The sequence below is a fragment of the Anabaena sp. CCY 9910 genome, assembly GCF_963920875.1.
In the GTDB taxonomy this organism is placed as follows: domain Bacteria; phylum Cyanobacteriota; class Cyanobacteriia; order Cyanobacteriales; family Nostocaceae; genus Trichormus; species Trichormus variabilis.
Genome location: NZ_CAWUDJ010000023.1, coordinates 1 through 57,671, shown reverse-complemented (window position 1 = coordinate 57,671; position 57,671 = coordinate 1). Strand labels below are relative to the sequence as shown.

Here is a 57,671-nt window from a genome sequence, read left to right as displayed (position 1 = left end):
GGCGATAATTTTGAGTAATTTAGCTCTGAATTTGCACCAATTGGGACGCATCGGTGAAGCAAGTCAGACAATTGAAAAGGCGATCGCTATTTTACAGACAAGTCCCAATTCACCACAACGCCTGTCAATTTGGGCGCAAGTTTGGGATGTCAAAGGTAATTTGGAACTAGCCCAGGGTAAGGCGGAAGCTGCTTTGTCTGCTTGGGAAAAGTCTGCATTGCTCTATCAACGATTAAAAGACACTAATAGAGCTACCCTCGCCCAAGTTAATCAAGCCCAGGCTTTGCAGGCTTTGGGACTCTATCGCCGAGAAATTTCTCTCCTCCAGAATTTGACAACATCTCTGGCAAAACAACCAGACTCCCTCTCTAAGGCTGCTAGTTTCCGTAACCTGGGTGAAGCTCTTATACTTGCAGGTGATCTCAAACAGGCAGAAGTAAATTTACAAACTAGTCTGAAGATTGCTCAACAACTACAATCACCAGAAGCCATTGCTTCAGCTTACCTGAGTTTAGGTAATCTCGCTTATCTTCCCGGTAACAACACACAGCAAAAAAATATCGCTCTCGATTATTACGAGCAAGCATCGGTTTTATCAACTACTGCAACTACCAAAATCTCTTCCCAATTGAATCGGTTACGTCTGTTGATTGATTTGGAACAATGGTCAAAAGCTCAGGTATTATATCCCGAAATTCAAAGTCAAATTGCTAACTTACCTTTGGGACGTTCTGCTATTTACGCTCAGGTAAATTTGGCTCAAAGCCTTCTAGCATTAACAAAAAAATTCCCCAACCCCAGCCCCGAAACAATTGGTAAAATCTTGGCTGTAGCACATCAGCAAGCAGAACAATTACAAGATGTGCGAGCCGAGTCTTTTGTCTTAGGTAATCTTGGACACTTGTATGAACTATCTCACCAATGGTCTATAGCCCAAGATTTGACTAGAAAGGCGCTGAATTTATCCCAGTCGATTCAGGCATCAGATATTACTTATCGTTGGCAGTGGCAACTAGGGCGGGTTCTCTGTCAAGGTAAACGCCAGTGTGAACAGCAGGGTGATATGCAGGGAGCCATCACCGCCTATACAGAAGCATTTAATACTTTACAAAATATACGTACGGATTTAATTGCCACAAATAAAAATGTGCAGTTTTCTTTCCGGGAAACAGTAGAGCCTGTATATCGCCGTTTAGTAGATTTGTTACTCCAATCCTCAGCACCGAGTCAGGACAACCTAATACAAGCTCGCAACGTGATTGAAGCGTTACAAGTGGCAAAATTGCAAAACTATTTGCAACAAACTTGTCAAGATACTCGATTAGAACTTGATCAGGTAATTGATTCTAAAGACCAAACATCGGCAATTATCTATGCAATTATTTTGGATGACCGTGTAGAAGTTATCCTCAAGCGACCGAATCAACAACTTGATCATTATGCTACCAAGCCCCAAGAGAAAATTGAAGAGGTTGTAAAGCGGCTATATCAAAATCTGCAAGAAGTGGGTAGTTATGAAGAAGTGCAACAGGATGGTCAACAAGTTTATAGCTGGTTGATTCAACCAATAGAAAAAAAGCTAAAGGAAAGTAAAATTAAGAACTTGGTTTTTGTCTTGGATGGCTTTTTACGTAAAATTCCGATGGCTAGCCTTTATGATGGCCAGCAATATCTAGTAGAAAAATATGCTGTCTCCTTAGCTTTGGGGTTACAAGTCCGTGAACCAAAGCCGTTAAACAGGTCAAAAATGCAGGTTTTAGCCGCCAGCTTGACTGAACCACCTAATAAACCAGGGTTTTCCGGCTTTTCTCGATTAGCAAATGTTAATCAAGAAGTGAGGGAAATTAAAAATACAGGAATAACGGTTAATTGGATTACTGACAAAGAATTTACCACCAAAAACTTTAACCAAAAACTGAACACCTCTAATTTTGATGTCATCCACTTAGCAACCCACGGTCTATTTAGTGCAGATAGAGAAAATACTTTTGTGGTGACAGCAGATGGAAAGTTAAATATAGATGATTTTGATCAATTGTTTATTGACCAACAGCAAAACAGCACTCACAAAATTGAACTACTGATTCTGAGCGCCTGTCAGACAGCTACGGGTAACGACCAAGCAGTAATGGGGATTGCGGGAGCTACAGTCCAAGCAGGTGCTAGTAGTGCGATCGCCAGTTTGTGGGATTTAGACGATGAGGCCAGCGTTCCCTTCATTAAAGAATTTTACCAACATCTAGGACAACCAAACATCAGCAGAGCCGAAGCACTGCGTTTAGCACAGCAAGCTCTACTCAAAAACCCAAAATACGATCATCCTCGTTATTGGGCCCCCTATGTCTTAATTGGTAGTTGGCTTTGATGACTGATCTCTAGAATTTATATTCTTGCCGTTTTACTTAAGTATGATTACCATTGTTTTAGTATACTTTATTCTTTCAACATATATCACTTGAATATCTGTGACCGAAGAGGCGGAGGGGCAGGGAGCGGGGAGCAGGGGGAGTAATCCCTGCCCAGTAGCCGTGAAGCGGAGCGGAACAGGGGTACAAGCCCCGTCCTTCTAGGACGCTTATACGGGGAGGAGTCCAAGCTCCGTCCCGGTCTTCCCCCTTGCCCCCTGCCCCCTGCCCCTTTTCCTCTTCTTGACCCAGGCGATCGCCATTAGGAACTTCCAGATAAAAAATTATCCAAAATGTAGGGTGCGTCAGTATGAATAATTTATGAGTATAGCTAGCTCATATCGCACTGACGCACCCCGCCACACCATCAATCTCGCATCATTTATTTTGAATTTTTGGCGCACCCTACTCTGTGAGTTCTCCGCAGGAGTAGCCGTAGCCTATGAGTGAATTTTGTAGCTTGCTTCCTGTAGGGTATTTTGAATTGGTTTAATATGAATAAATTTAAAAGTGCATTTATTTCTTATGGACGAGCAGATAGCAAAGCCTTTGCAACTCAGCTATATCAGCGATTTGTAGAAGCAGGACTAGAAATTTGGTTTGACCAAAACGATATTCCTTTAGGTGTGGATTTCCAAAATCAAATAGACGACGGAATTGAGAAATCAGACAATTTTCTGTTTATCATTGCGCCTCATTCAGTCAACTCTCCCTATTGTGGTAAAGAAATAGATTTAGCACTCCGCCGGAATAAACGCATTATTCCCTTGCTGCACGTAGAGCAAATTACTCAGGAAACTTGGCAACAACGCAACCCTGGACGTGACGCTAGTGAGTGGGAACAATATAAAGCCAAAGGGTTACATTCCAGTTTTCCTAATATGCACCCAGCTATTAGTAAGATTAACTGGGTATACTTCCGCGAAGGTATAGACGACTTTGAGAAATCATTGGCGGGACTGCTAGAGTTATTTCGCCGCCATCAAGATTATGTGCATCAACACACATATTTTTTAGCCAAAGCCCTAGAATGGGAGCAAAAACAACAACAATCACAATACCTGTTAATTGGTGAAGAACGAGAACAGGCTGAAAATTGGCTAAAAATTAGGTTTAAAGATGAACAAGCGCCCTGTGAACCAACCGATTTACACTGCGCCTTTATTTGTCAGAGTATCAAGAATGCTAACAACCTGATGACTCAGGTGTTCCTCTCCTACTCCGAAAAAGAGAGGATGTTTATGGAAAAAATTGCCAAAATCTTGATGCGAGAAAGCTTTACAGTTTGGACTAACAAAACAGATATTCAATCTGGAGCAGATTTTACCGAGTCGATTAATCGAGGTATTGAGGAAGCAGATAATGTGGTTTTTCTCTTGTCGCCAGCCTCTCTGCAATCAGAATACTGTCAACTGGAACTAACTTATGCTTTTTCTCTCAAAAAGCGGATTATTCCCCTGTTGCTTGAACCAGTGGATCTAGAGCAGATTCCTGTGGAATTACGTATTTTGCAGTTCATCGACTTTACAGATCAAGAAGAGGAGGGGAAAGAATCTGCCGATACTGATAGGCTCATTAATGTGCTGCGTCGAGATGCGGCTTACTACGAGCAACATAAAATCTTACTAGCAAAAGCTCTCAAGTGGGAACGACAAAAACGTAATCCTAGTATTTTGTTGCGTAATCACAATCTGCGTAACGCTGAAGCCTGGTTAAAGATAGCTCAACAAAACACACAACATCCACCCATACCTTTACAAACAGAATTCATCGCTGAAAGCAGCAAGCAACCCCCAGAAGCGGCGCTGGATGTATTTATTTCCTACTCTCGTGCTGACTCTGACTTTGCCCGTAAACTTAACGATACCCTGCAAATTCAAAACAAGACTACTTGGTTTGATCAGGAGAGTATCGCCTCTGGTACAAATTTTGAGCAAGAGATTTACCGAGGAATAGAAAGCGCCAACAATTTCTTATTTATTATTTCGCCTAAATCTATCAGTTCACCCTACTGCGTGACTGAAGTAGAATATGCGATGAATTTAAATAAGCGAATCGTGACCGTTTTATATCGGGACATAGAAGGTGCAACCCTTCATCCTGGGTTAGCAAAAGTGCAGTGGATTGATTTCAGCCCACGAGACACAGACTTTCTGACTAAATTCGGGGAACTAACCAGAACATTAGATTCAGATCCAGAATATGTGCGAGCGCACACTCGGATTTTTCTCAGGGCAAAGGAGTGGGAAGATCACAATCGGGACAATAGCTTTTTACTCCGGGGCAAAGATTTGCTAGCCTCTGAGGAATGGTTGAAGCAATCTGATCATAAACAACCAGCCCCCACAACTTTACAATTAGATTATCTCGCTGCTAGTCAAGCTCTCCCCTATCGCAAAATCAAGCTTCGTAGTGTCTTGTTGACTAGTTTGGCTGTGACAACCATAATTTTCATTGCCAGGTTGTTTGGATTCACTCAGCCATTAGAACTAGCAGTTTATGACCGAATGATGTCGTTACGTGGTGATGAACCACAGGATGAACGATTTTTAATGGTCGATGTTGATCCAGAAAGTATTGAGACGTTGAATGAAGACTATGCAGGTGGTAGAGGTTCAATTCCTGATCAGGCTTTAGATGATGTACTCAAAATTCTTTCTCAGTCTCAACCCAGTGTAATTGGGTTGGATTTTGTGCGTGATTTTCCTGCGGAAGGTAACCTGAAAGAGCATTTGCAGCAAGCTAAAAACTTCTTTACAATCTGTAAAAACAGTTACGTAAGCGATCGCGGTGAAAAGATTCGTGGCTTTAAAAATCCCCCAGAAGTTCCTCTAGGGCGAGTTGGGTTTAGCGACTTGGTTGATGACGACGCTAAAGGTGGTCGTTTTGTGCGCCGACAATACTTGATGCAAAACCCAGACCCTAAATATTGCAATACACGGGAAGCTTTTAGTCTAGTAATTGCTCGTCGCTATCTAGAAGCCCAAGGTCAAAAGTACATTTCTCCTCTAGATATCAAGAGCAAAGAATATGTTCAGGATATGCAGTTTGGGAAAACTCTCATTCCCCAACTGTTGGGAAAAGGTGGTGGCTATCAGGATATGAATAACCAGCTTCAAGGTTATCAAACAATGCTCAAATATCGTCTTTCTGGACGCGATCCCAATAATTTTGCCCCTAGAGTTAATATTTTACAAGTTTTAAACAATCAGGTTTCTGCTGAAAATATTAGAAACAAAATTGTACTGATTGGCTTTACTGATAGGCAAACCAGACAAGCTGATTACTGGAGTACAGTCTATGGCGATGTTCCAGGCGTGACATTGCATGGGCAAATGATCAGTCAGATCCTCAGCGCTACTTTAGATAATCGCCAACTTATCTGGTGGTGGCCTCTTGGTTATGAAACACTCTGGATGTTTGGTTGGGCTTTGGTAGGTGGTATTGTTTGTTGGCGATTTAACCGCACTCTCTATATAGGTATAGCCGTGGTTGGATCTACCGCCTGTCTCTTCATCATCTGCTCAGTAATTTTAGTGTATCAGAGCGGTTGGATACCTTTTAAACCACCGTTTTTGGCATTACTGGGTACTGGGGCAGGCGTATTATATTTAACTAATAACCTCCGTAAAAATTAAGCTAACAAACAGGAGATAGAAAAATGATCCGTCAACAATTATCATCCAGGCGGCAAAAGGTTTTCCTCTGCACCTTGACCACGGTCTTTTGTTTTAGTTTTCTGTCGTCTGTTTTTCTTCAGCCAGTCCAAGCACAGAATTTTGTGGAGCGTATTAGTCGGCTATTTAGCAATTCCCGACCAGAGGGGAATGCGTCTGGACGTTCACGAGGAGGAGCAACGCGATCGCAATGCTCTCAAATAGATAAAAATACCCTGATTGCATTAGTTCCCCAGAGCAATGAAGGCTTGACTACTCAGGATCATCCTCAGTTCTTATTCTATTTACCTTTTGGTGGATATTCTCAGTCTCCTCCAGCCAAATTTAGGTTATTAAATGAACAGAAAAAGTCTGTTTTGACCAAGCCTCTACCATTTTCTTTACCAGAAACAAAAGGTATCGTCAGCATTACTCTTCCTGCTACCGAAAAACCCCTATTGATTGGACAAAGATATCATTGGTACCTCAACATCACTTGTGTGAATGAGCAGGGACTTAACACAAATATTAGTGTAGATGGTTGGATTAAACGAGTTGAAGCGACTTCTCCGAGAGTAGTGCCAATCAAGCACATAGGATATCAATCACAGTACATTCCTTATACAGAAAATAATATTTGGTATGAAACTGTTAGTAAAATTGCTAAGAATCGCGCTACTCATCAGCAAGAATGGTCTAGTTTACTAGGATTATTTGAACTTGAAGAATTTGCTACTGCTCCCATTTATGAACTCAAATTGCAACAGCCTTCAACAATATAATTCTGTTGTTGACATAATACAAATTTCCTAACGATGACCTATAGGCGATCGCACTGTCTTAGTCGTCCATCTTTCAAATGAAGTTACTATTTGTGAATATAGTTTTATAATTAAATATTATTTAACATATAAACTTATCAGTATTATCTATTAATATTCTTTTTAGAAATCAAATTCATGCAAGATTAATTTGCCAAATAAGTTGCGAAAACTGTAAAGAAATATTTCGGTAACACTGTATCACTTTGACTGTGTATTGCAGCAATTTATCAAGCTGTCTAGCCCCGATAAAACTTAGAAACACAAGGGCAAGATGTATTGCTTGTGGGCGATGGGCTATGCCACACCATAGGTAAAGCAGTCTAAAAAAACATTAATAATGCGTGTATTCCACACATTTTACGTAAAATTACTGATTGACGGACAAGTTTTTATGGTGATGATAATATGATGTTGTTTCCCAACGACATAACTTAAAAATTCTGTAAATCAGAGGCAATATTCATCTGTAAACTCAGAAATTGATTACTCAAAAGGTCTTCATTCTGACTAAAGGCGTTTGTCTCCTAATTTACTGGAATCGGAATTAGCTCATTAGTGTGTTACTAGACTTGATAACAGGTAAACATTACGGACTTTTCTGGAAAAATTTGCTGGCAGATTATTAAAAAGTCCATTAGTGTTGACTCCCTTAGATCAGTAATGGAGCCTTCAATAAAGACGTGGCTGAAGCAAAACTCCTCTCATTTCATATCTGGAGATATTGCCAAAGAGATTCATGTCAAAGACCAACTTTTAAGGAATAATCTATGAGCCTCAGTCAAATGGTAAATGTCGATTGTGACACAGTATCTAAAACCGTTTATGATGCCGTCATAGTCGGAACAGGGGTAGCTGGAGCCATTGTTGCCAAAGAATTAAGTCAACAGGGCAAGAGGGTTTTAATCATTGAAGCTACAGTACACAAGGATTTAACTCTTGCAGGCTTTCAAAGTTATGTTGATACTTTCTACAAAGCGGTGGATAAAAATCCTAACTCCCCCTATCCCGCTAACTCCAATGTTCCCAGCCCCACTGATTACAACGACTATTTTATAGAGAAGGGCCCCATGCCTCTTGCAGGTTCCTATACCAGAGTTCTGGGTGGGACAACCATGCACTGGGAAGCAAAAACCCCACGGATGTTACCGGAAGACTTCAAGTTATCCAGTACTTACGGCCAAGGCCTTGATTGGCCAATTGACTATCATGATCTTGAGCCGTACTACCGCAAAGCCGAGCATGAAATGGGCGTTTGTGGAGACGTAGAAGAGCAGAGAAAACTAGGCCTTGAATTTCCCCAAGACTATGTTTTCCCGATGGAAAAGCTTCCCCCCTCTTACTTGGATCAAAAAGTCATTGAGAAAGTCAATGGCACCAAGGTTGAACTCTATGGCAAGACTCACACAATCAGCTTTGCTACATTTCCTCAAGCTCGTAATGGAGTACCTAACCCTAAATATGATCAAGGTAACCTCTTTGTTCCCGATGGAGTTACTACTGTCCATCCTGTTCAATATGGAGAACGTTGCCAAGGAAATGCTAACTGTGTTCCTATCTGTCCAGTTCAAGCGAAATATGATGCTCGCAGAACTTTAAGTAAAGCCTTTGAAACAGGCAGAGTTCATGTACTCTACCAAGCAGTGGCTTATAAGCTGGAATACGATCGCCAAAATGGTCGCATCACTGCCATTCACTACAAGCACTATAAAAAACCCAATTCTAGCGATTACACTACAGGAACCGCCAAGGGAACATTATTTGTCTTAGCGACTAATGCAGTTGAAAACGCTCGGCTATTGCTTGGCTCTGACTTGCCTAACACCAGTGGATTGATAGGGCGTTACTTAATGGATCACCCCTTCACCTTAGCTTGGGCTTTGATGCCTGAAGTCACCGGCACTATGCGGGGGCCTCTTGTAACATCAGGGATTGGAACATTCCGTCAAGGCGATTTTCGGAAAAAACAATCTGCCTTTGCAGTAGACATTCACAATGATGGCTGGGGATGGGCTACCGGATCGCCTAAGAGTGAAGTGGAAGATGCGATCGATAACAAAAACAAATATGGACAAGAACTCCGCCAGACATTGATTAGTCGGATTTCCCGACAACTGCTGTTGGCTTTCATGTGTGAATTACTCCCTGAGTACGGTAACCGAGTCACTATCGATCCAAGACACAAAGATAAACTGGGTAATTATCGTCCCGTCATTAATTTCAACCTACCTGACTACAGTCGTAGAACCCTTGCTTACACCAGAAAAGTCTCCCGCGTCATCTTCGAGCGTTTAGGTGCGGAAGACTATACTCACTACGATCCTCAAGACCCCGCCTATTTTGAGTTCGAGGGTGAAGGCTACGTATACAAAGGTGGAAACCACTTTTCGGGAACTCATATCATGGGAACAACGCCGTCGAATTCAGTTGTTGATAGTTATCTGCGTTCTTGGGATCATAAAAATCTTTTCCTAGTCGGCGCAGGAAGTATGCCAACCATTGGTAGTTCCAATACAACATTGACCATTGCCGCATTGAGTTTTAGAACTGCCGAGCATATCCTGCAAGAATTAAATTCTTATAATTTGCCAGCTGCTCATTTGCAAGCTCGCTAAAACTCGTCATCAATAAAAATAACGCTCTATCAGATAAAAGCTTCAACACTTTGAATCCAAAAATTCATCAGAATTGAAACTTAGATATAAATAGAGTTCTCTGGCTATTTGATGACACTTCCTAGTACCCTTTACGAAGTCGCAAAAACCTCGCAAATAAAACTATGACTATAGCCGCCGATAGCTTAAAGTTGATTACAACGGTTGAACAATTAAAGTACTATCTCATCCAAGCAATGAAGATAGAACACGCAACCATTCCCCCTTATATGACAGCGCTTTACTCTATTAAACCCGGAAAAAATTTAGAGGCTTTTCATATTATCCGGGAGGTTGCTGTAGAAGAAATGTTACACCTAACTCTCGTAGCTAATGTTTATAATGCGGTGGGAGGCTCGTTTGCATCACCAGTCCTGACAGCACCTAACTTTATTCCCACATATCCGAGTTATTTACCTACAGGCTCTACAGACTTTAAAGTAGGTTTAACCAAGTTTTCCAAAAAGACTATAGAGACCTTTCGTAAGATCGAACGTTCTAAGGATGTTGAAGAAGGTGATCCATTAGTTGAGTCTCGAAGCTTACAAGAATATTTACTAGAAGTTGTAGGCTGCGATCCAACCAAGACTTTTTACAGCATTGGCTTATTTTATGCAGAGATCATCCGTGGTCTCAACGCACTCTATAAAGAAAAAGGTCCCGACCTATTTTGCGGCGATCCTCGGCGACAAATCACCCCCGAATATTACTATAACGGTGGTGGAGATATCATCCCAGTGACCGACCTGCGTTCGGCCATGCGAGCTTTAAAAGTAATTCAAGAGCAGGGTGAAGGGTCAAGAAGTGGAACAATCTATGATGCAGAACGAGAACTAGCCCATGACTATCGTTTTCAGCAAATCCTATTAGAAAAATATTATGTGATCGACAAAGATGATCCGACAAAATCCGATCAGCCCAATGAGCCTACAGGCAAATCCTTTAACGTAGATTGGAATGAAGTTTATCCCATTAAGGATAATGCCAAACTGAGTGATTATCCAGAGGGATCAGAAGTGCGTACAGCAGCCTTAGCGTTTCACTCTGCCTATAGTGAATTCCTAGCCAAAATTGAATACGCTTTTGATGGGCATCCTGAGCAGTTAGTTCCCGCAGTTGGGGGAATGTTCCGTCTCAAAGAACAAGCTAACAGTTTAATGCGTAATCCTATTCCAGGGAATCCAGGGGTGAATGCAGCTCCTATTTTTAAGTTAGATAAGCGTTAACTAACTTTGAATTGGGATTTAAAATTTTTGCGGAGGTAAATAACTGATGGATATTAATGCGCCTGAATTTAAGGAGTATTTCCTTAATCTTTCAGTAGTTCTTACAGGGTTTTCTAAGTTTCAATTGCAGGGAACAGGTTTTTCTACTCTTTATTTTGAAACCATTCGAGACATCATTGGTGGAGATATATTTGGAGAACTGTTAACAACTTTTCATAAGTTGGAACTGGAAAAAAAAGAGAAAAACCACGAATCTATTAAACAGATATTGGCATCCGAAAAATTTGGCCCCATCGCCCGCAATATTATTAAGGTTTGGTACATAGCTACTTGGTATGCACTGCCACAATCTTGGCGGGACGCTTTTGGCACCAAAGAAAAAGATGGAACCTTTGTTATCAGCGCACAGGCCTATCCAGAAGGACTTTTATGGCCGGCGATCGGTGTTAACCCACCCGGCGCAAAAGGTCAGGGATACGCTACTTGGAGCGAACCCCCATTAGTTAGCCTGACTAAAAGCTAACATCTCTGTAGGGGTTAAGTCACCCAAACCTCAAAAAAAAGACCAATCTTTGATTCTGAAAAAATTGCAACATTTTCTAGTCTCAAGAACAAACATGAGTATTTCATCCTGGTTTCCTAGAATCTCTACTATTGCCCTCTCAATTTTCTTTAGCTTAACAATCTTTATCTCACCCGCTAACGCCTTTGTTGCTTCTGATCGGACTAAGTTACTGGCGACAAATGCCTGTGTTAATTGCGATCTATCAGGAGCTGATCTATCGAATAAAGATTTATATGGTAGCGCACTTGCTGGAGCAAATTTATCCAGAGCAAATCTTTCCAATTCCCTCCTCAATGATGCAAAGCTGGACGGAGCCAATCTCACAGGAGCCGATCTATCAGGTGCTATCCTGATGGGAACTAACTTTTCAAGTGCCGATCTAACAGGGGCTAATCTTTCTCAGGCAGATTTGTATAATGCGCTTCTGAGTAAGACAAAATTATTAAACGCTAATTTAGGCGATGCAGATTTAACAGAGGCAGTTATCTCTGATGCAGACTTGTCTAATGCTTCGGGGAAACATACAAAGCTCAAAGGAGCAGTTCTTTCTAGAGCAAATTTATCGAATGCAGATTTTTCCAGTAGCTATATGAGAAATACAAGATTATCATCTGCCATTCTGAAGGGAACCAATTTATATGGAACCGATTTGTCTAATTCCCTGATGCCTGACGGAACTACTTATAACGGAGATGTCTCTAAGTTTGGAGCTACTCAGTAAAAACTGAATCTAACGATAATCTTGATGATGAGTCCTGAGAATATTGGCAGACTCATCCTCACAAAAATATATCAATGAATTCTTCACTTGAAGCGGTGCTGACACTGGAAATTTCAAGAAAATTGACACACCGCTTTAAGTTCACTCTCATGGTTAGCAATGAGTTTTATATATAGAAATTCGATTTTATTTCTGTTAGCGTAGACTGCCCTTGCGAATAAAACTCTCAATCTCTGTAGGGTGGGCAACGCCAACCGTCTCATGATTTTGGTGGGCATCACCTACGTATATTTCAAAAATCGAGTACGAGTTCTATATCTTTGACTCATTGCTTATTATTTGAGAGTTCTACCTTCATCACCGAGCAAAAATTAGGAATCACTAAGTTATGTTGGCCAAGAATGAGTACAAAATAAATAAATCATCAATTTTGTCCAAAATCAGAGATATTAGTCGTTTATTTGCCCTATCACTTGTCTTTATTTTGGTGGGGATAAATAGCTTAACACTTCCCGCTAGTGCTGCTCCAAGTGGAAACAATTCGGTTTTGGTGTCTCTAGTTCCTCCTTCATCTAAACCTGCACTCTTAAACCCAACATTCGACCCCACAAAAGTCAATTTGGGCATCACACCGACTGGTTGGAGTAATAGTGATGATCTGACTATTGATCTTGACCCCCCTATCCCTTTTGAGCAGATTTTAAGTGAAATGGCACTATCTGGCTTCAAAGGTTCGCAAATGTCACCTAAGTTTCCCTCAAAAATCAAGGATTTAAAAAAAGAGTTAAAACTTCGTGACTTGAAAATTTCTGAACCTTGGGTAGGAACTTTATTCACAGAGGGAAAGGAAGATGAAACCCTTAAAGAATTCAACAAGCAAGTAGCTTTCATGAAGGAAATGAAGGGCAAAAATATTGTAGTGGCTGAATTGGGTGGTGCTGTTCATCAAAAGAAATGTGTAGACCCTCTAGTTAACAGACCTCGTTTTACTGACGAGCAATGGACGAAGTTATTTGAAGGGCTAAACAAACTGGGTTCTTTGGCAAAAGAAAACGGTATGCAGTTGGTTTATCATCCCCATATTGGTACGGGAGTAGAAAACTTCGCTGATATTGACCGATTGATGAAAGGTACTGATTCCGAAAATGTTAAGCTGCTTCTCGATACCGGTCATTTGTACTATGCAGACGTTGATCCTCTAGCAGTCACTAAAAAGTATGCTAATCGGATCAAACACGTCCATCTAAAAAATATCCGTCAACCAATTTTAGATGAATCGAAAAAAACTGGTCGTAGCTTTTTAGATTCTATCCGAGCAGGGATATTTACTGTTCCAGGAGATGAAGATGGTGCAATTGATTTTCAGCCCATTTTGCAAGAACTTGCTAAAGCTAAATATGAAGGATGGCTGATGGTAGAGGCAGAACAAGATCCAAATAAAGCTAATCCTTTAACATATGCTTTAATGGCTCGCAATTATTTACGCCAAGTGACCGATTTATAACCGATTTTAATTGCTACATAAATTTGTAGCAATCCATAGAAAACTGGGTACACTAACCAAATTTGGGAAGCTGTTTCATATCTAATTTGCACACTTAAATTGCATCAAATCATTGTGTAATATTATTCCTATTGAGGATGTCAAACATGGAACAGCTTTACCAATTTCTAAACTTGCATATTTGTTAATTATTCATGGTTGATTCAAATAACAAAACCTAAATCTTCCTCAAATGCTGAAAAATTGGCAAAAGATATCTTTTTTAATACTGACAGTTTTAGCGTTCATCCTACACCCAATACTTTGTCAACCTGCTATAGCACAGCCAGCACTATCTGATGTCAAGCCTGGTTGTGAGAAAAAAGTCATCGATATTCAGGAATATGGAGGTTTACCTTTTCAGAATCCAGAGGAAATTAAATCCCAAAACGGCTTATTAGAGACAACTATAGAAGTCAAGTATGGAGAAAATAAGATTGCTGGATGTGATGTCAAACTTCGTTCTTATAACGGCAAATTGGTAGGGCCAACATTGCGAATTCAATCAGGAGATACTCTAAATATTAATTTAATTAATAGTCTACCCCCAGAAACAAATCCATCAACGCCAGTTAATCACAACAAGCCCCACGCCTTTAATATTACTAATTTTCACACCCACGGTCTTCATGTTTCTCCTGATGGAAATAGTGATAATGTACTGCGTGAAATGGCACCAAAAAAAGATTTGAATGGGAACTCCCCTGAATACCCTATTGAAATAAAACTACCAGAAATTCATCCAGGGGGAACTGATTGGTATCATTCGCACTTTCATGGTTCAACTGCACTACAAGTGTCCAGTGGAATGGCGGGAGCTTTAATTGTAGAAGGAGGACTTGATCGTTTACCAGAAATTGCAGCAGCGAAAGAGAAGATATTTGTTCTTCAACAAATTGCTTACAATGAAAAAGGAGAATTAGAAAACTATGATGATTTAAAACCTAATAAATGGCAGCAATCACAACGTCAAATCACAATTAATGGGCAAATTGTTCCCACCATTGAAATGCAACCTGGTGAAGTTCAACATTGGCGTTTCATTCATGCGGGGATACGTGAAGGGATTAATTTAGAATTGCGACACGTCGATGATTCTCGCCGTATCAAACTGCACGAAATAGCAGTAGATGGAATTCCCTTGGATCACTTAGATTCGTGGGATAGGATTGAACTTGAACCGGGTTACCGTAGCGATGTGCTGGTCAAAGGTGAACCTCTCCACGAAGGACAGGAATCTCAAGAATATTTCTTGATAGATTCTCCTAGTATTCCAGAAAAATCACTGATGGGAGTGGGAGAAGCAGGACATATCCTCGCCAAAATTGTGGTCAAAGGTTCACCTGTAAATATGGAATTGCCTAATGATTCTGAACTAGCAGCAGTGAAAATGAAAGAAGCTCCTGCTGATATTCTGGCGGAAGAGATTAGTGGTTCTCAAAAAATTGTGTTTGGTCTAACCTGCATTCCAGAAAATTGCCAGCAACCAACAAAAGTGAATTTTGATATTAACGGAAAAGAATTTAACGGTGAACCTCGCAATTTAACATTAACGAAAGCGGAAGAATGGATATTAGAAACTGGTAAATCTGTAGTTCCTTCTCATCCTTTTCATATTCATGTCAATCCCTTTCAATATACGCGCCTTGGGCCTGATAACAAACCAGAAACTATTTGGCGTGATACGTTGCTTGTCTCCCAGAATCGACCAGAAATAGTCAAAAGTCGCTACACGGATTTTACTGGCACATTTGTTCTACACTGTCATATTTTAGATCATGAAGATCAAGGAATGATGGAACTAGTGCAGATATTAGATGAAAGTAAAAAAATTACGTTTTTACCAACAGAGGAAAACAAATGAAACTGCATGATCAAGATCAAATCAGACGCATATTTGAAGAAGTCTATCCCGATAATGTGCGATCAGGAGATTTATCTGCTTACGCCGATATGTATACAGAAGATGCTTTGTGGATGCCACCTAATGGACTCGATCGCTGCGGTATACCTGATATTTTAGAAGGCTTTGCAGACACAATTGCTGATAAAGACATTGATCCAATTTTTACAGCTGAAGAAATCGAAGTCAAAGGTGATTTTGGTTCTGTCATCGGTATTTCTCTAGCCACCATTAGCCCAAAAGATGGCAGTCCATCCACACAAGTCAAATATCGAGCTTTATGGTTAATGAAGAAGGATTGCGATCGCTGGAAAATTTCTCGTCAAATTTGGAATGTAAAACCTTGATAATTTTGTAGAATTCCACTTTTTGGAACCTAACGACATGGATACAGAAAAATATCACGAGATACTCAAAACCTACTTTCTGTCTTTTGAAACTGGTGATTTTTCCCAAGTACAGTTCTCTTGCAACCTGGAGTTTTTGAGTCCTATTAGTGGTAATACTTTGAAAGGAACTGAAGAAGTCATCCCTTTTTTAAAGGGTGTGACGACTCGTGTGGCAGAAGTGAACATCATGTCCACCACTGTTGAATACCCAAGAGCAAGTGGTGTATGGCAGATGAAGACAACAAAAGGAACTCTATACACTCTACACAACTTCTTTCGTCTTGACGAAGAAGGTATTGTCTATGTTTGGCCGATGTTCGATCCAAAAGCCGTGATGGAAAATCCCGACGCTTTAATTCAATGGCTTACGGGTAAGGACTACTAATAGTTCACCAACCCAAAATTGCTGGGCTAGGGCAAGCAGGGGGAGAAGTCGCAAGGAGGGTTTCCCTCCGGGCGAACTTCGGGGGAGAAAGAGATTTTTTTTGCTGCTATTAACCTTGCAAAGTTCTCTTGGCAGACTACTAAGTAATACGGACTCAACAAAATAACAAAATGACTAAACTGCCTGCAACATCTGATATTTACATCAGCTTTTTCATGTTTACCACCAATTTGCAACCCGATAACTTGGATTATCGGCGAATTGTGGTAGCTCATATTAAGAAACTACAAAGATTTGGTTATAGTGGGTTTGAATTTCCCATTGCTCCTGGACTTCCTGGAAATTATGCCCAAGATTTAGAAAATTACACGAATCTACGCCATTATTTGGACAGTGAAGGGTTAGAAAATGTGAAAATTTCTACTAACGTGGGAGCTACCCGCACCTTTGACCCTTCTTCTAACTATCCAGAACAGCGAAAAGAAGCCCTAGAGTATCTGAAGTCACGGGTTGATATCACCGCCGCCTTAGGGGGTGAAATTATGATGGGGCCAATTGTCATCCCTTATGGTGTTTTTCCGACAACAGACTTTAACGAGCTTATTTGGAGTGATGCACTTCAAGAACATCTCAAAGTTCGTTATGCTAACGCCCAACCCGTTTTGAATGAGTTAGGTGAATACGCAGAGATCAAAAAAGTTAAATTAGCCATTGAACCGATCACCCATTGGGAAACACCAGGCCCCAACAAATTATCTCAATTAATCGAGTTTCTCAAAGGCGTTAAGAGTAAACAAGTGGGAGTAGTCATTGATAGCGCCCACGAAATTTTGGATGGCGAGGGGCCAGAGATATTTAAAACACAAGTGGAGTACCTTGCTCAACAAGGAAGACTGCACTATGTCCAAGTCTCTCCTCCAGATCGGGGCGCTCTTCATACCAGTTGGCTTCCCTGGAAATCTTTTTTAACACCCATTGTCAAAGTTTATGACGGCCCGATCGCTGTGGAAATTTTCAATGCTATCCCTGTTTTTGCTAACTCACTGCGTCTGACTCGACGTAAGTTTTGGATACCTGATGAAGATGCTCCAAACCAATACCCCAATGCTTACGATATTGCTGATGAGGCCATCAAGGTAACTCGGAAAGAATTAAAGAAAATTGGCTCTAAATAGTTGACTATGATAGTCTCCAAATCAAAACGTCTGACAATCGTCTCAGTTTTTATCATCTTTATCCTGGCTTTCGTTATTAGTCTCTGCGGTTGGGAACAGGCGATCGCCACCCCCATAATTGGAACAAAAGAAGAAATGGGGGCTTGGGAAACTCTACCTATGCCTCCTCCAGCAGACAGAATGCAGTCTGTGCATACTATACTGCTACCCAATGGAAAAGTTTTAGTAGTTAATGGTAGTAGTTTTCGCACCACTCAAGTAAAAGAACAAGAGAACGTCGATCTGGTTGAGGGAGTTGATGTCAGAAATTATGATGTCATCAATAATACAGGTCTTCTCGATCCTGTAACTGGAAAATTTGAGCGCATTCCCTCCCCACCATCTATCCAGGCTGGGGAAACCAATGATTTATTCTGCACCGGACATCTACAACTATCCAACGGTAACATTCTTTTTGTCAGTGGAACTGGGCGCTATTACCCAGGAGGTGCATTTACAGGTAATAGACAAATCAACCTGTATAACTGGAAAACCGGAACGTGGTCGGCGCTAAAACCACTCAAACAAGGAAGATGGTATCCCAGTTTGATTTCCCTGGCTGATGGTAAAGTTGTTATCTTTTCAGGACTAAAAGTTGATGCTCCTAATCAAATCAATCCTACTTTAGAAATCTATGATCCGAAAACAGAAAAGCTCCAGTACATCGACCTCACAACTGTCAAGAATAGTCCTTTCAATACCAAACTCAAAGATGTAGATAGTTACGATAGTATAGACCTCTATCCTCGCGTCTTTCCTACTGCTGATGGTAGACTTTTGATTACCGGAGACGAGGCCGGTATTGCTGGGGTTTTAGTCCCCCATAGCAGCAAAAAAAGCTATTTAATGTCTATCAAGGAGAATACAGAAGGTACATTATCTGTCAGCTTTGAAGTAGGCCCAGATAGAGCAGAAAGCTCTAAAGCCTATGGAACAGCCTTACAAGTTCCCAACTCAGAAGATGTCTTACTCCTTGGTGGAATTATCGGCACTAACAGCATCAACTTTGGGCGGTTAAATAATACTCAGGGTTTCCCACCAGGATCAAGAGTCGCTACTAGTTTACAGCGTTGGCTATCTCCGGCAAAAAGTGGTGAAAAGAACGGAAAGTGGGAAATAGTCCCAAACTTTTTGGATAAGCCCAGAGCTAATCTCCAATCTGTAATTTTACCAACTCAGGAAATATTAGTTGTTAATGGTGGCCAATATCCAGAGTACAAGCCTGTCTATGAGCCTCTATTGATGACTGCTGCTCAGGATGCTCCTGGGGGTTATCAAACCAAGCCGATGAATCCGGCAAAACTCCCCAGGCTGTATCATAATGGTGCATTATTATTACCCGATGCTCGTGTTTTAGCGATCGGTGGTAATGCTAACCGAGCCTTAAGAGATGAAGATGGCACTGTTCATGTTGATATATTGCAAGATGCCAAAACCTATTATAAATTCGCCGATTTGAGAGATAAATCTGGGCAGAAGAAGGAATTTAATCTAGAAGAATATTATCAAAATCCTCAGAGCTATTTTGCCAAAGGCGATGAAGAACCCTTTGTGCCTGCGGAAATTTGGCAAGGAGAAGTATTTAGTCCTCCTTATCTATTTAAGCCTGGTTCTCGCCCTAAAATTGTTAAAGCTCCTAGTAGTTTGGCATACAGTCAATCTAATACGATATCTGTCAAGAATGCGACTCAAGATGGTTCTCTAGTCCTGGTAAAACTGGGGGCAGTAACTCACTCTTTTGATTATGGACAACGTTTAGCACAATTGCCTATAGAAAATGTTGTTTTAGCAGATGAGTCTTCCATCAGCTTTAAAACTCCAGAAAATAAAAACCTTTATCCTCCTGGGTATTACATGATGTTTTACCTCAACAACGTAGGCAAGCCTTCCTTGGCGAAGATAGTCAAGCTTGCAGCTTAACCCTATGTTGTTACTTTGGCATGAGCATAATTGGCAACTTGCAAACCGAGGAATTAATTCATGGCACTGACTGAAAAAGATTTGAAACACCTACCAGAAGATGGCATTGATTCAGAAAATCCTGGTAAATACCGAAATCTATTGAACGATTTACAGGGCAATATTCTCAAAGGACATGGACGAGATCATAGTGTTCATTTATTTTTACAATTCAAGCCTGAGCAAGTAGAAGTAGTTAAGCAGTGGATTCAGAATTTTGCTCAAACTTATATAACTTCTGCAAAAAAGCAGTCAGACGAAGCATTTAAATATAGACAAAAAGGCATACCAGGACAGGTATTTGGTAACTTTTTCTTGTCTTGTCATGGATATGAATATTTAGAAATTGAGCCGTTTCAAATACCCGGAGATAAACCATTTAGGATGGGTATGAAAAATGAAGAAATTAGAACTTCTTTGGGCGATCCTAAAATTGAAACCTGGGATATAGGATTTCAAAACGAAATTCATGCCTTAATTTTGCTCGCAGATGATGACATCATAGACTTATTACAAATTGTCAATCAAATGACGCAAGAACTGCGTCAAATAGCGGAAATTGTTCACCGAGAAGATGGATTTATCTTGAGAAATCAGGCCGGACAAATTATCGAACACTTTGGCTTTGTGGATGGTGTAAGTCAACCGTTGTTTATGAAACGGGACGTTGTGAAGGAGAGGGTAAACAACTGCGATTTTGATAAATGGGACCCGAAAGCTCCTCTGGATAGTATTTTAGTCGAAGATCCTAACGGGAACACAAAAGATAGCTATGGCAGTTATTTAGTCTACCGAAAACTCGAACAGAATGTGAAAGCATTCCGCGAAGATCAGCGCAAATTAGCTCAAAAATTAAACATCCAAGAAAATTTAGCTGGAGCTTTAATTGTAGGTCGTTTCGCTGATGGCACTCCAGTAACTCTTTCAGATATACCGACTTATGCAGTTACACCCACAAATAACTTCAATTATGATAATGATTTAGCTGCAACTAAGTGTCCATTTCACTCTCATACACGTAAAACTAATCCTCGTGGAGATACAGCTAGATTGTTAACTGCTGATGCTCACTTTGATGAAGCATTTAAGGAAGAAAAAGGCCATAGGATTACTCGTCGTGCAGTTAGTTATGGCGAAAATAATCCTAATAAAGAACCAGTTTCAGGTTCAGGATTACTGTTTCTTTGTTTTCAATCCAACATTGAAAATCAGTTCAATTTTATCCAATCACGATGGGCTAATCCTCAAAATTTTGTTCAGGTGAATACTGGGCCAGATCCGTTAATTGGTCAACCATCGGGAACTCAGAAATGGCCAAAGAAATGGGGTGAACCAGAAACAGAAGAATATAATTTTAAACTCTGGATAAATATGAAAGGTGGCGAGTATTTTTTCGCTCCTAGTATCAGTTTTCTAAAAACCTTGGCATAGATGAGGCTATTTTATGGAAGAGATTTTATCTGTTATGGCTGTTCACCAGCAAATAGGAGGCATTGTTATGCGAAATGCACCTGGATGATTTGAATGCAGATATCCCTAAATGTGCATTTCGGCCTATGTGATCCACGGGATTATTAGGTAAAACCCTACTTCTGCGATCGCATCTGCTCAAGTTGCTATTTTCTTGCTGTGTCAATCAAACATTTTCGTCATGGAAAATTTAGGCGATCGCCTAGAGGTAGTAGCAGAATTGTCCTTAGCCCCTGGTAATATCACTCTGACACCAGACGGTAGGCTTTTTCTCAGCCTGCATCAATTTTATCAACCTGAGATGCAGGTAGCAGAATTAACTCAGGATGGTTTAATCCCGTTTCCTCGTCAATCTGGGAACGCAATCATTACTTTCGATGCTGTACTGGGTATCAAGTCTGATGGCAATGGAATTGTTTGGATGTTAGACAATGGCAATCAAAGTAAGTCAGTTCCTAAACTAGTAGCATGGGACACCCTAAATAATAAATTATCACGGGTGATTTACTTACCACCACCCATAACCCTTAGTAATTCCTTTGTGAATGATTTGGCGGTGGATTTGATTCATAATTTTGTTTATATTTCCGATCCAGCACCAGATGACAAAGCGGCTTTGATTAGAGTAGATTTGCAAACAGGTTTAGCTGCTCGTGTTTTGCAAGGATACCCAGGCATAGCACCAGAAGATATTGATTTAGTAATAGATGGAGTACCAGTGCAGATTGGTCAGCCTGATGGGACTGTAATTCGTCCTCATTTGGGTGTCAATGGTATTGTTCTAGATGCAGAAAACGAATGGCTGTACTTAAGTCCAATGCACAGTACTAGTATGTATCGGATTAAGAGTGCAGACTTGAGCAATCTTCAATTAACTGATGCTGAACTGGGTAGCAAAATCGAACGATACAGTGAAAAGCCCATTTGTGATGGCATTTCCATTGACAAAGATCACAACATCTATGTGGGTGACTTAGCTCATAGTGCGATCGGGGTAATTACATCAGCAGATCGCTCTTACAAATTGCTAGTTACTGACGAGAAGTTGTCTTGGACAGACTCCTTCAACTTCGGTTCAGATGGTTATCTATATTTCGACTGTAATCAACTGCACCATTCCGCGCCTCTCAATGCTGGGGAGAATATTTCTGCTCCCCCCTACTATATTTTCCGTCTGAAGCCTCTGGCTGCCGGCATTGTGGGGCGTTAGAAGTCCATCAATACCAAGTTCAATTTTACTTACACAAAAAAACAACTCATCTCTATGAAACGTTGGTTATTAGCTAACTTAGTTGCTCTTTGCTCGCTTTTGTTCTTAGGAACAAACGCTGCTTGGGCAGTTGGCGGCGGCATTGCGCCCGGCGCACCGGGTGTTTCCTCTGTTTGGTCTTATGCTGGTAAGCAAGGCATTGGAACATCCTATGAACAGTATGTGGATAATAAATATAGCGATCGCGCTCCTACAAATGCCATCTCCAAGGTTTGGTTTTCAATTGCTCAAGGCATTGTGACGGAAACCGCCTATGGAGAAATCGATCGCGCCCAGATCAATGACTTACAATTCTTAGTCACAGGCAACGGTTTTTTTGACGAAGAGAAGGTTTCTACCACTAGCAAGGTGGACTATCTAGATAAAGATAAGGATGGAAGGCCTCTTTCTCCTGCTTATCGTGTGATCAATACCGATAAAGATGATAAATACACCATTGAAAAGCACATCTTTACCGATCCTGATCACCAAACTTTGTTTACAAAAGTGATCTTTACTGCCAAAGAGGATAATGTTACTCCCTACATTCTGATTAACCCTCACATGAATAATACTGGCAAAGAAGATGTAGCTTTTGTTAAAAGTGATAGTCTCAATGCAAGGGAAGGAGAAATTGTTTATCTAAGTTTGAAGAGTTCATTACCTTTTGTGAAAACCTCAGCCGGATATGTAGCTCGTAGTGATGGCTATCAAGATTTAAAAGACAATGGGGTGATGGACTGGACTTATGACTACACTGATCAGAGCAAGCCAGGAAGTGTAGCTATGATAGGTCAACTGCCTACCCTCAATAAAGGACAAACTTCCACCTTTAACATTGCTGTAGGCTTTGGCAGCACCTATCAAGAAGCAACCGAACAAGTCGATGCTTCTTTAAAAGAAGGGTACGAAAGTCTGTTAGCAAAATACAACGGCAAAGGCAGCGCCGTAGGCTGGGAAGATTATATAGCCAGTCTTAAAAATCTGCCTGCTATGATTGCCAACACCGGTGACAAGGGTAAACAGCTTTATGCCAGTGCTTTCACCCTCAAGAGTATGGAAGATAAAGAAAATCCTGGGGCTTTAATTGCTTCTTTATCGGTTCCTTGGGGAGATACTGTGAATGCAGACACCTTTGCCACAGGTTATCGAGCAGTTTGGCCGAGAGACTTTTATCAAGCAGCTATGGCTTTGTTAGCTTTAGGAGATAAAGAAACTCCCCTAACGGCTTTTAAATACCTCCCACAAGTGCAAGTGCAATCAGATACACCAGGTAACTCTGGGGCTACAGGCTGGTTTTTACAAAAAACTCACGTTGATGGAACCTTAGAATGGCTGGGAGTGCAGTTAGATCAAACTGCCATGCCCATTATGTTGGGCTGGAAACTTTGGAAAGCCGGAGTGCTGTCGGATGGTGAAATCACTGAGCAATATCGCACGATGTTGAAACCTGCCGCAGAATTTCTGGCTAATGGCGGTAATGTGAATATACATACCTCTGATCAAGCAAACAACCGCAAGATAAACCCACCAAGCACTCATCAAGAACGATGGGAAGAACAATCAGGATATTCCCCCTCTACAACGGCTGCGATTATTACTGGGTTAGTTGCGGCAGGCGATATTGCTGAAAATGCAGCTGATGATCCTCTTGCAGCAAAATATTATTTCAGTAAAGCAGATGAATATCAAAAGAATGTGGATAAATTTATGTTTACCACAACTGGAGATATTAAGAACTGTAACAGCTCCAGTGAATATCTCCTGAGAGTTACCCCTAATGCAGATCCTAACGATGGAAGTCGCATCCATGACAACAATAGTTTGCTGGAAGCAGATGAACGCCAGATTTTAGATGGTGGTTTCTTGGAATTGGTACGTTATGGAGTCAGAAAAGGAGATGATGCTCACATTGCTGCCAGTGTTTGCGCCTTGGATAATATCAGCCTCTCAGAAGATTTAAGGGTTAGGTACGACATAGCTTTTGATGGTAAAAAGTATCCAGGATTCCGACGCTATGGCAATGATGGCTATGGTGAACAAATAAACGATGGTAGTAACTTCCGGGATATTGACGATGGACAGAAAAAACTCCGCAGAGGTAGGATTTGGCCGTTCTTCACTGGTGAGCGTGGTCATTATGAACTTGAGTTAGCTAAGGCCAAACATGGAGGAACTATTAGCAATCAAGAGGTTGCTAAACTACGTGATACTTATGTACGAGCAATGGAATATTTTGCTAACGAAAGTCTCATGCTTCCTGAACAAGTATGGGATGGTGTTGGTGAGAATAAGGCTCATAATTACATCACTGGAGAAGGAACGAATAGCGCCACACCTTTAGCTTGGGCGCACGCCGAATATATTAAGTTAGTCAAATCATTGACTGATAAGAATGTTTGGGATTCCTACCCCATTGTTCAGGCAAGATACCAATCTTCGGAATCTCTTAGCGCCTCAAGTTCTCATCCGAACGGCACTAAGATCAGCGCAAATCCTTAAGATGTAAGGGTTTAAGGGTGTAGGGGTGTAGGGGTGTAGGGGTTCAATGCAAAAAACCTACCCTTGAAAGCCCCTACACCCAGTTACACCAAGATTTTCACCTTTACACGCGTGACATTTAGCATAAGTCAACATCAATCCCTATCAGGGATAGCACAATAGCTTAAATCGAAACTACTGCCCATTAATAATAGTTGAAGGCTCAAATTGCTCAGGTTGAGGCTGAGGTGCAGGATTGAGAAATTGCTGCCAAATTTTAATTTGTTCCTGCGCCGCACTATAAGCAGAACTACTGCGTGGAATCAACCGAGCAGTTTCGATCGCCTTAGACATATCAGAACTACCCTCAGAACGAGCAATATCTAGTATTTGCTGACCCCATTGATCAATAGCTATATTGGCATCCATCCGCAAAATACTATTATTAGATACCTGATTAGCTATGCGTATTGCTTCTGCTAGAGCTTGTGAAGTCCCAGCCGCCGCCACTTCCCTGGCGCGATTCCAGTTATCTCTAGCGCGAATTTGCGATCGCCAGTCATCAATTGCCGTTTGTGCTTCCCCAGACAGCGCCCGTCCGGAGGATGCTATTGTTTGAGCTGCATTAATCGCCGCCGACAAGTCACCCCGCGCCGCAAACTCCCGCGCTTGATCTAAATAAGGTTGGTCTTGAATGCGCTGTACCTTGCCTACCCAAGTTCTAATTCTTCTACGTGCTTCTGGATATAAAGCCCGACCTTGACGAATTTGACCAGCTTCCGCGATCGCCGCCTGCAAAGAGTTAACATCGTCTAACAAGGCAATTTGTTCAGCCCGATCCAAATATGGTCTATCTTCGATAGTTTCAACTTGCGACTGCCAACGGTTGATATTTTGTCTAGCTTCGGAACCACGAGGATTACCACCAGGAATCATCTGTGCTTCTGCGATCGCCGCTACTAAGTCATTGATTGTACCTTGATTAGCTAATCCCTGTGCCTTTTCTAGACGGGCAACATCTTCAATTTCCAACTGCCAACGGCTAATTAACTGTTGAGCTTTATCATAGTTTGGTCGAGATGCGTTAATTTGTTGCGCCTGGCTAATTGCCGTTTCCAAACCTGCAATATTACCCAACCAAGCATTCCTTTGAGCATCACCCAAAGCAATAAAATCTTCAACTTCCGTTTGCAATCCAGTACTTTCAGGAATTTGCCTGGCAATTTCTAAAGCTGTATCTGCGTCCCGTGCATCCATCTTTGCCTGTGCCAACTCCAGCATCTTGCGTCCAAATGCCGGAATTGATTCTTGGGCTTTGCGATACAAGTAACTTTTCTGCTCAATAGACTCCGCCAGTTTAATTGCTTCTAGTAAATTATCTACCTCTTTACTATTAGCCAATCTTTGGGCTTTGTCTAACTTGTCCACATCCTCCTTGGATGAGGTGATAATATCGTTGAGTTCGTCGTATTTGGCGCTTGCCCAATATTTATTATCTACACGCAGTAATTGAGAAGCGACCATAAACGCTGATTGCCAGCGCTGCTGCCGCAATTCTTCTTCTGCTTCTGTGTATATGCCTTGAGCTTGGTTCCAAATCGTTTGCCACTTGCTGATTTGTTCATCTACCAACTTATAAGCAGCCAGGTCTTCAGGAATTTTTTTGGCTGTAGCGATCGCCTGTTCTAAATTCCCTGCCTGAAAACTCTCGTCTGCTAATTGTAAAACATCCCGCGACCACTTTTCTAAAAACCTGTCAGCTTCGCCCCGCAATGGGTGATCCTGTGGTAGTTGCTTGACTAAAGCGATCGCTTGCAACAAATCATCAACCGTTTGTTTAGAAGCTGCCAATTGAGCGCAATGTATCCGCACTGAAGCGCTTGCCAAAGGCCAAAAAATCGCGGGACAGTTAGGCGCGGATGGCAACTTCAGGAGCATCGCCATTGCCAGAAACCCGATACCACCAGGAAGGAGCGTTAACAATAAAGCCCAACCAACCCAACCCTGCATCCAGCGAGGCAACTTAACAAAACTTTTTTTAGTAAAATTAGTTACTTGTGATTGCTGATTTATAGGTAATTCTTCGGTACTATAATCTAGTCGTTGCCTCACCGTATTAGCAGAACCAGGAGCCGGGACACCAAATGCTGGGGTATCACCGACTTGTGGCGATCGGGACACACCGTCCATGTCATCTGGTTTTCTTCCTCTGGTTGGATGCCAACTTTCTGGGATATCCCGCTCTGTCATCTCTCACACCAAAATAGTTGAATAGCGATCTGTTTTAGAATGATAATGCTATTTTTGCCATAGTAACTTTCTCATAATTTAAAAGCTACTTGTTACATTATCTTTCCTTTGAATACCATTAATAATTAGTAGATCCAGATCCCTTTTATACATTAACCCGACACAGAAGACTCAGTTTGCAAATCCACAATTAATTGAGTGAGATGCTCACTGCTTGCTTGATAAACCCTGCCACAAAAATCGCAAGTCGCTTCAGCTCCATCATCTTTAACAATCATATCTTGTAATTCGGCTTCTCCCAACATCTTTAATGCACCTAACACGCGATCGAATGAGCAACCGCAATGAAAGCGCAGTATTTGGCTTTCGGGAAAAATCGTCAGCCCCATATCACCCAGCAAATCGTTAAAAATTTCCGGCAAAGTTTTACCCGCTTGCAACAACGGCGTAAACCCTGACAAAGCCCCCACCCTCGATTCTAATTTCGCCACTAAAGCTTCATCCCTAGCCGCTTTCGGCAACACCTGCACCAGCAAACCGCCAGCCGCCGTTACACCACCAGCCCCGACAAACACCCCTAACATTAATGCCGAAGGTGTTTGCTCAGAAGTCACGAGGTAATGAGCCACATCATCACCAATTTCACCAGAAACCAGTTCTACTGTACTAGAGTAAGGGTAGCCATACCCAATATCTCTGACAACATAGAGATAGCCATTTCCTACCGCGCCACCCACATCTAATTTACCTCTGGCATTGGGAGGCAATTCTATATGTGGATTGCCTACATAACCGCGCACCGTACCATCCAAGCCAGCATCTACCAAAATCCCAGCCAACGGCCCGTCACCCTTCACCCGGACGTTCACCCTAGAACCAGCTCGTTTCATGCTAGAAGCCATCAACAAGCCAGCCGCCATCGTCCGTCCCAAAGCAGCCGTAGCGACATAAGAAAGCTTGTGACGCTGCCGTGCTTCTTCCGTCAACCGTGTGGTAATCACGCCCACTGCACGAATTCCGCCATCGGCTGCCGTGGCGCGAATTAATTGATCCGCCATGAAGAACCTTACCAATAATAATTTCTTAACAAATGCTCTGGCTGTTAAGCTAGAGGCACAAAAATATTATTCTATTATAACAAAACTTAACTTATACAAAACTTACGCAAGTTGCCTAGCAATGATGTTCAGAGAATTGTATTGTAAATTTCTTAATGCGGGTATTATACGGAAAAATTCGGTATATGTAGCCTAAATGTACTAATTACACGCAAAATGCCCGTATAATATCTGAATATACATAATATCTAAAATAACTCTCTCTAATGACTCATTAAGTTGGCTAAATTATAGGTTGAAAAAGTAACTTAAGAGTTTTCAGTGAAAATTCAATGGTCATCTGAAAGGTCAATGAGACAATCACTTTCACTTTAGTCGAGTTATCGCTGCTACTTTTGTTATTAAACAGAGATGAAACATGAAAAACTTGTTGCTGTTATAGCGCAACAAAAATTAATTATTGTTGGTCTATTATTAATTCTCATTGGTAATGGGTTTCAATTTACCTTCTTAAAAATTCAAGTTGATGGGATACTAGCTAATATTGGTGCGTTATTCCTCTTCGTTGGAACGATAGAGTGGATATTTGATGAAACCGCGCGTAGAGAATTAGTTTACGAATTATTCCGATCTATTCGGGGAGATGAAAGAATTCATCGAAATGGATTGGTAGATTGTGTTATTAATTCCAAGGAAGTATCAGAGCCAGAAGAATGGGTTAGAGCAAAGATACTAGTAGTAGGTATTCATTATTCATCTCGTTTTGTTGAAGACAACATTGACTTAATAAAAGAACGTATTAGAAACAAAAGGAGGACTGTCATCTGTCATGTGGGAGTATCAACAGTAGCATCAAAGTATCTAAAAGACAGCGCATCTGGGCTTTCTGATATAAATACAGGGATAAGTAAGTTGAAATCGCTTGTTCAGTCTCAGTTTAATGGAAGTCAATACATAGACTTGATTGAACATGACAGAGTACTGAGATATATGTTTATCTACACTGAGTTGGGTATTTGGATTAAGTTTTTTACTAATGCGAAGGGTCATACTACGGTACCTGCTATCAGAATTGGAGCCGCCACTCCATTGTTTGATTTCTTCAAGAATGATATTCGCAATATAGGTGCATTGAAATGAATGGAGATGACTTATCTAAACTAATCGATACATATGTAGAGGAGATTGGATTAGAGCAACTAAAAAAGACTCTGGTTCATGAACTCAACCAAAGAAAGTTGGATGATTATTCATTAACAATTATTGCAAATCAAAGTTTTCATGATATACCTTCAAGATTTGTTCATGGAGAGCTTTACATTGCTAGTTCCGGAAGTTTAAATTTTGAAAACAAAGAAATTATAATTGAACAATATCAGGAAATTCTTTTAAACTTAAGAAAAAAACTTTCCGAGAAAGAGTGGAAAAAAGTATATTTGGTTCCGACGGGTCACTCGACATTAGCTTTACAGATTAAGAGCTTGGTTTATCATGTATTGAGAATAGATACTGTTGATTTATTTTACTCAAAAGGTGATTATTATGAAATTGAAATCAATCTGAGATCATGGTCTGTGTAAGTGCGGCAAGCTAACACAACGTTGGAGCCAAACACAGAGAGCTTATCTGTTGAATTCAATATACTATTTGCGTCGTCTCAACTGTATTGTTATACACCAACTTATTGATGTAGATGTGACAAAAGTAACTTATAACTCCCTCTTCTTGTTCAAGCATGATCTAGGATGGCTATAGCAACCTAATATTCATCCCGCTTTTACAAATGCTAGGTAATTTTCAACAAAGCCAACTGCGAATCGAAATAGCAGCATCCGCAAATACCATTCACGATAGTTTACTGCGTCCAGCACAACTAGAAAAATGGGTGATGGGACAACGCTTCGTACCAGGAATACCAGATGAACTACACAAAGGATTGCAGTTTACAACCTGGGCTGGGCCAGTAGCAATTCATCATCGAGTAGATGTAGCCAAGCCCAACTGTTTGCGCTTGCTACTCAGTGGCGGTATCGATGGTTTTCATGAATGGTACTGGGGAGACGGTTGGGTACAGTCGCGTTTAGAAGGGGTGTCACTTTTACCCTTGAATTTGGGACAAACCTTGAGTTTATTAAGTTTGCGCCAGTTTTTAACAACTCAAGAAAAATAAAAACCTCTAATCCTCAGCAGATAAAACTTGCTCAACGGTTAATCTCAACTCTGGAAAAGTTGGAGATTGAATAGATTCTGTAGCAACAAACTCCACTGGCTCATATAATTCCTCAATCAAGCTGAAAACAGTCACTTTGTTGGTTAATGGATCAACAATTCAATACTCTGGAATATTGAGAACGTTATACTCAACTCGCTTGGCTCGATAATCTACAGTTTTTGTTGATTCGCTCACAACTTCCACTACCAACAAAGGAGGTTGTTCGTTCAGTTCCATCACTGCTTCTCGGTTTCTCAAATCTCGCCATTGAGCTAATGGAATCACAACCATATCAGGAACTCTTGATGTATCCCATTGCCCTGCACGAGGAGAACGAACACCAATAACCATTTGTTGAGAAGTCCAAAACCTCTAACCTCACTTGGGCTTGACTACCAAAACTGAGCAATTAGCTTCTTCTACTACTTGATTGCTGACAGAACCTGACACAATGCGCTTCATGCCAGTTAAGCCGCGACTGCCAATAATAATTAAGTCAGTTTGATAAATATTAGATAAACGAATAATTTCTTCGGCTGGGTTTCCTGTCACCAGTTCTAATTCAGTTTTAACTGATAACTTATCTTGATAAGATTGCAATTGTTTTTCAATTTGAAAATAAGAACCTGTAGTAGATTCTGGGTGGGGAAGGTCAGCAGGTAATTCCATCTCTGAATCTGCTGTAGGAAACACATGACACAAAACTACTGTGCCATCTGGTGACAACACTAATTCATCTAATGCCTGAACTACTCGTGGGGCAATTTCTGAACCATCTAGCGCTACCAAAACATTTTTTACCACTGCTGTTGCCTCCTCCAGAGTAGATCCCTGATACAAGTAGATAAACCAAGCGTACTGGCAGCTACACCTACAATCAATGACTCAAATTAGCTCTAAGTTTGTATGGTAGGTCTTCCCTATCCGGAGCTTTTTGTCCTTGAGGGTCTAGCTGGCCAGAGTCTCAGTTTGCAACCACTGAGTAACTTTTGCCAAAAGTATAGGAAAAAATTAAACATTCCTCATCATTCATCTTGCTGAATTCGCCGCTTCACTGAGTCAGCGTGAGAGGGTAAACCTTCGGCTGTGGCTAAAGTGTCAATGGCTCCAGCTACCTTATTGAGTGCAGTTTGGGAATACTGAATGATGCTGGAATGTTTGAGGAAAGTTTCTACACTTAAGGCAGAGGCATAACGGGCAGCACCAGATGTAGGTAAAGTATGGTTGGGGCCGGCTAGATAATCTCCTACGGCTTCTGGTGTGGAATAACCAAGAAAGATCGCTCCTGCATGACGAATGTTGGGTAGTACAGCCCAAGGATCTTTAACTTCTAACTCTAGGTGTTCTGGTGCAAATTCATTGGAGAGTTCTGCGGCTGCATCTAGGGATTCTACCAACACGATTAAACCGTAATGAGCGATCGCTTTTTCGGTATCTATCCGCCGTGGATGATCTACCAATTGTCTTTCCACTGCTACTTGGACATTCTTCGCTAAAGCTGGGTCTGTGGTGAACAAAATTGCCGCCGCCATTGGATCGTGTTCCGCCTGTGCCAGCATATCAGTGGCTACATGGACGGGATTTGCTCCTTCATCGGCAATAATCAGCACTTCACTAGGCCCGGCTAAGGAATCGATCCCCACAGTGCCGTAAACCAGTTTTTTCGCCAAAGTGACATAGATGTTACCAGGCCCAGTAATTACATCTACCTTGGGGATTGTCTCTGTACCATAGGCTAAAGCAGCGATCGCTTGCGCCCCTCCTACCCGATAAATTTCTTGTACTCCAACTTCTTGAGCTGCTACTAACACTGCGGGATTAATCGCTTTCTGTGCGCCTGGTGGTGTCGCCATTACTATACGCGGTACACCAGCCACCTTCGCCGGAATTGCGTTCATCAGCACTGTACTGATGTAAGCAGCACGACCACCAGGAACATACAAACCCGCACGGTCTACAGGAGTGTAGCGTTTGCCCAGTACAATATCATCATCGCCAAAGTGTACCCAGCTTTTGGGGACTCGCTGACGATGAAAAGCTTCAATTTGGCGGCTAGCTAGCTGAATCGCCTCCAGCAGTTCCTTGGATACCTGTTGGTAAGCCGCGTCCAGTTCTGAACCTGTAACGCGTAACTCTTCAGCTTTGAGAATTTGATTGTCAAATTCATCTGTGTAATGCAAAACAGCTTTGTCGCCTTGGCGTTTCACTGCTTGCAACACTTCCCGCACAGTTGCTTCCTTGTGAAGCACCTGTTCGTCGTGAGTGCGATCGCAGATTCTTTGCAGTTCTGCTTTAACATCTGCCTGCTGAGTAATGATTCGCAGCATGGAGTAAGGACAATGCCAAAATTTAGAATATACCCGCCTGAGAATTATTTTTACTTTTTACCCCAAAGGATACCAAGCTTCATTTAACTCTCTCTTCTAGCTTAACCTGGATTTTTTTGATACTCCCCCAAGGCACCCAGCACCTGATTTACTTGGGGAGGCAAATAAATTTCTCAGTCCGATTGCCTTTATTGACTACGGCAGGGAGTAGGAGCGCCAATCCCTCATTCCCTTAAACCTCTTTCCTTAAATTTCTGAGTAGAAGGATTGTGCTGACGCACATCTAGTTCTCGTGTAATTTATCAGGAAAAACAGGCTCTGATGATAATTTTTACTTATGTTTATCTTTTAGTAACTAGTCTTGGTCGTAGATAGATGATGTAATGGCTTTTATACCGCTACTCCAACTGATCAATCCTTACCGTTTTTCATGAAATTGAATTCATTTTGGTAACGGACTAAACAACTGGTGTTCTTACTACTTGACTAAGTTTGTCAGAATTTGAGAATGGATATTTTTTGATTAGAGTACCTTATTTTAAACTGTTTTCTTCGGTTTAGCACACACTAGTGATCTTATTGTTGATTTTGTTACCCATATATGCTTACTGAGCTTCAGAAAAAACCTGACTGAAAAAATTTTCCTAAATTCTCACATTGGCAACACAAATGCTATATTAGTAAGTCTAGTAGTGTGTGTACATATAATTTTCTTTTTGGAATCGACTGTGGCTAATAATAAGTCTGCCCTTAAACGCGCCCAAATCGCAGAACGCAATCGGGTACGTAACAAAACCTACAAATCATCAGTTAAGACACTGATGAAAAATTACCTAAGCGCTGTACAAGCCTATGCGGCTAATCCTACTCCAGAATCAAAACAGGAAGCGCAAACACGCCTAGCTGCGGCTTACAGCAGAATTGACAAAGCAGTCAAACGGGGCGTACTCCATCCCAACAACGGGGCTAGGAAAAAGTCCAGACTCGCCAGCAAACTCAAACCCATCGAGCAAACAGCATAATAGTCCAAGAGTCAATAGTCCAAAGTCAACAGTTTTTTTCATAACTCTTGACTATTGACTATTGACTAATGACTAACGACTAAATGATGCAGCTAATTGACACCCACGTACACCTAAATTTTGACACCTTCCAGCCAGATTTGGCAGAAGTGCGATCGCGCTGGCAAGAAGCAGGAGTTGTACATTTAGTTCATTCCTGTGTTGAGCCGGAGGAATTTTCTAGTATTCAAGCCATCGCTCACCAATTTCCCGAACTGAGTTTTGCCGTAGGGCTGCATCCTTTGGATGCTGATAAATGGCAAAGCGACACAGGAGAGCAAATCTTATCTTTAGCTCGTTCCGATTCTCAGGTAGTGGCAATTGGGGAGATGGGGCTGGATTTCTACAAAGCCGATAACGATGAGCAACAGCGCATGGTATTTGAGGCACAATTAGCGATCGCCTCCCAACTCAACTTACCAGTAATTATTCACTGTCGGGATGCGGCAGTGGCGGTAAGAGAAATCTTGGAAAAATGGCAGGAGCGCACAGGCGATAAAATTCGGGGTGTAATGCACTGTTGGGGAGGAACGCCAGAAGAAACCCAGTGGTTTCTCGACTTAGGCTTTTATATTAGCTTTAGCGGCACAGTTACCTTCAAAAGCGCCAAGACTATTCAAGCCTCGGCTGCAATGGTAAAAAGCGATCGCCTACTAATTGAAACAGACTGTCCTTTTTTAGCACCGGTTCCCAAACGGGGAGAGAAGCGGAATGAGCCTGCTTATGTACGCCATGTAGCCGAACAAATAGCCGCGTTACGTGGAGAAACGCTAGAGGCAATTTCTGCTCAAACTACCCAAAATGCCTGTGAATTATTCGGTCTGGTGTTATAAAACTGACTCAATAGAAACAAGACAGAGTATAGGGAGAAAAATTCTTAAACTCTCAATAGATTCTTCCCCTATCCCCAGTACCCAATTTCCGATCCCTTTTTCCTTTAGCTCTCCGTCAAAATAAATAAACCGCTAGGAGGACAAAAATATGCTAAGATTAATCCCTCCAAAACATTTTGTGTGCGTCATAATGATGAAGGAAGGAACTAGTAACTCCTAAACGTGATTTTGTAAAGTTATCAACTTGACCATCCTCCTACCTCTACAAGCGGATAATCTCAACCCAAATTGAGATAAACCTTGGCTACACAAAGCCTGTAATTGAACCTATAGAAAATTGTTAAAAGAAATTGCCTCGTGATTAAAACCCAGCAAAATCAGGCCATTTTCATTCAAAACCTCCATAATGCAGCTAATTTCCTTTATTTCGAGATACCCCCGCGAGTATAAAAGGTATATCGGTAAGACAAAAGGTTAGAGCTGCGTCATGCAAATTAACGCGCTTTTGGGAGGGTAAGTGAGGAAAACAGATCAAATTCCCAAATATTACAAACAACTGCTGTTGGGAAATCGGCTGCGTAGCTCGATAGGAACACTCTTGACTAGCAATTGGGGGCTATTACCCCTCTTGTCAAAATCACACTCTCCAGCTTCAATTGCTGCGTTTGCCATCGCCTGTAAATAATCAGGTGAGCATACAGGAGAAGTTCCCAAACGGCTAAAGACACTAGCTGTAGTGTCATCTAAAAAATTTAACCAGGTTGACAAAGGTAGAGGCATGATTAGCGAAAATTATATTGAACCCGCCTTTCTGTTGCCCGACTTGATTGAAATCCAGCGTTCAAGCTTTCGCTGGTTTTTAGAAGAAGGGCTGATCGAAGAACTTAACTCCTTTAGTCCTATTACAGACTATACAGGCAAATTAGAACTGCATTTTTTAGGACATAATTACAAACTTAAGGAGCCAAAGTACAGCGTCGAAGAAGCGAAACGCCGCGACAGTACTTATGCTGTACAAATGTATGTCCCTACCCGCCTGTTAAATAAAGAAACCGGGGATATCAAAGAGCAGGAAGTATTTATTGGGGATCTACCTTTGATGACTGATCGCGGCACGTTTATTATTAACGGAGCCGAACGGGTAATTGTCAATCAAATTGTGCGATCGCCTGGAGTTTACTACAAATCAGAAATCGACAAAAACGGTCGCCGGACATATTCAGCCAGCCTCATCCCCAACCGGGGCGCATGGCTAAAATTTGAAACAGACCGGAACGATTTGGTGTGGGTACGCATCGACAAAACCCGCAAACTCTCAGCCCAAGTACTATTAAAAGCGCTCGGCTTATCAGATAACGAAATTTTTGATGCCCTGCGCCACCCAGAGTACTTCCAAAAAACCATCGAGAAAGAAGGGCAGTTTTCCGAAGAAGAAGCTCTGATGGAGTTATATCGTAAACTGCGACCAGGCGAACCACCAACCGTACTAGGTGGGCAACAATTGTTAGACTCCCGCTTCTTCGACCCCAAACGTTATGACTTGGGTCGAGTCGGTAGATACAAACTCAACAAAAAACTACGCCTATCAGTCCCCGATACCGTCCGCGTCCTCACCTCTGGCGATATTTTGGCTGCGGTCGATTACCTGATCAACCTGGAATATGACATCGGTAGTATTGATGACATTGACCACTTAGGCAACCGTCGGGTAAGAAGCGTTGGTGAATTGCTACAAAACCAAGTCAGAGTAGGCTTAAACCGCCTAGAAAGAATCATCCGGGAACGGATGACCGTATCTGATGCGGAAGTATTAACACCAGCATCCTTGGTTAACCCCAAGCCATTGGTAGCCGCCATCAAAGAATTCTTTGGCTCTAGCCAATTAAGTCAGTTCATGGATCAAACCAATCCTTTAGCAGAACTGACCCACAAACGCCGTCTGTCAGCCCTTGGACCTGGTGGTTTAACCAGAGAACGGGCAGGTTTTGCTGTGCGAGATATCCACCCCTCCCACTACGGACGGATTTGTCCCATTGAGACACCAGAAGGACCCAACGCCGGTTTGATTGGTTCCTTAGCCACCCACGCCCGCGTTAACCAATACGGCTTCTTAGAAACGCCATTTAGACCAGTAGAAAACGGACGGGTGAGATTTGATCAACCCGCAGTCTACATGACCGCCGACGAAGAAGATGACCTGCGGGTAGCACCAGGGGATATTCCTGTAGATGAAAATGGCCACATTATTGGTCCCCAAGTACCAGTCCGCTATCGTCAGGAATTCTCCACCACAACACCGGAACAAGTAGACTACGTAGCTGTATCACCAGTACAGATTGTCTCTGTAGCTACCAGTATGATTCCCTTCTTGGAACATGATGACGCGAACCGCGCCCTCATGGGTTCCAATATGCAACGGCAAGCTGTACCTCTACTGAAACCAGAGCGTCCGCTAGTGGGAACAGGCTTAGAAGCCCAAGGTGCCAGAGACTCAGGGATGGTAATTGTCTCCCGTACCGATGGGGACGTTGTCTACGTGGATGCTACAGAAATACGTGTCCGAGTTAGTGGGCAATTACCCGCAGCTAGCGGCAAAAGCACTGACAACGGACAACTGACCAGTCAGAAAGGACAAGAAATTCGCTATACAGTATCCAAATATCAGCGTTCTAACCAAGATACCTGTCTCAACCAAAAACCCCTGGTACGGATTGGTGAGCGTGTAGTTGCTGGTCAGGTGCTAGCTGATGGCTCCTCCACGGAAGGCGGGGAATTGGCACTGGGACAAAATATCGTCGTCGCTTATATGCCTTGGGAAGGCTATAACTACGAAGACGCGATTTTAATTTCCGAGCGACTGGTACAGGATGATATTTACACCTCAATTCACATTGAAAAATATGAAATTGAAGCCCGCCAGACAAAACTAGGCCCAGAAGAAATTACCAGAGAAATTCCTAACGTCGGGGAAGATGCCCTACGTCAGTTAGATGAACAGGGAATCATTCGGATTGGGGCTTGGGTAGAAGCTGGAGACATACTGGTAGGCAAGGTGACACCAAAAGGTGAATCTGACCAGCCACCAGAAGAAAAGCTACTACGGGCAATTTTCGGGGAAAAAGCACGGGATGTAAGAGATAATTCCCTCCGTGTACCCAACGGCGAAAAAGGGCGGGTCGTGGACGTGCGCCTATTTACCCGCGAACAAGGAGACGAACTACCACCAGGAGCCAATATGGTAGTCCGGGTGTATGTAGCCCAGAAGCGGAAAATCCAAGTTGGGGATAAAATGGCAGGTCGCCACGGTAATAAAGGGATTATTTCCCGCATATTGCCCATAGAAGATATGCCTTACTTACCCGATGGCTCCCCTGTGGATATTGTCCTCAACCCCCTTGGTGTACCCAGCCGGATGAACGTGGGACAGGTATTTGAGTGTCTATTGGGTTGGGCTGGTCATACCTTGGGTGTCAGGTTTAAGATTACTCCCTTCGATGAAATGTACGGAGAAGAGTCATCTCGCCGCATTGTGCATGGCAAATTGCAAGAAGCCAGAGACGAGACAGGGAAAGATTGGGTTTATAACCCAGATGATCCCGGCAAAATCATGGTGTTCGATGGTCGTACAGGGGAACCCTTTGACCGACCAGTAACTATCGGCGTAGCTTATATGCTGAAACTGGTACACCTAGTAGACGATAAGATTCACGCTCGTTCTACAGGTCCTTACTCCTTGGTGACTCAGCAGCCATTGGGTGGAAAAGCCCAACAAGGTGGTCAGCGCTTTGGGGAAATGGAAGTATGGGCATTGGAAGCTTTCGGTGCAGCTTATACCTTGCAGGAATTGCTGACAGTGAAATCAGACGATATGCAGGGACGGAACGAAGCATTAAATGCGATCGTTAAAGGCAAGGCCATTCCTCGACCTGGAACACCAGAATCCTTCAAGGTATTGATGCGAGAACTGCAATCCTTGGGGTTAGACATTGCCGTACATAAAGTAGAAACCCAAGCTGATGGTAGTTCCTTGGATGTCGAAGTCGATTTAATGGCAGACCAATTAGCTCGCCGTACACCACCCCGACCAACCTATGAATCGCTATCCCGCGAATCATTGGACGATGACGAATAGAGATGACTGTTAGCGGTAGTGGAGCATTTAGCCCGTACCGAGTGCTGAGGATGAAAACTCAGCACTCAGACCCTACAAATCTCTTGATTCATGACTTTTAACTGAATACTTTACTCAGAACTCAGCACTTAAGTATGAGACCCGCCCAAACTAATCAGTTTGACTACGTTAAAATCGGCTTGGCATCACCAGAACGTATTCGCCAATGGGGTGAGCGTACATTACCTAATGGTCAGGTCGTAGGTGAAGTCACCAAACCAGAAACGATTAATTACCGGACTCTCAAGCCAGAAATGGATGGCTTGTTTTGTGAGCGCATTTTTGGCCCCGCGAAAGATTGGGAATGCCATTGCGGTAAGTATAAGAGAGTCCGCCATAGAGGCATTGTCTGTGAGCGTTGTGGTGTGGAAGTTACCGAGTCACGGGTACGCCGCCACCGTATGGGCTACATTAAACTTGCCGCCCCAGTAGCTCACGTTTGGTATCTCAAAGGGATTCCTAGCTATATTTCTATTCTGCTGGATATGCCTTTGCGGGATGTGGAGCAGATTGTCTATTTCAACTCTTATGTTGTTCTCAGTCCAGGTAATGCCGAAACCCTAACCTACAAGCAGCTACTGAGTGAAGACCAGTGGTTAGAAATTGAAGACCAAATCTATAGTGAAGATTCTCAGTTGCAAGGTGTAGAGGTAGGTATCGGTGCTGAAGCACTGTTGCGCTTGCTGGCTGATATTAATTTAGAGCAAGAAGCGGAAAGCCTCCGGGAAGAAATTGGCAGTGCTAAAGGACAAAAACGAGCAAAACTCATTAAGCGCCTGCGGGTAATTGACAACTTCATTGCTACCGGTTCTAAGCCAGAGTGGATGGTGATGACAGTGATTCCTGTCATCCCTCCAGATTTGCGCCCAATGGTGCAGTTAGATGGTGGACGGTTTGCAACCAGTGACTTGAATGATTTATATCGCCGGGTAATTAACCGGAATAATCGTCTAGCACGACTGCAAGAAATTCTCGCGCCGGAAATTATTGTGCGGAACGAAAAGCGGATGCTGCAAGAAGCAGTAGACGCTTTAATTGACAACGGTCGTCGCGGACGCACTGTAGTTGGGGCGAACAACCGACCCCTGAAATCTTTATCTGACATTATTGAAGGGAAGCAAGGGCGTTTCCGGCAAAACTTGTTGGGTAAACGGGTTGACTACTCTGGACGTTCTGTAATTGTGGTTGGGCCTAAGCTGAAAATTCACCAGTGCGGCTTGCCCAGAGAAATGGCTATTGAACTATTCCAGCCATTTGTGATTAATCGCCTGATTCGTAGCGGTATGGTGAATAACATCAAAGCTGCGAAAAAGTTAATCTCTCGCAATGACCCCAGTGTTTGGGATGTCTTGGAAGAGGTGATTGAAGGACACCCAGTCATGCTCAACCGTGCGCCTACCCTACACCGTTTGGGTATTCAGGCTTTTGAACCAATTTTGGTGGAAGGTCGAGCCATTCAACTCCACCCCTTGGTGTGTCCTGCATTTAACGCTGACTTTGACGGCGACCAAATGGCGGTACACGTCCCCCTATCCTTGGAAAGTCAGGCGGAAGCACGGTTATTGATGCTGGCTTCTAACAACATTTTGTCGCCAGCTACAGGTAGACCAATTATCACACCTAGCCAAGACATGGTGTTGGGGGCTTATTACCTGACTGCGGAAAACCCAGGTGCTACAAAAGGTGCAGGTAAATATTTTGCTTCTCTGGATGACGTAATTATGGCATTCCAACAAGAGCAAATTGACTTACACGCCTACATCTACGTGCGGTTCGATGGGGAAGTGGAATCTGATCAGCCAGATACAGACCCCCTGGAAGTGACAAATAACGATGATGGTAGCCGGACTGTACTTTATAAGTATCGCCGAGTCAGAGAAGACGCTCAGGGAAATTTAATTTCTCAGTATGTACGCACTACTCCAGGTCGCGTTATTTACAATAAAGCGATTCAAGAAGCACTTGCCAGTTAGTTAAGAGTCCAAAGTCAATAGTCCATAGTTATATAGCAAAAACTAGGGACTATTGACTAAGCGCAAAGTCGAGCCACTGCGTTCCTGTCGCTCTGCGTCGGAAAGCAAGTGGCGTTGAGCGGAGGTTTCCTCCGAACATAACTTTGTAAGAGATGACTAATGACTAATGACCAATGACTAAGGACTAATGACTAATGACTAACGAAAAGATGATTTTTCGCAATCGCGTCGTTGACAAAGGTCAACTGAGAAATTTGATTTCTTGGGCGTTTACCCATTATGGAACGGCGCGTACCGCAGTAATGGCGGATAAATTAAAGGATTTAGGCTTTCGCTATGCTACCAGAGCCGGGGTTTCCATTAGTGTTGATGACTTGATGGTACCACCTAGCAAGCGGAGTCTTTTGGAAGCTGCCGAAGAAGAAATTCGCGCTACTGAAGTCCGTTACCAAAGGGGAGAAATTACGGAAGTAGAACGTTTCCAAAAGGTAATAGATACCTGGAACGGTACTAGCGAAGCCCTCAAGGACGAGGTGGTTACTCACTTCAAACAGACCAACCCCCTCAACTCTGTATACATGATGGCGTTCTCCGGCGCACGGGGTAATATCTCCCAGGTGCGTCAGTTGGTGGGAATGCGGGGATTGATGGCAGATCCCCAAGGGGAAATTATTGACTTACCCATCAAAACCAACTTCCGCGAAGGTCTGACGGTTACAGAATACATTATTTCGTCTTACGGTGCGAGAAAAGGGTTAGTAGATACAGCGTTACGCACCGCCGATTCTGGTTATCTGACCCGTCGTTTAGTAGACGTATCCCAGGATGTGATCATTCGGGAAATTGATTGCGGTACGACCAGAGGGATTCCCGTCCGACCGATGACCGAAGGTAGCAAAACCCTGATTAAGCTATCTACACGCTTGCTAGGACGAGTGGTGGGAGAAGATGTGATCCATCCCAAAACAAAAGAAGTGATTGCCGCACGCAATACCCCCATTTCTGATGACTTAGCCAAAGAAATAGAAAAAGCTGGGGTGGCAGAAGTTGTGGTGCGATCGCCTCTTACCTGTGAAGCTGCCCGTTCTGTCTGCCAGCACTGCTACGGTTGGAGTTTGGCTCACGCCAAAATGGTAGATTTAGGTGAAGCTGTCGGGATTATTGCGGCTCAAAGTATCGGGGAACCCGGAACCCAGCTCACCATGAGAACATTCCACACTGGTGGTGTGTTTACCGGGGAAGTAGCCCAACAAGTCCGTTCCAAAATGGATGGAACTATCAAGCTACCTCGAAAACTGCGGACAAGAACCCATCGTACCCGCCACGGGGAAGATGCCTTGTTTGTAGAAAGCAACGGGATTATGATTCTGGAACCACGCAAGGAAGGTTCCGAAACCCCGGCACCCCAAGAAATTCATGTGACCCAAGGTTCCACAATCTATATTGTTGATGGACAACAGGTCAAACAAGGTCAACTACTAGCAGAAGTTGCCCTTGGTGGACGTACCACCCGGACTAATACAGAAAAAGCCGTAAAAGATGTGGCTTCTGACTTAGCCGGAGAAGTGAAGTTTGCCGAAGTTGTTCCCGAACAAAAAACCGACCGTCAAGGTAACACTACTACCACAGCCGCTAGAGGTGGTTTGATTTGGATTCTCTCTGGGGAAGTGTATAATTTGCCACCAGGTGCAGAATTAGTAGTGAAAAATGGCGATCGCGTTGAAACTAACGGTGTACTGGCGGAAACTAAGTTAACAACTATACATGGTGGTGTAGTACGTCTACCAGAAGCTACTCCAGGTAAGAGTACCAGAGAAATTGAAATCATTACCGCTTCTGTAGTCTTAGATCAAGCAACAGTCACTGTCCAGAGTTCCCAAGGTCGTAACAACTACTTAATTACCACAGGTAACAACCAAGTCTTTAACTTGCGGGCAACCCCAGGCACAAAAGTGCAGAATGGTCAAGTCGTCGCTGAGTTAATTGATGACCGTTATCGGACAACTACGGGTGGTTTCCTGAAATTCGCGGGCGTAGAAGTCCAGAAGAAAGGTAAAGCCAAGCTTGGTTATGAAGTGGTACAGGGCGGTACACTGTTGTGGATTCCCGAAGAAACTCACGAAGTTAACAAAGACATCTCCTTGCTGTTGGTAGAAGACGGACAGTTTGTCGAAGCTGGTACGGAAGTTGTTAAAGATATCTTCTGCCAAAACAGTGGTGTGGTAGAAGTCACCCAGAAAAATGACATTCTCCGGGAAGTAGTAGTGAAGCCAGGAGAACTGCTTATGGTAGATGATCCAGAAGCAGTCATTGGGCGAGATAATACCCTGTTACAACCTGGTGAAGAACTATTAGGGCAAGTTGCCACAGAACTGCGTTACATCCAGTATGTGGAATCGCCGGAAGGCCCAGCATTGTTGAGCCGTCCAGTGGTAGAATTCGCTGTACCTAGTAACCCAGATGTGCCATCTACTACATCTGTTAGCCAACAAACAGGACGTTCGATTCAAATGCGGGCAGTACAAAGATTGCCTTACAAAGATTCAGAACGCGTCAAGTCGGTGGAAGGTGTGGAACTGCTGCGTACCCAACTAGTATTGGAAATTGAGCAGGAAGGCGAACAAGAACATAATGCTTCTCCTCTAGCCGCAGATATTGAGTTAATCCCTGACCCTGAGGATGCAGATGTTCAGCGCTTGCAGCTGGTAATTTTGGAATCCTTAGTGTTGCGTCGTGACATTGCCGCCGATGCCACCCAAGGCAGTACCCAAACTAGCCTAGAAGTGAAAGATGGAGACACCATTGTTCCCGGTTCCGTAGTTGCACGTACCCAAATCTTGTCTAAAGAAGGGGGGATTGTCAGAGGTGTGCAGAAGGGAAGCGAAGCAGTGCGTCGTTGTTTAGTGTTGCGTCATAGTGACATGACAACATTAAATACCAGTGCCAAGCCCAAAGTCAAAGCCGGTGATTTAATCGTCGCAGGTACCGAACTTGCCCCTGGTGTCTTTGCCGAAGAATCTGGGCAAATTGTAGCGGTGAAAAATGCGGGTGAAAGCACCACCACTCAAGACGCAGCACTTAGCACTCAGAACTACGCCGTGACTATCCGTGCTGGTCGTCCTTATCGAGTCAGCCCTGGTGCAGTATTGCAGATAGAAGATGGCGACTTGGTACAACGGGGTGATAACTTAGTGCTGCTAGTCTTTGAACGGGCAAAAACTGGAGACATCATTCAAGGTTTGCCTCGGATTGAAGAACTACTAGAAGCCCGGAAACCCAAAGAAGCTTGTATCTTAGCAAAACGGGGTGGGGAAGTTAAGGTAGTATACGGTGATGGTGATGAAGCGATCGCTATCAAGGTCATAGAATCTAACGGGGTAGTCACTGATTATCCTCTTGGCCCCGGACAAAACTTAGCCATGCCCGATGGTTCCGTTGTACCAGCAGGACAACCATTGAGTGATGGTCCTTCCAACCCCCACGAAATCTTAGAAGTATTCTTCAGTCTGGGTTCGGAAGACGGGGTTTATGCTTGCGCTAGCCACGCCTTACAAAAAGTGCAAACATTCCTAGTGAATGAAGTGCAGATGGTGTATCAATCCCAAGGTATTGACATTGCCGACAAACACATTGAAGTGATTGTGCGCCAGATGACCAACAAAGTGCGGATTGATGACGGTGGTGATACCACTATGCTTCCCGGTGAGTTGGTAGAATTGCGCCAAGTCGAGCAGGTGAATGAAGCAATGGCAATTACTGGCGGTGCGAGAGCACAATACACCCCAGTATTGTTAGGTATCACTAAAGCATCGTTGAATACCGACAGTTTCATTTCTGCCGCATCCTTCCAAGAAACAACACGGGTTCTGACCGAAGCAGCCATTGAGGGTAAATCCGACTGGTTGCGTGGTTTGAAAGAAAACGTGATTATCGGGCGATTGATTCCGGCAGGAACTGGTTACAATACCTATGATGAACCTGGGATGCTCGAAGATTATTCCACCCTGGAAACCACCAGTGTCTTGGATGAAACCGATGATCCTCTAGATATGGTATTAGATGACCGTACAGCTCGCGCCTACAATTTAGATTCTCCCGGTCTTGCGGAAACCGGATTTAGTAACCGTCGCTCAATTCTCGATGATGATGAGTTGATTGCTGATGAAATCCATGACCTCGTAGAAGCGGAAGTAGAAGTAGACGATGAAGTAGATGATGATTACGAGGATGATGACGAAGACGATGACGATTACGAAGACTAAAGTCTAATAGTTATCATCTAAATTAAAAAGGCAAAAGAAGTAATTCTTTTGCCTTTATTTTATGGATTCAAATTCAGAAAATATGGTGCTTAGCCTAAGGCACAATGTAATCCATGTCCTATATCAAGTTCGGGTCATTACTTATAATATTGTTGGTTTGAGTGGTAATAGCTAATAGGTAATTTTTTACTATTATCCATGAACGATTACCAAATGCCGCAAATATTATTAGGGATTCGACGAACATGATATTACCTTTTTGGATCTACTTATTCACTACTTGATTGTTAGAAGTGTAGTAAACTTTTCCACCAGTATCGGGGACAAAATGGCAACTCACGCAAGAACGCCACAATGACTTCCAAATTGGTTCTTCTGACTTGCGGTAATATTCACCCATGACTGGTTTAATAGCCTCGGTAGCCTTCAGCAAATTATAGTGAGGGATATTCAAGAAAATGTGGTGTGCTACATGAGTGCCGATATCATGATGGATATGATTGACTAAACCATAATTGCGGTCAATGCTAGAAATTGCACCTTTGAGGAAAGTCCAATCTTCGCCACGATACCAGGGGATATCAGCCTCAGTGTGGTGTAGGAATGTGACTAAATCAAGCCAGATTACAAACACGATGTATGGTGCAGCGTAGTATTTTAATAACCACATCCAGCCCCATTGGTAAGTTAGGAAACCCAACAAAACCACCATACAAGTCCACAGTACAGTGCTGGTGATGACATCCCATTTTTCTGATGGCTTGAAAAGAGAGCTACTGGGTAAAAAATGAGAGCCTTCCTTATTAGGAGAACGCTTAAACAAATACACTGGATAAGCCAGTAGAAAGACGTAATAACGGCCTATCTTTTGCCCTAATGGCATTTCCTTGTATTGCGACTCAGTCACAGGATACCAGCTTTCATCATTATCGATATTGCCAGTATTTTTGTGATGAGTTCTGTGACTAATACGCCAACCGTGATAAGGGACTAATATGAAGGTGTGAGTCAGATGCCCAACTAAATCATTGAGCCATTTATGCTTAGAAAAAGATTGGTGTCCGCAGTCATGTCCAACCACAAACAAAGCCCAAAACATCGTTCCTTGCATTAACCAGAAAATTGGCCAGAAATACCAAGAATCGAGGTAATAGGCGACTGCATACAACAACCCGACAATCAGAAAATCACGAAAAAAGTAAAACAGTGATTTGCTGACATTGGGTTGAAAACATTCAGCCGGTATAGCCGCTTTTAAATCCTGAAGAGTAAACGGTAGTGTAGTTGTATTCTCCGATTGGTCAAAATTGGGAGAATTATCGGAGGGGATTGTAGTTGATTGCACTTGATTCTGTTGTGGAATATATATCGGATTTTACTGGAAGCATGAATGAGTAACTATGATTCAGCGATGTCTGCGAAGCTAGCTCTCACACATCCAAAGAAGTAATCAAGAAATGAAAAGGCAGAATTGAGAATCCATTGTATGGATAATAGCCCACGTAAACAAGCCACATCCAACAACAGGGTTTTAATGTTTGGGTGATTATTTATGATTGCTGAATTCTTATTCAAAAATTTCTGGCAATTCACATATTAATCATCAGTAAATAGTGAACTGCCAAAATTTATTGAATTTACAGAATCATAAATTATTTTTTGCCATGAGGATTTTAAGTTAGCATCGCATCTAGCTAATACTAATGGCTAAAAAACCTATCGTCCTGCGTAATAATCTTTAAAAGGCTGATAGCCAACATCAGTTCGATACAGTTGACATTCGTCAGTAATGAACTTCATTAAAGACCAAGAAAAGCGAAGTTCATCATGTAGATAATCACCCCAATTTTCTTTAATGCTGCTGTAAGCTAGCCGCAAATTATAAGAAGGAATAGCGGTAGAAAGGTGATGAGGAACGTGGACGTTAATATCGTGACACAACACTTCTACCCATTTGGGATAATCACAATGAATAGTCCCAAATAACTGTGCCATAGCTTCATGCCATTTGTTCTCTGTTTCAAAAGGAACATCTGGAAATGTATGGTGAACAATGGTGAAGGTACTCATCCAGAAATGGTAACCCAGCCAAGGCACAAACCAAAATTTTACAAATCCCCAAATACCAGTTGTAGCGATGAGGGTGGGAAAAGCAACTGCGGCAAATAAAACTACTACAGCAACAGAAAGTTTCACATCAGCTTGGTCTTTAACTTTGAACTTCCGCCAATCGAAATGTACGACAGCCCAATGTCCAATTGAACCTACCCACCAAAGCCTTTGACGCATAAACAACTTAAAGGCAGACTGACGAGTTTTACCCCAACTGGCAAACACTTCTGGTCTGATAGGATGCCAAGCATTGTCTTCGTCTAACTTGTTGGTGTGCTTGTGGTGGTGATTATGCTTAATCCGCCAGCTATGAAAGGGATATATTAACGGCATCATAAATATATGCCCTACCAAGTCATTTACCCAACGACGTTTGGCAAATGAACGATGTCCACAATCATGACCAATCACAAAAAAACCTGTTAAAGCAGTACCTGTAAAAATCCAGGCAATGGGTAAAAGAAACCAAGGTGCGATCGCCAAACTCCAGTAACCTAAACCAACCATGACAACACTGAGTAGTGCTTGTGTCCACGCTTTGCGACGGTTCTGCTGAAAACATTCTTTTGGCAGAGTTTTAATAATATCTTTGAGCCTTAGTTCGGGATTACTAAGCTTATTTTTTATTTCCTGATTTTTGATGATTGATGTAGTCATGAAAACCTGAATAACAACAAAACCCTCTACCAAGCCACCACAAAAGTAACTTGCCGCAAAGTACTTGATAATTAACGTTCTGCATCATAGCAACTTTAGCTAGCCAAGCGCACCTGTAACTAATTTCCAGAAGCTATTTGAGAACTAACGAGTAGATATTTGGTTGCGAAAAATTACTAAGTCATTAGTCATTTTTTAGACAAATAACTAATGACACATAATAAACTAATTACTGCTTTTTGTCTGCTAGTTTGACATTAGTTGCTAAACCAAGTAATTGCAGCAATTGCACTGTCATCCAAGTCAGATCAACTTCCCACCATTCCAACCCGTGACGAGCTGAATATTGAAAAGCGTGGTGGTTGTTGTGCCAGCCTTCGCCAAACACTAGTACAGCTACCCACCAACAGTTAGTGGATCTGTCACCAGCATCATAGGTGCGGTATCCAAATTTATGGGTAGCGCTGTTTACCAACCAAGTGCAATGGTAAACCCAAACGATGCGAAAGAAAACTCCCCAGACAACAAAAGACCAGCCGCCCAGATATAACAGCAGCAACCCCAGAGCAATCTGGATAAAAATGAAATATTTCTGTAAAAACTGATAAACTGGGTCTTCGGCAATATCTTTGGTGAACCGAGGAACATCAGCGTGGGAGGGAGAGTGATAAATTAGCCAACCAATATGGCTCCACCAGAAACCTTTATTAGAATCATGGGGATCTGGGTCAGTATCGGAATGTAAATGATGAATGCGATGTGTCCCGACCCACTCGATTGGCCCTCCTTGACAGGCAAGAGTCCCGCAAAGCACTAGGAAATATTCCAACCACTTGGGAGTCTGAAAACTGCGGTGGGTGACAAGGCGATGAAAGCCTAAGGTAATACCCAAACCACCAGTGATCCAGTAAAGCAATAAAGCCACACCAACTGCCGCCCAGCTGAAATTACCAGGGACAAAGGCAAACAAAGCGCCGATGTGTAGCCCAAGGAAAAATAGGGTGTTTACCCAATTGATTTGAGGTTTAGTTGAAGTAGCAATTGTCATGCAGTAACTCGAATTAAAATTGTTCAGCCTAGTCTGTGCGATTTTGCAATTCGCATATTTATAGTTTTTTTGTTAACGAGGAAGTAATGAACAGCTTGGAACAGCTGCGGCAAGCAGAACAGGCACTGTTAGAGATTTTTTCTGGAATTGACGCTCAGGTCAAGCAAAATCTGAAAAGAGTGCTGGAAGCCTTTCGTAATCAACGCGTAGGAGCGCACCACTTTGCTGGTGTAAGTGGCTATGGTCACGATGATTTAGGTCGAGAAACTTTAGATAAAGTTTTTGCCGAAGTAATGGGTGCTGAAGCTGCGGCGGTGCGGGTGCAGTTTGTTTCGGGAACTCACGCGATCGCTTGCGCCCTGTTTGGTGTACTCCGGCCTGGTGATGAAATGTTAGCAGTAGTTGGTTCCCCCTACGATACGCTCGAAGAAGTCATTGGTTTACGGGGTCAAGGTCAAGGCTCCCTTATTGAGTTTGGCATAAAATACCGCCAATTGGAGTTAACTTCCCAAGGTTCTATTGATTGGCAAAATTTAAGCACTAGCATTACTGATAACACCCGCTTAGTGTTAATTCAGCGTTCTTGTGGTTATTCCTGGCGGCCTAGCTTATCCATTGCCGATATTGAAAAAGTGGTCAATTTAGTCAAACAGCAAAATCCTGACACTGTTTGCTTTGTGGATAACTGCTACGGTGAATTTATCGAAACCCAGGAACCTACCCATGTTGGTGCTGATTTAATGGCTGGTTCGTTGATTAAAAATCCTGGGGGGACGATTGTGACGGCTGGTGGTTATGTAGCTGGACGGGCTGATCTCGTAGAAGCAGCCGCTTGCCGCCTAACTGCTCCTGGTATTGGTAGTTATGGTGGGGCGACATTTGATCAAAATCGCCTGTTATTTCAAGGATTATTTTTATCGCCTCAGATGGTGGGTGAGGCGATGAAGGGAACTCACCTGACTGGTTATGTATTTGACAAACTTGGTTATCCAGTAAATCCTGCACCCCTCGCCCCCCGTGGAGATGTGATTCAGGCGATTAAATTGGGTTCGGCGAAGAAGCTGATTGCCTTCTGTAAGGCTGTACAACAGAATTCACCCGTGGGTTCTTACCTTGACCCCGTTCCCGATGATATGCCGGGGTACGAGAGCCAAGTGGTGATGGCTGGGGGGACATTTATTGAGGGGAGTACTCTGGAATTTTCGGCGGATGGGCCTTTGCGCGAGCCTTATGTGGTGTATTGCCAAGGGGGGACTCATTGGAGTCATGTGGCGATCGCTCTAGAGGCGGCGATCGATGCTGTAGGAGAGGCTTGAGGGTGGTGAGCCATCACTCCGGTAACTTATACTGCCCCACGATGCGCTTGGCAAACTCAGGAACGTGCGCCTCCAACTTCTCAGGATGATTCCGCTTTACAAACAAATAATTGCGGGTAAAGTGGGAATCTATGGAGAACCGCGCATACTCTAACCCTTTAGGGCCAATTTTATCGATCACCACACCCATCATTTTTGCCACCCACATGGGAAGTGTTACACCTTTGTCATAGGCGGATATTCCCTGTTGTACAGCCTCTTGTCGATTGCCTTGGGACATTACAGGTTGAGTATCTAACTGGTCTTGCACCAAGTCCAGCATTTCTTTACCTGTGTTATTTCTGACAAGAATCCACTGCCAGCCGAAGGGTGCGCCCATGTAACCCACTACTAAATCGGCTAGGGAGTTGACGTAATCAAAACAACTCATGCAGGAAGGAGCAAAAACATCTTTGAGTTGATTCGTTTTTAAACCAAAGAAGGGGACTTTCTCAATTGAGCCATCTTCATGCTTGAAGTGAATGCGGAAATCCTGCATGAACTCGTAGTGTACAACTGTCTGAGGGGAGCGACTGGTGGTTTCTAAGAATTTTTGCAGTCCGGCGCGGGTAACGTTATCTACGCAAGGTGTACCTAAAACGTAGAGCTTTTCTAAACCCAATTTTTTTTCTACAGCTCGTAAGGCTTGGATTTGGCAACCAACACCAATGACTAACAGTCGCTTCATCCCCGATTTTTCGACTTGTTCCAATATGGATAGATTGGGGGATAGCGTGGGTTTGTTTACCCTAGCTGCTAGTATTTCTTCTGGGGTGCGAGCAATTACGGGCATGGGTTGGAAGCGGTCTTCTTTGCTGTTTTGGACGCAGACAACGCCTTCCACCAAGCCACGATTCAGCATTTCTATGGCAATACTGCTAACAATACCAGTCCATTGTGCGCCTGGGATTGGTTGCTGTTTCCTGGCTGCAATCATGTCTTGATGAACACCAAAGTAGAGTTCATCAGGATGATCGAGATTGCGCGATCGCTGGTGTGCCTGTTCTTCGAGTGTGTCTATCTGCTGGGTAATAAAAGCACAGGCTTCCTTGACATAATGGATATAATATGTGTCGCACAGCCCGCACTCGCTGCATAGTTCCTTAGCAGGGCGACGGCTATTGGGTTTTAAGGCTTTGGCTTTTTTGTGAGGGAAGAGCGAAGTCATGTTAAGCGCAATTTGTTATCTCAAAACTTAAGATAGCGGAAGCCTGCACTTTATACAAAATTTCCTCGCCAGATGCAATATTTAGTTCTTGTCTTCCAGGGTTAGTACAACTGACTACTGACAAGCAACCAGAGAAAGTGATAAGGATAAATTATATTGACTGATACCCACCGAATTTTTGATGTTAAGAGTTTCAAAAGTTAAAAAGGGGGGTTGTCAGAAGTTAGGTATTGTATTGCTGGAAGCAGGCAATGTGATGATGGAGCCATGAAAAAAACGGTTGAAGTCCTACCGGATCAAACAGCGCTAATTGCGCGATCGCTCGATTTGATCCTGACTAAGTTAGATACTGCCATAAAACAGCAGGGGCGATTTACCATTGCCTTATCCGGCGGTAGCACACCTAAGCCGTTGTATGAAGCGATCGCTGCCCAAAAATTACCTTGGGATAAAATTCATGTTTTCTGGGGAGATGAACGTTATGTCTCGCCAGATCATCCCGATAGTAATGAACTGATGGCCCGTACTGCATGGCTAGACCGCGTTGATATCCCCGCCGAGAATATTCATGCTGTCCCCACTTTAGATAATAATCCGGCAGTGTCGGCTGCTAAGTACGAACAGCACTTGCAAGCATTTTTTAACTCTGCACCTGGAGAGTTTCCCGCTTTGGATGTGGTATTGCTAGGCATGGGTGATGATGCCCATACTGCATCTTTGTTTCCCCACACAGAAGCTTTACAAGTACGCGATCGCTTAATTACTGTGGGTAATAAAGACGGCAACCCCCGCATAACCTTCACATACCCATTCATTAACGCTGCTCACAGTGTAATTTTTGTGGTTGCAGGTGCTAACAAACGGCCAGCCCTTGCTCAAGTATTTGCTCCGAGTGCAGATGACTTAGCTTATCCATCCCGCTTAATCCGGCCGCAAGGTGAACTTTTGTGGCTACTGGATGCAGCCGCAGGCGCGGAACTCTCAGTTTGATTTTCCCATCACGAGTAATTGTTAAAATCGGAAGCTAGAGTTACCGCCTTGCCGCATTTCTCATAAAAAACAAGTCTAACCTTTGGGTGTCTACTGCAAAAGCCGCTCCCAAGGTTAGTTTGCTTGTTAGCAATATATTTAGGATGCTCTTGAACAAAGGCTTAAATCAATGATCGTCTGTCCAAATTGCAACCACCCCAATCCAGACGGCGCTGTCCAATGTGAAGCTTGCTACACGCCGTTACCCGCCACCAGTAATTGTCCCAACTGTGGCGCAACTGTCCAATCTGATGCTGCTTTTTGTGGTCAGTGCGGCTTTAACCTGCACTCAGTCGCCGCGCCTGCTGCTACTGTCGCTACAGTCGCCCCTGATGTTCCAGTGGAAGTGCCACCATTAGCTAATCCCGATCCGCTTTTAGAATTGTTACAACCCAATGCCTTAGGCCTTGATCCGGTTGCTAACGAGAATCCCCCTGCACCTGCGCCCTTACCACCAACGGCGGTAGCAGCACCCCCGTCTGCACCTCCTGTAGTGGTGGAAGTTACACCTGCCCCAACACCAGCACCAGTAGTAGAAGCAAGTATTCCTACTCCCCCACCCGAACCCGTAGCGCCCCCAGAACCAGTTCCAGCAGTAGAAGCACCAGCACCAGAAACTGTTGTAGCTGCACCTCCTTCTCCTGCTAGAACCCAATTACAGCAAATTACAGCCCGGTTAGTTCACGTCCAAAGCGATCGCGAAATAGAACTACCCCCCAGCTTATCTGTGGTTCATATCGGTAAACCAAACGACCGCATTCCTCCCGATGTCGATGTTTCCGGCTTTGCCAACTCGGAGATTGTCTCACGGGTACACGCGGATATTCGCCTAGAAGGTGACGCACACTATATAGAAGATGTAGGCAGTTCCAACGGCACTTACATTAACAATTTGCCTCTGCTACCAGGCAATAGACACCGCCTCAGACCAGGCGATCGCATCAGTTTAGGTAAAGGTGATTTGGTAACTTTCCTCTTTAAACTCGCTTAACTAAATTCAGGGTATAGGGGTGTAGGGGTATAAGTATTTACTACCCTACACCCTTACATCTAAATAGCAGTACAAAATAGTAATAGTTACGAATTACGAATTACAAATTAATTATGAGCCAGCCAGGGAAAGATTTTGAAACCTTACTGCATCGAGAAGCCCCCCTAGAAGTTGAGAGAATGGGGTTAACTTGGTTAGTGGGAGCAGCGATCGCTACAGCAATGTTGTGGCAAGTTCCAGGCGGAGATTATATTTTATACCCCTTTACCATCCTCGCTACTTGGTTTCATGAAATGGGGCATGGCTTAATGGCTGTGCTTTTGGGTGGTCAGTTTCAGCAATTACAAATTTTTGGTAATGGTTCCGGTGTCGCCAGCTATGCCATCAGCAGATCCTTAGGCCCCATCGGCCCAGGTTTAGTTGCAGCCGCCGGGCCAATGGGGCCACCACTTGCAGGTGCAGCCTTAATTTTAGCCTCCCGTAGTTTTACCACCGCCTCCCTGAGCCTGAAAATTTTAGGAAGTTTTTTATTAATTTCTACGTTAATTTGGGTACGTTCCCCCTTTGGATTGGTAGCTATTCCCTTATTAGGACTAATTATCTTGGGAATTTCCCTGAAAGCTCCCCGATGGATGCAGGGATTTGCCATTCAATTTTTAGGTGTACAAGCCTGTGTCAGTACCTACCATCAATTAGATTATCTATTTAGTTATTCTGCTGGCCCCTTGGGATTATCGGACACAGCCCAGATGCAACGATATTTGTTATTACCTTACTGGTTTTGGGGTGGATTAATGGCGATCGCATCCTTAATCATTCTCATCCAAAGCCTGCGAGTTGCTTATCGTTCAGTTTAGTCTAGGACTTACGTACCCAGATTTTCTGTTGAGACTGGGTGTAAGGGTGTAAGGGTGTAAGGGTGTAAGAGTTCTAAACCCCTAAACCCCTAAACCCCTAAACCCCTATACCCCTGAACCCCTAAACCCCTATACCCATTAGTCAACAGTCCTCCCCAATCCAAAACACGTTGCATAATTGTTAGGAAGTGGCAACCTCTTAATTGAGGAAACTGTCTTATCTTAAGTTGTGGACGTTATAGTCCAGAACTGCTAACAGATACTAATGTGACTTGATGATCAGCATGAAATTTCAACTGTTGTTAGGCTCTTTACTTTCCCAGATTAAAGTCCGTCATTGGTGGCTAGGTATCTTATTGTGGATTGCTTTGGTTGCCCCAGCGCAAGCCTCTGTCATCTTGCGCGTGGCCATTGAGCGGGGAGTCAATCAAGCTAGAGTTGGCAGTTCCACAACGGCAATTGTCAAAGATAGTACAGGGCGTACTTTGGGACAATTGCCAGCGATGAGTTCCTTTTATGCCCAAGCTGTGCCTGGGGGAGTGGCTTTAGATAAATGGCAGTCTGGTTTATTTTGGATTGAACCCTCAGGGAAAGGATTTGTTTATATAGGCGATCGCTGGTTTCGGGGGAGAACTTTGGTTGTACCCACAGAAAAAGGTATAGATGTGGTTAACTGGGTAGATTTAGAAGAATATCTCTACAGCGTCGTTGGTGGAGAAATGAATTCTAGCTGGCCGGGAGAAGCCTTAAAAGCTCAGGCGATCGCCGCCCGTACCTATGCCCTATACAAGCGAGAACAACAGCGCAGTAACCCGGTTTATGATTTAGGTGATACCCCCGATCGCTGGCAAATTTATAAAGGAGTCAGCAGTGAATCGCCTACAACCTATGCCGCCGTTGATGCTACAGCCGGGCAAGTATTAACTTATAACAATAATCTCATTCTTTCGGTATTCCACGCTTGTTCTGGTGGACACACGGAAAATGTGGAAGATGTTTGGAGTAATCCCCTTCCTTATCTACGCGCTGTTCAAGACTACGACCAAAACATTAAAGAATGTAATTGGCAAAGAACTTTTACCCCAACAGAAATTAGCTCCAGAATTTCTGGTGTAGGCAATATCAGGGAAGTAGTTGCCGAATCCTTCTCACCATTCCGTAGTGTCAAAGCTTTAAGAGTCGTGGGTGATAAAGGTACAAAAGTCCTGCGAGGCGAAGAAGTGCGTACTGCCCTGAAACTCAGAAGTACTCGCTTTAACGTCACCAGAGGCGCAGATGGTAGCTTTACCCTCCAAGGCGCAGGTTTTGGTCATGGTTTAGGTATGAGCCAATGGGGTGCTTATAATTTAGCTTTACGCGGCGCTAACCACCTGCAAATACTAGGACATTACTATCAAGGTGTCGCCCTCACACCCATTAAGGCGAAGTAATTAAGGAGTGGGGAGTGCTGAGTAAGAATTTCTCCCTCACTTCTCCCTACTTCTTGAGAGTTAGTTAATTTTGAATTTTGTAGCTTTAGCTTCCCGTAGGGTATTTTGAATTTTGAATTTTGAATTGATATTACTCCCCACTCTCCAACCTCCTCCGCCATTCAGCCTCAATTTGTGCCGATCGCTCAACTTCTTGGTCAAGTAAGTCGGTTTCAGTGGAATATACTAAATCTTCATTGCCAATAACTTTTTCTTGGGCAAACTGACTGGCGTAGTTGATTTTTTGTTGTAAAACTGCATCGGGGCTGGTTAATACTCTGGCACGGCTTAGGCGATCGCGGTTACGCCCGGTAATCTTTCCATTACGCCACTTAATCCAGAAGTAACGTAATAGAGGTATGCCCAAAAAACCGATTCCATAAGCCAGCAACAGCCAATAAATTCCTTGTACGAAAGCGACTAAGCCACCCAATTGTGCAGCAACCGTACCATCTACTAATAAACTACCCAGTACCAAAGCACCAACTAGATTGACTATACCTAAACCTGCACTGAGCATAACTTGCCCGGAACTAGCCGCACTAAAACGCCAGGGAAATTCTTCCAAATAAACTGACAGTGGTTGCTGTTGTTTTTTGCTGGCTCTCACCTGCAACTCTGGGAAATAATAGACAATTTGCCCTTCAGGACTAACACTTGGTTGCCCGTTGAATCGTAACAACACAGGCAACATATAATCTCCGTATTCTTGTTGATAGACTTCGCCTATATCGTCCAAGTATGGGGCGATTTGTTCTGCTACCACTGCACCACGACTACTACGAATCACAGTAGCAATTTCTTGCCAACGGCGTTCTTCTAAATTGGCATTAGGATTACCATCGCCGAACAAAAATGAAAATACAGCCTCAAAGAAATTCAGATCACTGCTTTCTTGGCTACTACGCCGTCTTTCTGGCTCAGAATAGCCATAGTTGGGGCTGAAGTACCAAAATAAATCGGGGAAATAGAAGAACCCCCAACTACCACTAGAATTACTACTGCGATCGTCATTATCGTTACTTGAATTCATTGCCGTGATGATCAAAAAGATGGCTATAGTGATCAGCGCAATGGAAGCAACTAGAAAAATTCCAAAAGAAATGCGAATCAGGTAAAACAGAATTTTCCATATCTTCTGCCACCATTCTTGCAATCGTAACTTGAAATATTTATTTCGTAGAACATCCCGAAAATTTCGAGGGAACAGGTAAACAATATCACCCGTTTCTGCTACCTGCAAATGTCCACCCGCATCGCTAGCTAAAGCTAACAACCCTTGCCCAGCCTCCGCTAAATTTAACCCAGCCTGAGTTGCCACATCACCAACAGTGACTCGGTAACCCAGTTTTTCCACAGACTGCATAATAGTGGGATTGGGAGCCATAGCTCTTCCCCTCCTGTTGAAATTTTTCTCCTTTACTCAAGTATAAAGTTTGATTCTCGGAGACTTGTTATTGGCGTGGTGAGTTGTGAGTTTCTGGAAGTTCTCTAAATTTTGAATTTTTTGGATGTAAGCCTAAGCCCTAGACTATGCAGGAATTTTGAATTGATTGCCCCGGCCTCCTTCCTATTCCCTTTAATGTTAAAATATGCTTATTAGGCCTGGTTAATCACAATATGGTTCAGTACACACTAGCTCAAAGTCCGGAAATCATCCTCACCGTTTCTGGGAAAGATTCAGCCAAAGCCCGCGACAAAGCAATGGATCAGTTGGTTGAGTTAATTGACGCTGGTAAGCTGCCTACAGAATTAGAAGAAGGATTTGGCCCTCAACAATTAATTGAGGTGAAAGAACCATCTGCTGAATCGCCTAGTGGTGAAGACTCGATTACACAAGCTGTCCAAGTCTTAAGCAACTTAGCCACACTCAAGCTAAAAGTGCAGGAGTCACGTACTGAAGCTTTAGAAATCCGCAAGGCTGTTGATGTCCTATTCTCCGATGATTCTGTAACGGAAGAAGAAATTACTCGCCTCAAGGAAGGTTTTAAAATTCTCAAAAATTTTGCTCAAGCAAACCTACGCTACCAAGAAGCACGAGCTAAAGCGGAACAGGCTAGACAAGTTTTAGATCAGGCTTTAAAGTCACCAGACAAATAATTGTCTTTATTTCCTCACAGGAAGCTGGGCGAAACTGTTTAAGCTGAAGGGGTGACAAAGAGGCTGAAGCTCAGGAAATAGAAGAGTGTGACTGTTT

43 protein-coding genes (1 of these 43 running past the window's edge) are annotated in these 57,671 nt (G+C 43.0%); 31 read left to right on the top strand and 12 right to left on the bottom strand.

The genetic code is table 11. From position 1 onward, the window contains the following. The 17 genes from ACM5QX_RS17440 to ACM5QX_RS17360 all read left to right on the top strand — a co-directional run. On the top strand, positions 1–2,365 hold the 3' portion of the coding sequence (locus tag ACM5QX_RS17440) for a CHAT domain-containing protein (RefSeq protein ID WP_414754674.1). Its footprint begins 200 nt before the window's first position; 2,365 of the gene's 2,565 nt are visible here — the last part of the coding sequence; its start codon lies beyond the left edge, outside the window; it ends in the stop codon at positions 2,363–2,365. 361 nt (positions 2,366–2,726) lie between these two features. After that, complete coding sequence (locus ACM5QX_RS17435; RefSeq protein ID WP_414754673.1) at positions 2,727–2,855, top strand: hypothetical protein; 129 nt, start codon at positions 2,727–2,729, stop codon at positions 2,853–2,855. Between the two features lie 44 nt (positions 2,856–2,899). Continuing rightward, positions 2,900–6,043 (top strand): TIR domain-containing protein, encoded by a 3,144-nt coding sequence (locus ACM5QX_RS17430; RefSeq protein WP_414754672.1) that lies wholly within the window; start codon positions 2,900–2,902, stop codon positions 6,041–6,043. A 23-nt stretch (positions 6,044–6,066) separates the two neighbouring features. After that, positions 6,067–6,843: a DUF928 domain-containing protein gene (locus tag ACM5QX_RS17425; protein WP_414754671.1), complete on the top strand. Its 777-nt coding sequence runs from the start codon at positions 6,067–6,069 to the stop codon at positions 6,841–6,843. An 809-nt stretch (positions 6,844–7,652) separates the two neighbouring features. Continuing rightward, entirely contained in the window at positions 7,653–9,497 is a 1,845-nt protein-coding gene (locus tag ACM5QX_RS17420) for a GMC family oxidoreductase (RefSeq protein ID WP_414754670.1), read from the top strand. A 164-nt stretch (positions 9,498–9,661) separates the two neighbouring features. After that, positions 9,662–10,762 (top strand): ferritin-like domain-containing protein, encoded by a 1,101-nt coding sequence (locus ACM5QX_RS17415; protein ID WP_414754669.1) that lies wholly within the window; start codon positions 9,662–9,664, stop codon positions 10,760–10,762. Positions 10,763–10,808: 46 nt separating this feature from the next. Beyond that, the gene (locus tag ACM5QX_RS17410; RefSeq protein ID WP_011320869.1) at positions 10,809–11,285 is read left to right on the top strand and encodes a hypothetical protein; all 477 of its coding nucleotides are present in this window, start codon (positions 10,809–10,811) and stop codon (positions 11,283–11,285) included. A 94-nt stretch (positions 11,286–11,379) separates the two neighbouring features. Then, on the top strand, positions 11,380–12,048 hold the full coding sequence (locus ACM5QX_RS17405) for a pentapeptide repeat-containing protein (RefSeq protein ID WP_414754668.1): 669 nt from the start codon (positions 11,380–11,382) through the stop codon (positions 12,046–12,048). Positions 12,049–12,478: 430 nt separating this feature from the next. Continuing rightward, entirely contained in the window at positions 12,479–13,552 is a 1,074-nt protein-coding gene (iolE, locus tag ACM5QX_RS17400; protein WP_414754667.1) for a myo-inosose-2 dehydratase, read from the top strand. A gap of 232 nt (positions 13,553–13,784) precedes the next feature. After that, a complete protein-coding gene (locus ACM5QX_RS17395; protein WP_414754666.1) occupies positions 13,785–15,455 on the top strand; it encodes a multicopper oxidase family protein in 1,671 nt (556 codons plus the stop codon). Beyond that, positions 15,452–15,841: a YybH family protein gene (locus ACM5QX_RS17390; RefSeq protein WP_414754665.1), complete on the top strand. Its 390-nt coding sequence runs from the start codon at positions 15,452–15,454 to the stop codon at positions 15,839–15,841. The genes ACM5QX_RS17395 and ACM5QX_RS17390 overlap by 4 nt, the downstream gene beginning before the upstream one ends. Before the next feature lie 37 nt (positions 15,842–15,878). Then, the gene (locus tag ACM5QX_RS17385; RefSeq protein ID WP_414754664.1) at positions 15,879–16,268 is read left to right on the top strand and encodes a DUF4904 domain-containing protein; all 390 of its coding nucleotides are present in this window, start codon (positions 15,879–15,881) and stop codon (positions 16,266–16,268) included. A 170-nt stretch (positions 16,269–16,438) separates the two neighbouring features. Beyond that, a complete protein-coding gene (locus ACM5QX_RS17380) occupies positions 16,439–17,443 on the top strand; it encodes a sugar phosphate isomerase/epimerase family protein (protein WP_414754663.1) in 1,005 nt (334 codons plus the stop codon). Positions 17,444–17,449: 6 nt separating this feature from the next. Continuing rightward, complete coding sequence (locus ACM5QX_RS17375) at positions 17,450–19,402, top strand: galactose oxidase-like domain-containing protein (protein WP_414754661.1); 1,953 nt, start codon at positions 17,450–17,452, stop codon at positions 19,400–19,402. Between the two features lie 60 nt (positions 19,403–19,462). After that, on the top strand, positions 19,463–20,872 hold the full coding sequence (locus ACM5QX_RS17370) for a Dyp-type peroxidase (protein WP_414754660.1): 1,410 nt from the start codon (positions 19,463–19,465) through the stop codon (positions 20,870–20,872). Between the two features lie 220 nt (positions 20,873–21,092). Next, on the top strand, positions 21,093–22,121 hold the full coding sequence (locus ACM5QX_RS17365) for an L-dopachrome tautomerase-related protein (protein WP_414754659.1): 1,029 nt from the start codon (positions 21,093–21,095) through the stop codon (positions 22,119–22,121). A gap of 54 nt (positions 22,122–22,175) precedes the next feature. Next, entirely contained in the window at positions 22,176–24,662 is a 2,487-nt protein-coding gene (locus tag ACM5QX_RS17360; RefSeq protein WP_414754658.1) for a glucan 1,4-alpha-glucosidase, read from the top strand. Between the two features lie 174 nt (positions 24,663–24,836). Here ACM5QX_RS17360 and ACM5QX_RS17355 read toward each other — a convergent pair whose 3' ends face one another. Next, complete coding sequence (locus ACM5QX_RS17355; RefSeq protein ID WP_414754657.1) at positions 24,837–26,891, bottom strand: chromosome segregation ATPase; 2,055 nt, start codon at positions 26,889–26,891, stop codon at positions 24,837–24,839. A gap of 152 nt (positions 26,892–27,043) precedes the next feature. Further along, on the bottom strand, positions 27,044–27,949 hold the full coding sequence (gene hslO, locus ACM5QX_RS17350) for an Hsp33 family molecular chaperone HslO (RefSeq protein WP_414754656.1): 906 nt from the start codon (positions 27,947–27,949) through the stop codon (positions 27,044–27,046). A 411-nt stretch (positions 27,950–28,360) separates the two neighbouring features. Here hslO and ACM5QX_RS17345 point away from each other — a divergent pair, with 411 nt between their 5' ends. The 3 genes from ACM5QX_RS17345 (at position 28,361) to ACM5QX_RS17335 (ending at position 30,119) form a co-directional block, all read left to right on the top strand. Continuing rightward, the gene (locus tag ACM5QX_RS17345) at positions 28,361–29,089 is read left to right on the top strand and encodes a hypothetical protein (protein ID WP_414754655.1); all 729 of its coding nucleotides are present in this window, start codon (positions 28,361–28,363) and stop codon (positions 29,087–29,089) included. Then, a complete protein-coding gene (locus tag ACM5QX_RS17340) occupies positions 29,086–29,529 on the top strand; it encodes a hypothetical protein (protein ID WP_414754654.1) in 444 nt (147 codons plus the stop codon). The genes ACM5QX_RS17345 and ACM5QX_RS17340 overlap by 4 nt, the downstream gene beginning before the upstream one ends. A 203-nt stretch (positions 29,530–29,732) precedes the next feature. Next, positions 29,733–30,119, top strand: a complete 387-nt coding sequence (locus ACM5QX_RS17335) for a hypothetical protein (RefSeq protein WP_414754653.1) — start codon at positions 29,733–29,735, stop codon at positions 30,117–30,119. A gap of 6 nt (positions 30,120–30,125) precedes the next feature. On the opposite strand, the gene ACM5QX_RS17330 is transcribed toward ACM5QX_RS17335, so the two are convergent. From ACM5QX_RS17330 to hisD, 4 genes are all read right to left on the bottom strand, one after another. After that, on the bottom strand, positions 30,126–30,254 hold the full coding sequence (locus ACM5QX_RS17330; protein WP_414754652.1) for a hypothetical protein: 129 nt from the start codon (positions 30,252–30,254) through the stop codon (positions 30,126–30,128). A 24-nt stretch (positions 30,255–30,278) separates the two neighbouring features. Beyond that, on the bottom strand, positions 30,279–30,512 hold the full coding sequence (locus tag ACM5QX_RS17325) for a Uma2 family endonuclease (protein WP_414754651.1): 234 nt from the start codon (positions 30,510–30,512) through the stop codon (positions 30,279–30,281). A 27-nt stretch (positions 30,513–30,539) separates the two neighbouring features. Continuing rightward, positions 30,540–30,965, bottom strand: coding sequence for a universal stress protein (locus ACM5QX_RS17320; RefSeq protein WP_414754650.1), 426 nt, complete (start codon positions 30,963–30,965; stop codon positions 30,540–30,542). A gap of 221 nt (positions 30,966–31,186) precedes the next feature. Beyond that, positions 31,187–32,488 (bottom strand): histidinol dehydrogenase, encoded by a 1,302-nt coding sequence (gene hisD / locus ACM5QX_RS17315; RefSeq protein WP_414754649.1) that lies wholly within the window; start codon positions 32,486–32,488, stop codon positions 31,187–31,189. A gap of 728 nt (positions 32,489–33,216) precedes the next feature. Here hisD and rpsT point away from each other — a divergent pair. Both rpsT and ACM5QX_RS17305 read left to right on the top strand, forming a co-directional pair. Continuing rightward, positions 33,217–33,510 carry a 30S ribosomal protein S20 gene (gene rpsT, locus ACM5QX_RS17310; protein WP_414754648.1) on the top strand — a complete coding sequence of 98 codons (294 nt, stop codon included), beginning with the start codon at positions 33,217–33,219 and terminating at the stop codon, positions 33,508–33,510. Positions 33,511–33,596: 86 nt separating this feature from the next. Beyond that, positions 33,597–34,382: a TatD family hydrolase gene (locus ACM5QX_RS17305; protein WP_414754713.1), complete on the top strand. Its 786-nt coding sequence runs from the start codon at positions 33,597–33,599 to the stop codon at positions 34,380–34,382. A gap of 546 nt (positions 34,383–34,928) precedes the next feature. Here the strand turns inward: ACM5QX_RS17305 and ACM5QX_RS17300 are convergent. Next, positions 34,929–35,162, bottom strand: a complete 234-nt coding sequence (locus ACM5QX_RS17300; RefSeq protein ID WP_414754647.1) for a hypothetical protein — start codon at positions 35,160–35,162, stop codon at positions 34,929–34,931. Between ACM5QX_RS17300 and rpoB the strand changes: the two genes are divergently transcribed. The 3 genes from rpoB (at position 35,161) to ACM5QX_RS17285 (ending at position 44,788) form a co-directional block, all read left to right on the top strand. Further along, positions 35,161–38,514 carry a DNA-directed RNA polymerase subunit beta gene (gene rpoB, locus ACM5QX_RS17295; protein WP_011320887.1) on the top strand — a complete coding sequence of 1,118 codons (3,354 nt, stop codon included), beginning with the start codon at positions 35,161–35,163 and terminating at the stop codon, positions 38,512–38,514. The two genes, ACM5QX_RS17300 and rpoB, sit on opposite strands and share 2 nt — an antisense overlap. Before the next feature lie 134 nt (positions 38,515–38,648). Beyond that, positions 38,649–40,526, top strand: coding sequence for a DNA-directed RNA polymerase subunit gamma (locus tag ACM5QX_RS17290; RefSeq protein WP_011320888.1), 1,878 nt, complete (start codon positions 38,649–38,651; stop codon positions 40,524–40,526). A 194-nt stretch (positions 40,527–40,720) separates the two neighbouring features. Beyond that, the gene (locus ACM5QX_RS17285; protein WP_011320889.1) at positions 40,721–44,788 is read left to right on the top strand and encodes a DNA-directed RNA polymerase subunit beta''; all 4,068 of its coding nucleotides are present in this window, start codon (positions 40,721–40,723) and stop codon (positions 44,786–44,788) included. Between the two features lie 265 nt (positions 44,789–45,053). On the opposite strand, the gene ACM5QX_RS17280 is transcribed toward ACM5QX_RS17285, so the two are convergent. From ACM5QX_RS17280 to ACM5QX_RS17270, 3 genes are all read right to left on the bottom strand, one after another. After that, on the bottom strand, positions 45,054–46,133 hold the full coding sequence (locus ACM5QX_RS17280) for a fatty acid desaturase (protein ID WP_414754646.1): 1,080 nt from the start codon (positions 46,131–46,133) through the stop codon (positions 45,054–45,056). A gap of 371 nt (positions 46,134–46,504) precedes the next feature. Continuing rightward, entirely contained in the window at positions 46,505–47,557 is a 1,053-nt protein-coding gene (locus ACM5QX_RS17275; protein WP_011320891.1) for a fatty acid desaturase, read from the bottom strand. 229 nt (positions 47,558–47,786) lie between these two features. Continuing rightward, complete coding sequence (locus ACM5QX_RS17270; protein WP_414754645.1) at positions 47,787–48,605, bottom strand: acyl-CoA desaturase; 819 nt, start codon at positions 48,603–48,605, stop codon at positions 47,787–47,789. Positions 48,606–48,691: 86 nt separating this feature from the next. Between ACM5QX_RS17270 and ACM5QX_RS17265 the strand changes: the two genes are divergently transcribed. Then, positions 48,692–49,921: an aminotransferase class I/II-fold pyridoxal phosphate-dependent enzyme gene (locus ACM5QX_RS17265; protein WP_414754644.1), complete on the top strand. Its 1,230-nt coding sequence runs from the start codon at positions 48,692–48,694 to the stop codon at positions 49,919–49,921. A gap of 13 nt (positions 49,922–49,934) precedes the next feature. Here the strand turns inward: ACM5QX_RS17265 and ACM5QX_RS17260 are convergent, their stop codons facing one another. After that, positions 49,935–51,128 (bottom strand): Coenzyme F420 hydrogenase/dehydrogenase, beta subunit C-terminal domain, encoded by a 1,194-nt coding sequence (locus ACM5QX_RS17260; protein WP_414754643.1) that lies wholly within the window; start codon positions 51,126–51,128, stop codon positions 49,935–49,937. A gap of 267 nt (positions 51,129–51,395) precedes the next feature. Here ACM5QX_RS17260 and pgl point away from each other — a divergent pair, with 267 nt between their 5' ends. The 4 genes from pgl (at position 51,396) to ACM5QX_RS17240 (ending at position 55,435) form a co-directional block, all read left to right on the top strand. Next, positions 51,396–52,118 (top strand): 6-phosphogluconolactonase, encoded by a 723-nt coding sequence (pgl, locus tag ACM5QX_RS17255; protein WP_414754642.1) that lies wholly within the window; start codon positions 51,396–51,398, stop codon positions 52,116–52,118. Positions 52,119–52,287: 169 nt separating this feature from the next. Next, a complete protein-coding gene (locus ACM5QX_RS17250; protein ID WP_414754641.1) occupies positions 52,288–53,148 on the top strand; it encodes an FHA domain-containing protein in 861 nt (286 codons plus the stop codon). Positions 53,149–53,261: 113 nt separating this feature from the next. Continuing rightward, on the top strand, positions 53,262–54,005 hold the full coding sequence (locus ACM5QX_RS17245; RefSeq protein ID WP_414754639.1) for a M50 family metallopeptidase: 744 nt from the start codon (positions 53,262–53,264) through the stop codon (positions 54,003–54,005). A gap of 284 nt (positions 54,006–54,289) precedes the next feature. Continuing rightward, the gene (locus ACM5QX_RS17240) at positions 54,290–55,435 is read left to right on the top strand and encodes a SpoIID/LytB domain-containing protein (protein WP_414754638.1); all 1,146 of its coding nucleotides are present in this window, start codon (positions 54,290–54,292) and stop codon (positions 55,433–55,435) included. A 130-nt stretch (positions 55,436–55,565) separates the two neighbouring features. On the opposite strand, the gene ACM5QX_RS17235 is transcribed toward ACM5QX_RS17240, so the two are convergent. After that, the gene (locus ACM5QX_RS17235) at positions 55,566–56,861 is read right to left on the bottom strand and encodes a hypothetical protein (RefSeq protein ID WP_414754637.1); all 1,296 of its coding nucleotides are present in this window, start codon (positions 56,859–56,861) and stop codon (positions 55,566–55,568) included. 233 nt (positions 56,862–57,094) lie between these two features. On the opposite strand from ACM5QX_RS17235, the gene ACM5QX_RS17230 reads away from it, so the two are divergent. After that, a complete protein-coding gene (locus ACM5QX_RS17230; RefSeq protein ID WP_414754635.1) occupies positions 57,095–57,574 on the top strand; it encodes a hypothetical protein in 480 nt (159 codons plus the stop codon). The last annotated feature ends 97 nt before the right edge of the window (positions 57,575–57,671 follow it).

Coding starts and splice junctions, on each gene's coding strand:
- ACM5QX_RS17435 (WP_414754673.1), top strand. CDS start 2,727: ATGAGTATAGCTAGCTCATATCGCACTGACGCACCCCGCCACACCATC.
- ACM5QX_RS17430 (WP_414754672.1), top strand. CDS start 2,900: ATGAATAAATTTAAAAGTGCATTTATTTCTTATGGACGAGCAGATAGC.
- ACM5QX_RS17425 (WP_414754671.1), top strand. CDS start 6,067: ATGATCCGTCAACAATTATCATCCAGGCGGCAAAAGGTTTTCCTCTGC.
- ACM5QX_RS17420 (WP_414754670.1), top strand. CDS start 7,653: ATGAGCCTCAGTCAAATGGTAAATGTCGATTGTGACACAGTATCTAAA.
- ACM5QX_RS17415 (WP_414754669.1), top strand. CDS start 9,662: ATGACTATAGCCGCCGATAGCTTAAAGTTGATTACAACGGTTGAACAA.
- ACM5QX_RS17410 (WP_011320869.1), top strand. CDS start 10,809: ATGGATATTAATGCGCCTGAATTTAAGGAGTATTTCCTTAATCTTTCA.
- ACM5QX_RS17405 (WP_414754668.1), top strand. CDS start 11,380: ATGAGTATTTCATCCTGGTTTCCTAGAATCTCTACTATTGCCCTCTCA.
- ACM5QX_RS17395 (WP_414754666.1), top strand. CDS start 13,785: ATGCTGAAAAATTGGCAAAAGATATCTTTTTTAATACTGACAGTTTTA.
- ACM5QX_RS17390 (WP_414754665.1), top strand. CDS start 15,452: ATGAAACTGCATGATCAAGATCAAATCAGACGCATATTTGAAGAAGTC.
- ACM5QX_RS17385 (WP_414754664.1), top strand. CDS start 15,879: ATGGATACAGAAAAATATCACGAGATACTCAAAACCTACTTTCTGTCT.
- ACM5QX_RS17380 (WP_414754663.1), top strand. CDS start 16,439: ATGACTAAACTGCCTGCAACATCTGATATTTACATCAGCTTTTTCATG.
- ACM5QX_RS17375 (WP_414754661.1), top strand. CDS start 17,450: ATGATAGTCTCCAAATCAAAACGTCTGACAATCGTCTCAGTTTTTATC.
- ACM5QX_RS17370 (WP_414754660.1), top strand. CDS start 19,463: ATGGCACTGACTGAAAAAGATTTGAAACACCTACCAGAAGATGGCATT.
- ACM5QX_RS17365 (WP_414754659.1), top strand. CDS start 21,093: ATGGAAAATTTAGGCGATCGCCTAGAGGTAGTAGCAGAATTGTCCTTA.
- ACM5QX_RS17360 (WP_414754658.1), top strand. CDS start 22,176: ATGAAACGTTGGTTATTAGCTAACTTAGTTGCTCTTTGCTCGCTTTTG.
- ACM5QX_RS17355 (WP_414754657.1), bottom strand. CDS start 26,891: ATGACAGAGCGGGATATCCCAGAAAGTTGGCATCCAACCAGAGGAAGA.
- hslO (WP_414754656.1), bottom strand. CDS start 27,949: ATGGCGGATCAATTAATTCGCGCCACGGCAGCCGATGGCGGAATTCGT.
- ACM5QX_RS17345 (WP_414754655.1), top strand. CDS start 28,361: ATGAAACATGAAAAACTTGTTGCTGTTATAGCGCAACAAAAATTAATT.
- ACM5QX_RS17340 (WP_414754654.1), top strand. CDS start 29,086: ATGAATGGAGATGACTTATCTAAACTAATCGATACATATGTAGAGGAG.
- ACM5QX_RS17335 (WP_414754653.1), top strand. CDS start 29,733: ATGCTAGGTAATTTTCAACAAAGCCAACTGCGAATCGAAATAGCAGCA.
- ACM5QX_RS17325 (WP_414754651.1), bottom strand. CDS start 30,512: ATGGTTATTGGTGTTCGTTCTCCTCGTGCAGGGCAATGGGATACATCA.
- hisD (WP_414754649.1), bottom strand. CDS start 32,488: ATGCTGCGAATCATTACTCAGCAGGCAGATGTTAAAGCAGAACTGCAA.
- ACM5QX_RS17305 (WP_414754713.1), top strand. CDS start 33,597: ATGCAGCTAATTGACACCCACGTACACCTAAATTTTGACACCTTCCAG.
- rpoB (WP_011320887.1), top strand. CDS start 35,161: ATGATTAGCGAAAATTATATTGAACCCGCCTTTCTGTTGCCCGACTTG.
- ACM5QX_RS17300 (WP_414754647.1), bottom strand. CDS start 35,162: ATGCCTCTACCTTTGTCAACCTGGTTAAATTTTTTAGATGACACTACA.
- ACM5QX_RS17290 (WP_011320888.1), top strand. CDS start 38,649: ATGAGACCCGCCCAAACTAATCAGTTTGACTACGTTAAAATCGGCTTG.
- ACM5QX_RS17285 (WP_011320889.1), top strand. CDS start 40,721: ATGACTAACGAAAAGATGATTTTTCGCAATCGCGTCGTTGACAAAGGT.
- ACM5QX_RS17275 (WP_011320891.1), bottom strand. CDS start 47,557: ATGACTACATCAATCATCAAAAATCAGGAAATAAAAAATAAGCTTAGT.
- ACM5QX_RS17270 (WP_414754645.1), bottom strand. CDS start 48,605: ATGACAATTGCTACTTCAACTAAACCTCAAATCAATTGGGTAAACACC.
- ACM5QX_RS17265 (WP_414754644.1), top strand. CDS start 48,692: ATGAACAGCTTGGAACAGCTGCGGCAAGCAGAACAGGCACTGTTAGAG.
- ACM5QX_RS17260 (WP_414754643.1), bottom strand. CDS start 51,128: ATGACTTCGCTCTTCCCTCACAAAAAAGCCAAAGCCTTAAAACCCAAT.
- pgl (WP_414754642.1), top strand. CDS start 51,396: ATGAAAAAAACGGTTGAAGTCCTACCGGATCAAACAGCGCTAATTGCG.
- ACM5QX_RS17250 (WP_414754641.1), top strand. CDS start 52,288: ATGATCGTCTGTCCAAATTGCAACCACCCCAATCCAGACGGCGCTGTC.
- ACM5QX_RS17245 (WP_414754639.1), top strand. CDS start 53,262: ATGAGCCAGCCAGGGAAAGATTTTGAAACCTTACTGCATCGAGAAGCC.
- ACM5QX_RS17240 (WP_414754638.1), top strand. CDS start 54,290: ATGAAATTTCAACTGTTGTTAGGCTCTTTACTTTCCCAGATTAAAGTC.
- ACM5QX_RS17235 (WP_414754637.1), bottom strand. CDS start 56,861: ATGGCTCCCAATCCCACTATTATGCAGTCTGTGGAAAAACTGGGTTAC.
- ACM5QX_RS17230 (WP_414754635.1), top strand. CDS start 57,095: ATGGTTCAGTACACACTAGCTCAAAGTCCGGAAATCATCCTCACCGTT.